This window comes from Paenibacillus sp. FSL R7-277 (assembly GCF_000517965.1).
GTDB classification, from domain to species: Bacteria; Bacillota; Bacilli; order Paenibacillales; family Paenibacillaceae; genus Paenibacillus_AQ; species Paenibacillus_AQ silagei.
Window position 1 is genome coordinate 115,344 of record NZ_ASPX01000033.1, and the last position, 57,671, is coordinate 173,014.

Genomic DNA, 57,671 nt, shown 5'->3' on the forward strand with positions numbered 1-57,671 from the left:
ATCCGTCACCGGCTCCACATAATAGACAACAAGCTTGGATTCACCCTTCCTGTTATAACGCTGAAGCATCTTCACGTCTTCTACTAATGATTCCGCTCTTAGGGCACGCTCCAGCACAGGCAAATCACGTTTGATTCCGCCAATTACCATGCTGGTGCTTAAGGTCTCATTAATCATTAACGTTCCATCTGCATAATAACGGCCCATGTACCCGGAAGCGGTCTGATCCGGCGTCCATACACTGCCCTCGAATCCATCCGGAAGCGGGTGCCCATATGTATCAACAATCAGAACGCGCGGTATAGCGGAAGCTGAAATCTGAGGGATAGGCTGGTTATGCAAGTTCACAACGGCGGATACTGCCTTCCCTGCTTTGAAATCTGCACTCTGCTCAGATGGAAGCAGTTGAATAGTGCAGATAGCTTCATTTATTTTAAGGACCATTTCATCCAAAATCGTTATGAAGCTCCTTTGAAATTCTTCAATGATCCTGTCGCTGAAATAAGCGGAATTATAAATCGTCTCCACAAGGATTCCGTGATCCGGCTTAACCACCCAGGCCAGCGGATAATTGATTTCTTCTCTTAATTGCAGCTCTGTTATCGAGAACTCTGTGATATCCTTATAAGCCTGCGCGTTGGCATAATTCTCATATACAAAAATACTCTGGAATAACTGAGGCAGATTATGGGCGCTGCTGATCTCAGCCAAAGACATATATTCATGGGGACTGCGGCTGATTTGATCCTGTGTGAGGTTCTCCAGGCACTCCAGCAAGGTAAGGTTACCGTCTAACTGAACACGAACCGGAATGGTATTGATAAAGATGCCTACGGTTTGATCGATACCTTTTAATTCTGCAGGTCTTCCCGATACAGTCGTCCCATAGACGACATCTTCTTTTCCACTGTATCTACTCAGCAGAATGGCAAAGGCAAGATTATACAGTTGATAGGCGCTGAACCCGTTATTTTTAGTGATCTGCTCGATAGAATGATGTATATCCTCTGAAAGCCGTAAGGAGAGTTTACGGGTCTCCCCCTTCTGCTCTTCCACTGCAGGTTCAGTATAGAGAGGCAAAGCTTCCTCAAAGCCCTTCAGCTTTTCTTTCCAGTACTGTCTGGAGACCTCGGCATCCTGTTTATGCAACCAATGGATATAGTCCTTAAATGATGCGGATTTGTGCTTCGCCGGCGCTTCCCCTGTCTTGAACGCTTTATAATTCCCGAACATTTCCTCCAGTACCAGAGGCAGTGACCAGCCATCCATGATGATGTGGTGAAAGCTCCAGACAAAATAATAGCTGTCTTCTGAAATTTGAATTAGGGCAAACCTCATCAGCGGTGCCTTGTCCAGTTCAAAACCCATCATTCGATCATTTTCAAGAAACGTGCTATAATCATGCCCGATTTCTTCAAGCGGCAGATTGCTCCAGTCATACTGAATGTAGCTGCATTCGCATTGCTTCAGAACTACCTGAACAGGTTTTTTCACACCTTCCCAGACAAAGGCGGTTCTTAGAGCGGAATGATCGTTAATGACCTTCTGCCAGGAATCCCAAAAATATTCGAAATTAATCTGCCCGTGTAATTTGCACGAGAATTGCTCCAAATACATGCTGCTGCTTTCACTTTTCAAGCTGTGGAACAGCATGCCTTCCTGCATGGTGGATAATCCATAGATATCTGCAACGTTCCTCTTGTTCATGTATTCTCCTCTTTCTTGTCCCTGAGTGACCTTAATTGAACTTTGCCAAGATGAAATCTAAATCTTCCATATCCACATCGTCAAAATCTGCAGCGGAAACTCCATCATCCTCAGATTCAATACAGTAGCTGATCATCCCCCTAAGCGTATCCGTGAAAGCATTGGCCTGCTGCACGATGTTCTCCCCGGAATGGATATTCGGGTTATATCCCCACTCGAAGGTTAAGCGGTCTTGCTGGATATACCCGTTGACTTCAAGCAGACTGACTCTTGTATTCTTCAATCCCCTGGTATACAGCGGTTCTCCGGTAATCAGCCGGAAGTGTTCATGCTGCGGGTTCTTGTTATCCAAATGCCCCATGTAATTAAAAACAATATCCATAGCTTCACGGGGGTAATCACTAAGCAAGAACTCGAACTTACGCTTCTGCACTGCAGCTAATCTGTCTTTCACTTTTTTTAACGTAGCTCCAGTAGTTGAAATATCATCTGCGGAGAAGTAAAAAGGATACAGGTTGGTAAACCAGCCTACCGTTCTTGACAGATCCACCTGATCGGCAAGCATATCTCTTCCGTGACTTTCCAGATATAAGGTATGGTCTGCCCCATCCCATTCATGCAGCATCGTTTCCAGGGCGGCAATCATGACCTCAATCGGCTGAATGCTGTAATGCTTAGGCACTTCAGTCATTAGCTTGGCGGTATCTTCTTCCGATAAGGAGAACAGGCATTGCTCTGCATCTCCTTCAAGATTGTCTACGCTGGACCAGCCTTTTTTGGTATTTCTTGAATGAGCCGCAATTTCTTTGGTCCATTCCTTTTTTTTGCTCACTGCTTCATGGCTGCCGGCGTATGCTTCTGCTGCGTTGCTCCATCTTATGAAGGACGAGGTTTTCTGCGGAAGCCTGACTTCCCGCTTGTCTATTAAGGCTTGATAGCCATTCAATACATCCTCAGCGATGAACCTGAAGGACACCGCGTCGCATACCAGATGATGTGCTGTCAATATCAGTCTGCTGCTTGACCATGTATCGGACACAATAAGCAGCCCTTTAAATACTTCTCCCGCTTGCAAATTAAGAGATTGCTGAAAAGCCGTCAATTCCTGCTGCATCCGCTGTTCATAGTCATCACAAGCTGGAATCTCTACTGTCTTCAGGCGTTCGCTGTAGGCAAACGGCAGGATATCCGCATACCTTGGAGCCTTTCCGGGAAGTACACGGGTTCTTAACAAATCATGCTGCCGGCACACTTCATTGAGTGCTTCATTCAATCGCCCAGCATCTACAGTCTGCTTCAATTCAAAGCTTACAGACTGATTCCAATGGTTATTTTCCGGGAAATTATTGGTGAAGAACCACTGCTGGATAGGTGTCAACAGGTACGAACCTGTAACCTCTCCCTGATCACAGCAGATGTGTTCAACTGCCGCAGCCTTTAAGGCCATTTGTTCAATACATTTATCATCGTAAAAAGACTTTAATTCGAGCTTAATTCCTGCCTCTGCCGCCTTGGCGATAACCTGCATGCTGATAATGGAGTCTCCGCCAATTTCGAAGAAATGATCACGGATACTAACCCGCTCAACTCCTAAGAGCTCACACCAGATTTGTTCCAGCGTTCTTTCAATCTCTGTGGTCGGTTCAGCAAAATCGTTCTCCGCTTCCATAGGCTGGCCTAAGGACGCTAATCTGCTGTTATCCGGCTTACCATTCATATTTAGCGGAATGGCCTCAAGCGTATAAAATGCTGATGGGATCATATACGAAGGTAATCCATCGTTCAAAAAGCTTCTGATTTCTGTCAGAGTCACTGCTGTATCCACAACTACATAAGCTGCCAGATAAAGATTGCTCTTGTGGTCGATCTCCGGGATAACAACCGCCTCAATCACTTTGTTATGAGAAGAGAGTTTATTCTCAATCTCTCCGATTTCGATCCGGTGTCCCCTGATCTTGACCTGATGATCTATTCTTCCGGTAAAAGCAATATTTCCGTCGTCCAGCCAGCTTGCGTAATCCCCCGTCCGGTACAATTTACCGGGACCATAAGGATTATCTATGAATTTCTCCGCTGTCAGTTCCGGCCTGTTCAGATACCCCCGGGCAATGCCTACTCCTGCTATACATAATTCTCCAATAATTCCTTTTCCACATAAGGAAGTATAATTCATAATATAGATTTGCATATTGGTAATTGGCTTGCCGATCGGAATTCTATTCGGGATTTGAACAGTCCTTTCGTATTGCCAGTCCGACGCACAGACCGTAGTCTCGGTAGGTCCATACGCATTGAAATATTCAATCGGCTCTGGCAAATTCTCCACCAGATTGACGCTTGCTGCTGATCCCGCTGTGATCAACAGACGGATTCCGACGGGCCTATCCGCTATTACATTCCAGTATGGCGGAGGCAAGGTGGCAACGGTTACGTTATGCCTTTTCAGCTCCAGTTCCAGCAGATTCACATCCAGCGCTACTTCTTTGGTAATGATGCATAGTCTTGCACCGGTGAGAATTCCCATAATCATTTCCCAGACAGAGGCATCAAAAACAAGATTGGCAAATTGCAGGATTGTATCATCCGTGGTCACTTTGTATTTATTCCAAAAATAATCTCTCAAGTTAACAATACCGCTGTGTTCCACCATAACGCCTTTGGGCTGACCTGTAGTTCCCGAGGTATAGATTACATAAGCAAGATTATCCGGATTGCTGTGGTCCGTAAGATTGTCCGTGGACTCGGTCTCGATATGCTTGTCACCCATTGAAATCTGCTCAATGCCTGCATAATCCTGATGGATGCCGGAAGTTATCATATACCGGACTTTGCTGTCTTCCAGAATATACTCCATCCGCTCCCGGGGATAAGCCGAATCCACCGGCATATAAGCTCCGCCAGCCTTGGTTACCCCCAGTATGGCAATGATGGCCTCAATGGATTTATCCAGCATAATAGCAACCAGACTCTCGCAGCCCACACCGTATTTCCGCAGATGATGTGCCAGTTGATTGCTGCGGTTATTCAGTTCTCTGTAGGTAATCCTCTCATTGCCGCATACTACGGCTACTGCCTCTTCCCGGAGCGCCGCCTGGGTCTCGAATAACTGCTTGATGGTCTGTGGCTTATAGTCCGTAACCTTTTCGTTAAAAGAGTAGAGTATCTCATCCTTTTCTTCTTCCGGGATCATTTCAATATTTGTTATAGGCTGATTGTCATATTCAGCAATGAATTGCAGAATATTCAGATAATAATCCTTAATCTTTTCAATCCGCTCCCGGGAGAATTTATCCGATTTATACTCAAACCAGGCGCTTAACCCATCCTTTTCATCATTGACTTCCAGCGCCAGATCAACCTTGGCCGTTTTTAAATCCAGTTCTTCGAACTCTATGTAGAAATCCTTTGTTGTAATATCCTTTAACGCATTGGTCTCATAACTGAACACCACCTGATAGATCGGGGTGGACAGCAAATCTCTTTCTACCTTCAAGTCCTCTACTATGAAATCAAACGGCAAATCCTGATGCTTCAAGGCCTGCATCACCTGGGCATTCTCCGCCTGGATATAATCGAATAATTGTTGCTCTTCACCAATATTACTGCGGATCGGCAGCATGTTCAGGAAGCACCCGATGATGCTCTGGCATTCCTCTTCATTTCTGCCGGTAACCGGGACCCCGACAATAATATCGTTTTGGTGTACATACTTATGCAGCATGATTTTGAGTGCGCTCATTAACAATACAAACAGTGTAACCCCGTGTTTTTTTGCAGCAGCTTCCAGTTTTACTTTCATCTCCTTGCGGATTGAAAAAGCTACCCGTTCGCCATGATAGGTAAGCCCATGACCGGCCGTGTAATCCGTTGGAAGCATACAGCTCATGCTGCTGCCCGACAATTGTTCCCTCCAGAACTTAAGCTGATGATCGAACTCCCCTTTGGCAATCCGGTCATTCATGTGAATGACATAATCGTAGTATTGCACAGCGGGTTCGTGTACAGATTCCATACTTGCGCCTTCATAGGCTTCATACAGTTGAAGCAATTCTCTAATAAAAATGCCGCTTGAATAACCGTCCGATACAATATGATGCCAAACAATTTGTCCAATCCATTCGGTCTCACTCAACTTGTAACAGATCAGGCGAATAAGCTTGCCCTCAGCTAACTGGAACGGCTGTATTCCTTCCGCGTACATCCTTTGCCTGATACCGTCAGGCGATATTTCCATCCCTGCCTGGGAGCAATCATACATTCTGAAGGCCGGCTCTTCGGTATCTTCGCTGAGCTCAACCTCAAGCTGTCCTTGTCCTCCCTTGAATTTGGAACGCAGCACCTCCTGCTGCTTAACCACCGTTCTGAAGGCCTTGTGCAAAAGCTCCACTTGAAGGTTTCCATGGAATTTCACATAACCCGAAACATTATACGTAATCGATTCATTGAAGAGCTGTTCGACATACCAAATTTTCTTTTGCATATAGTTGGAAGGCAAAACGGTCAACTCCGGTGCTCTCTTGATGACCCTATGCAGCCCTTTGTCTTGCAGGATGATCTGTCTTTTCTTTTTTCTTTGTTCCTCCAAGAGACTCTCCAGCAGCAGTCTCTTGGCGTCCGATAAGGCATTCACTCTGTTTTTCACGCTTCCGCTTTCGTTGTTCTGCATCTCTCCACACCTCTAACTGTCCATATTTAGACTGCATCCAAATCGAGGCTTTCTGACAACTCTTCCAGTACAAGGTCAGCTACATTCTTGACAGTCGGTGCTTCGATAAACAGTTTCAACTGCAATTCAATCCCATAGAGTTCCTTAATTCTCAGGACGACTTGTGTGATCATCAGAGAATGTCCGCCAAGCTCAAAGAAGTTATCGTTGATTCCAATCGGCGTGATCCCCATAATATCCTGGAGGATTTCCACTATACTCTCTTCAATCGCATTGTCAGGCTGTTCATATTCCACCGATATATCCGGCCGGTTATACTCTATCGTGTCCGCTTCTACAGCACTGTCTGCTGAGAGCTCCCTATCCCAGCCGTTGCTTCCAGCCGCTTCATAAGCCTTCTGCTTGCCAGCTTCAATCCAATGTCTCTTCCTTTCAAAAGGATACGTCGGCAAAGGGGTTCTGAATAAGATTTCATCTTCGTAATATTTTGCAAAATCAATGGTTAGTCCGCTGATCCAGGCCTTCTTTACGAACTCCGCCAGAAATTTATTATCATTCATCGTATTTTTAACGCCGCGGACCGTTTGGAACAATAGGCACTCTGCGTAGTCTTTCAAATTATCCTGCATAAAGACAGAGAGCGTTTTTCCCGGACCCACTTCGATGAAGTATTTATAATTTTTCTGTGCCAAATGAAGTGCAGCATCTTTAAATCTGACGGTGCCCAGCATATGCTGTATCCAATAGTCAGCACTCATCGCCTCTTCCGGCTTCAGCCACTCTCCCGTGACATTGGACATGATCGGGATCATCGGCTTGTTGAACGTCACCGTCTGGAGCACCTTCAGCATGTCCTCCACTGCACCCTGCATCATATAGGAATGAAAAGCATGGGAGGTGTGAAGAATTCTGTACTCCCGATGCTCTGTAATCTGTTCGACCACTTCCTGCAGCGCTGCGCTATCCCCGGCCAATACCACCCGGTTCTCGGAATTAATCAAGGCCAGTGAGACCTTCCCGTTAATATAGGCCTGCGCTTCCTGCTCGTTCATGTTCACATACAGCATTTCGCCCGCCGGCAGACTTTGGATGATCCGGCCCCGCATGACCATTAATCTAAGACCATCCTCGAGTGAGAATACCCCGGCCAGACAAGCGGCTACGTACTCCCCAACACTATGCCCCAGCAGAGCTTTGGGAGTAATTCCCCAATGCATCAAAGTCTTGGCCAAGCAGTACTCAATGGCAAATAGAGCAACCTGTGTATTCTGGGTTTCTGTTAGTGTCTCCTCACCCTTAGCATCCGCTTGATCTGCAAAGATAAGCTGTCTTAAATCATAGTTCAACTGCTTCTGAAGGATTTCGAAGCACTTATCCAGCTCATGCCGGAATACAGGCTTCGTATCGTACAGTTGTTTTGTCATATTCACATACTGCACGCCTTGTCCCGGGAACAGGAACACAATCTCCTTTTCGTTCTCATTTGGAGATTTCACCGCAGGAAGGCTCCCGCCCAATTTATGAATCAGATCTTCTCTGCTGTTACAGACCAGACCGCCTCGATAGGGCAGTCTCTTTCTTCCGATATTCATCGTATACAGGATATTCCGGTAATCAATGTCTTCATTATTTTGTACAAAATCCAGCAATTGTCCGGCCACCTCTTCATAGGCGGTCTTTGTCTTTGCGGATAGCAGCAGCAATTGGAATTCCTCATTACTCTCGACTTTGCGGGTGTCGATCGCTTCTTCCAGGACTACATGAACATTGGTCCCGCCAATGCCAAACGAGCTGACGCCCGCTCTTCTTACCCCGCAATCCGGGTTCCAGTCTTGGAGGCGGGTATTGACATAGAAAGGCGAGTTCTGCAAATCAATGTTAGGATTCGTTTCTTTATAGTTGATGCAGGGTACAAGCTTCTGCTTCTGGAGCATCAGACTGGTTTTGATTAACCCGGCCGTACCTGCTGCAGAATCCAAATGTCCGATATTGGCTTTCACTGCACCCAGGGCGCAGAAATTCAGCTTGTCCGTGGCTTCCGAGAAGGCTTCTGTAAGTGCTTGGACCTCTATGGGGTCCCCCATGGGAGTCGCTGTTCCATGAGTCTCAATATAAGTAATCGTGTCTTCATCTATCTCGCTTAGGATCTGGGCGCTCTTAATCGCATTGCGTTCGCCTTCAATGCTTGGTGCCGAATAACCCACCTTTGCCGAACCGTCATTATTAAAGGCGGCTCCCTTAATGACAGCAATGATATGATCGCGGTCGTTCACAGCATCTTCCAATCTTTTCAGCAGCACGGTTCCTACTCCGCTGCCGCTTAATGAACCGCTGCAATCTTTATCAAACGGCCGGCAATGTCCGTCCTCCGCGAGAACCTCTCCTTTGATGTAGAGATAACCGCTATCCTGAGGAAGCGACAGGGAGCTCCCTCCGGCAATGGCCATATCGCATTGATAATTCAGCAGAGCCTGACAGCCCAGAACTACGGCGGTCAAGGAAGTGGAACATGCAGTCTGCACGTTCACGCTCGGTCCCTTCAGATTCAGCTTGTAGGAAATCATGGTCGAAGCATAATGAACATCGTTCCCAATCCATATTTGTCTGATCTCGGGAGTGGAATCCAGATCCATACTGGACATAATATTCTTCAATAAATACTTGCTGGTTCCCGTTCCGACGAAAACGCCCACCTTCCCTGCATACTGGTCCGATTGGTATCCGGCACTTTCCATCAGCCGCCATGAGCTCTCAAGCAGAATTCTTTGCTGCGGGTCCATCAGTGCCGCTTCCCTGGGCGTGAAGCCAAAGAACGCCGCATCAAATTGCTCAATATTATTTATTTTGAAGCCGCACTTCCTGTACTCGGGATTGCTGAGCAGTTCTTCCGGTACCCCCGCTGCCCGAAGCTCCTCATCGGTGAAGAAGGTAAGCGACTCCGTCCCGTTGCACAGATTCTCCCAATACTGCATTACGTCATCTGCTCCCGGAACCTGGCAGTCCATTCCGATAATGGCAATATCGAGGTCTCTAAGATCATCATTCTGAGCGGATATTTCCATGCTTCTGTATCCTCCTTTCCGTTTTTATTTAGATAATAGAAGTGCAGCCTCTTCTTCTGTCAGATTCTCTAACTGGTCCAATAATGCTTCCAGGTCTGCTTCGGATTCGTCTTCAATAATTAAGTCGTTAATGTCATTGAAGTGTTTTCCGGCCAAGTCAGCAATGCTGATTCCGCCCAGAAGGTCAACAATGGAAATGTTAATACTGCATTTCTTATTTATTTTATTTCTGATCTCTGCAGCGATAATGGAGTCCACTCCAACCGAACTGATCGGCTCATCAAGCACAAGTGCTTCCTTCTTGGCATGAATGGTCTCAGCGATGATCTCAGCGAAGAAATCCATAATAACTGCACTTTTTTCTTCCATGCCGGAGGCTTTGGCCAGAATGCTGAACAAGTCCGTCTCCTGCGCGTCCCCTGCGGTATCTTCGCTTTGCACGGCGAGGTGATTGTACAATGCAGGCTTGCCCGGATAATTATTAAGCGCAAGCGGCCAGTCCGCTTCACCGATTACCGCATGGCATAGCTGTTGTCCGAACACTCTTTCCAGGGCCTGCATGCCATTCACTGCGTAGATCGGGTTCATGCCTCTTTGATATTTATAATGATCAATCAAATTCTTTTCTTTAACCATCCCCACACCCCATGGTCCCCAGCCCAGACTCAAAGCGGATTTGCCTTTACTGCGGCGGTAGCAGGCCAGTGAATCCATAAAGGAATTCGCTGCGGCATAATTCACTTGTCCAACCGCCGTTACAACCGAGCCGGTGGATGAATACATGATGAAAAAGTCCAGTTCAACCTCTTCAAGATATTTATGCAATAACCAGGCGCCTTTAACTTTGGTGTCATAGACCTCATCGAACTCATGTTGCTCCATCTGCATCATTAATTTGTCTTTGACTACACCGGCAATATGGACTACACCGCCGACCGGCATGGTTTCTTCATGAATCAATCTATGCGTAAGCTCCCCGACTGCTGCTTCATTAGCGATGTCCAGCGCGGCTACTTCAACGGTACAGCCTTTCCGTTCAAGCTCATTGATAAATTGCACCTGGCTGTACAGCTTATGGGATGAAGCCATCACTTTTCTTTCTTTTTTACCAGGGAACGGAGTACGTCCCACCAATACAAAATGTCTGGCTCCCTTCTCGTACATCCACTTCACAGTGATTTGCCCGAGTGAGCCCATGGCACCTGTGACCAGATAAATCTTATTGTCCGCCATAGTTACCGGGATGTTCCCGTCCAGATCGTAGATATGCTCCAGTCTGGCAACATAACGGACACCGTTTCTATACGCCAGCTGATCTTCACGTGTATAGTTCTCCAGATCATTGATCAAAAGCTCGACAGAGGCGGGGTGATGATCGATATCCATACTTGCTCCCCAGCTTCCAATGCACTCGGAGTGGCTGATTACTCTGCACATACCGATAGCCGCTCCCTGCAGGACATCAACTGGCTCCTTGCCGTCAACACTGACTGCCCCTTGGGTAACTGCCCAAGTACGATATTTCACGGAGTGCTCATTCAAAGTATTCATAACATGGCGGATACTGTTGACAGCCTTCTGCTTGGAAGCCTCAATAGCATCCGTGTCCATCTGATCATGACTTGTAATGTCCATACCCCACAGGTGGATAATGCCGTATTCCTGCTCTTGATCCATGTGCTGAATCAGCTTGATATAATCCGCTTGATTATTGCTGACAATAACACTGCCTGCATCCTGGTTGCCGGGATTCTGATAATCCGCGTAGAACCGTTTGCAGTTATAGCCTCTGCCGCTTAGGTTCTGGGCAATCCTGTCACCCATGCCGGAAGCATCACACAGCACAACCCAGTTCGTATACGAATGTCGGGCTGCGATCAGCTGCTCATCGTTCTCTACCTCCTGAGCCTTCCATTCAATGCCATAGAACCATTCTTTCAGATTCTTCTCGCTAAGCACGGCAGCTTCCGGACTTTTCTCTACGGATCTGGCCACAAAGTTGTCTACAATGACAACAATGTTTCCTTGCTCATCATAGATTTCAATATCTCCGGCAATGAACTCCTTACCCGATTCCTTCACTATAGAACGGACCCGCAATGGACCGGACGTGTTACCGTATACGACGACTGAGTCCACCGTATCCGGCAGCTTAATATCAACTTGTCCGTGATCTCTCAGCTCATCAAATTGATTAACGAGAAGCGACTGAAAGGCAGCATCAAGAATAACCGGATGCAGAATATTATCCATGTCCTGGATGCCTAACTCGTCCAGCGTGCAGATATCAGCCAGAACTTCATTATGATTAATCCATACCTTCTTAAGTCCCTGGAACATAGGGCCGTAGGTGAAATTCATTTTCTCCAGCAGCCCGTAGCATTCCGCCTGATTCAGAATTTCCTTGGCACTGTGCTTAAGAGCCTCCAGATCGGCTGTCCGGCTCACACTCCAGGTCTGTTTTCTGACAAATTCCCCACAGAAATTCTCGGTAGTTCTGGATACATCGCCATCTGCCAGGCTTCCGATCTTCACCACACCATGCTGCGGATCATAGTTAATAGACATATGGCCGGCATTGTTCTCATCAAGGAACAGCGCTCTTTTAAAGTGAATATGATATAAACCATACACCTCATCCATGCTTAATTTGCTGTAATCACGGAGCATTTGGAACGCGGCTTCAATGAAATGGGCACCGGCCAGCAGTACACTGCCATTTACACAATGGTCTGAGACGAACGGCATCATATAATCATTGATTTCCGCTTCCCATGCCGGAACCACGCTGTTCTTGCGGTATCCGATAAAAGGATGCTCTTTCTGTCCAAGACGTCTCTTCATATGCTCTTTGGATTCCTTCCAGAACCTCTCATGCTCCCATTGATAATGCGGCAGCTTCACATACTTAAAGGTTCCTCTGTAGATCCGGGACCAGTCAATTTCATATCCTGCACAGAATAGCTCAGACAAGGTTCTAACCATTCTTGGTATTTCCGGATCATTTCTGCGGAGGGAGGGCGAGATCTGAACTTCTATATCCTTCTCGCTCGCAAGCTCACTGACTGAATTCGCCAGTACCGGATGAGGGCCAATCTCAACAAAACAGGAATAGCCTTCCTCCAAAATCTGTTCCATGGCCTTGGCAAAGTACACGGAACCGGATACATTCAGCCACCAGTATTCATTATCCAGCTCCGGCCCTTCCGCCAGCTGGCCATTTCCGGTGGTATACGTTCTGATTTTGGTTGGTTGCGGATGAATATCGCGCAGGGCTTCCAGCAGCTCCGATTTAATCTCATTCATAAACACACTATGATAAGGTACCGTTACTCTTAAGAACTTGTTAAAAACACCGTCAACTTCAAGCTTGCTGCTGATCTCTGTAAGACAGGCCATATCTCCGGACAGGGTTACGCTTGTGTTGCTGTTGATTGCCGCAATGGATACTTTGTCGTTATTGTCAGCAATCAGCTCCTTGGCCTGTTCTTCATTCAAGCCAACCGCAAGCATACCGCCTTTACCCGTCAGCCGCTGCTGGAGCATACTGCGGTAATACGAAATCCGGACCGCATCTTCAAAACTGTAGACACCGGCAGCATACAATCCTGCCACTTCACCCACACTGTGTCCGATAATCAGATCCGGGACGACCCCCATGCTCTTCCACATCTCAACCAAGGCCACCTGCACCGTAAAATTCAACGGCTGGGAGACTTCGGTGAACTGCATGCTGGATTGTTCCTCATGAATCAGGAATTCATCCATCAATGACCAGGACAAGTATCGGGAGAACTCAGCGTGGCACTTCTCGACCGTATTGCGAAATACCGTATTCACATGATAGAGCTCGCGTCCCATCGCGTACCATTGGGGACCCATGCCGGTGAAAATAAACACCAGTCTCTTGTCTTTACCTTCATTGCCCACAACCACATTCTGCGGCAAAGTATCCTGCTGATAATCTGTCAGCCCCTGAATGATCTCCTGTATATTCCCTCCGAATAACACAAGGGATTTCGGGAATTTCTCACGTTTGGTAAGTGCGGAATAACAAATATCCGGTAAGCTTTCGGCGGTTTGATTCAAAAATTCAGTGTATTCTGCGGCAAGAGCCTTTAAGGATTGTTCTGTTTTTGCGGAGATGGTTAATACTTGAGGCAGTTCTTCGTTGACTGTTCCATCGTACTGTCTGTCACCGGTTATTCCCTGTAAAATCACGTGCGCATTGGTTCCGCCAAATCCGAACGAATTGACACCGACGATGGCATCTTTACCATCCTGCGGCCAGCTTTCATTGGTTAAGGGAATTCTTAGCCTCAGCTTGTCCAGATCAAGCTCAGGATTAAGCTCTTTCATGCCGATATGCGGCACAATCTGTCTGTGATCAAGAATGCACGCCGCCTTGATTACCGATGCTACGCCGGAAGCTGCCTCCAGATGACCGATGTTCGGTTTGACCGAGGCCATGATACATCTGTTATCTTCCGTCCTGTGCTCTCCAAAGAACTCACCGACCGCATTGACTTCAATGGGATCACCCAGTGCTGTTCCGGTTCCATGCAATTCGACATACTGAACTTCATCGGAGGCAATCCCTGCTCTCGCATATACATCCTGCAGCAACATCTTTTGGGATTCGCCGTTAGGAACCGTAATACCATTCGTTTTTCCGTCCTGGTTCACAAGGCTCTCTCTGATCACGGCATACACATAGTCGCCGTCTTCGAGCGCTTTTTCCAGACTTTTAAGAACAAGGATTCCGCCCCCTTCTCCCCTGACATAACCGTTCGCAGCAGCGTCGAAGGTCTTGCAGCTTCCGTCCACCGACAAGAATCCGCCTTTGGATTCTGCTATGAAATATTCCGGGGCATAGATCAGTTCCATGCCGCCTGCCAAGGCCAGATCGCATTCACCGTTGTGCAGACTTTTGCAGGCCTCATGAACAGAAACCACGGAGGACGAGCAGGCTGTGTCTATGGATAGAGAGGGACCCATTAAATTGTATATGTACGAGATTCTATTCGATAACATCGTCATCATGCTTCCTACTGCAGCATGGGTTCCAATTTGTGCAGCGTCAGCAAATTGCAGAATTTTATAATCGAGCGTAAATCCGCCGATAAACACACCGGTGCGGGAACCGCTCAGACTGCCGGGCTTAATTCCTGCGTCTTCTAGAGCCTCCCAGACAATCTCCAGCATTTGCCTCTGTTGCGGATCGATTTGATCTGCCTCTCTGGCATTAATCCCAAAGAACTTTGCATCAAATTGATCAAACTTATCGATAAATCCTCCGCGCCTGGCGTGGCTTTTTCCTTTTACCTGTTTGTTAGGATGATAATATTCTTCAATACTCCATCTATCCTCGGGAATATCCGTAATCGTATCCTTGCCTGACTTCAAGATGTCCCAGAACTGTTCTACATTATTTGCGCTTCCCGGGAACCTGCAGCCCATCCCCACAATCGCCACTAGCTTGTCCGTCTGCTTATTCATACCTCTCGCTCCTTTTACTATGCTTATCATTCACATCTGTAAATCACAAAAAAATTCCATCGACTAACTATGTATTATTTTGCATAAATATGCATTTTACAACGGATTGGTAGACTTCAGAGTAGTGATAATTAACTATTACCATTAAAGGGGATGAATAGGTATAAAGTAGGGAGAATTAGTATAAGAGGTAATATTTACATTTAACAAGATAAAAATAGCATATATCCCAAAATTAAAATGTGACTTTCTTCACCAAAAAAAGGCTCACCTTAAGGTGAGCAGCATAACCATATCGATGGTCGCATTGTTAATCAATTCACGAATAATCGCCTCGCGGTAGAGACCTTTTGCCTATAGCTCTCCAATCATTTGCAGCTCTATTTGCTTCATACGGTACAAGTAGCCCTGTTGCTCCATTAGCTCCGCATATGAACCTGTTTCGATGACCCTGCCCTGCTCCATGACGATGATCCTGTCCATACCTTCCAGGCCGGTAAGCCGGTGGCAAATGAGCAGTAAGGTATCTCCGGCGGACTGTTCGTAGAGACGGGTTAACACGCGCTCTTCTGTTACATAGTCCAGCGAAGAGGTCGGTTCATCCAGCAGCCATAACCGCCCTTTGCGGAGCATGACCCGGGCCAGCGCCAGACGCTGCTTCTCCCCGTCGGACAGGTTCTCTCCTTTTTCGAATACCACATCATGTAATGCCACATCCGGCAGTTGGGCCTTAGCGAGAGCTTCTAACAATACTTCGTCAGATGCTTCTTCTCCATTCAGCAGCAGGTTGTCACGGACTGTTCCACGGAAAAAATGACCTTGCTGTAAGACGACATTTGAGGCTTCCCAAATGCCTGACTCATCCAGCTCTTGTACCGGAATGCCGTTCAAACGTATGTCCCCGGAAACAGGCGTGCGCAGCTTGAGCAGCAGCTCGATCAGCGTTGATTTGCCGGACCCGCTCGGTCCGACCACGGCTGTTCTGGAGCCGGCCGGGAGGTGCAGCGACACCTCCGTCAGCGCGGGCCGCCACTCGTCATCATATTGGAACGTAACACCGGACAGCTCCACCGAAACCGGATTTCCCGCGGGCAGAGTGCGGTCCGGCTGCACAGGTAAATCAGTGGCAGTCAATACGGTTTCAGTCAGCCTTTTGGCCGCATGCTCACTGTCTTGCTTATAGGCTGGCAAAGTGGCCATGGCTCCAGCTTCTTCAAACACCGTCTGTGCGGCCATCACAAGCATCGCTAAAAACACGCCAGCCAGCGCACCCTCCATAATTAGATAGGCCCCAAGCGTCAGTACACCCCAGGAAATAAAAAAGGTTACAAAGGTGTGCATCGCCTGTCCGCGCAGCAGATGACCTGCTGCACGCTGCTGATCTGCTGTCAGTGCTGCCGAAGCCGCCTGGAGCTGCTGCTCCCGCTGCGGCAATTGCCCGTACACCTTCAGATCGCGGAAGCCGTACAAGACCTCGGTGACTTCCGTTGACAGCAGCGCCCGCTGCTTACGGACGCGGCCGTGTATCGCCCGCTGGCCCACCAATACGATTCCCGGTACAACCACTGCGGTCAGCAGCATCCCTATTACGAACAAGCAGGCCATCCAGAATGAATAAGAGGCACTGAACACCATGGTTGCCAGAAACACCGTGATGACGATCACCGGCGGATAAGCGACACGCAAAAAATAATTCTGCAGGCTCTCTACATCGCCGACAATCCGCGCCAGCAGATCTCCGCTGCGGTTCTTGTTCAATATACCGGGCGTTAACGGGATCAGCCGGGCAAAAAAGTCTGTACGCAAACGGCTAAGCATGGAAAAGGTTGCTCTGTGCGAATACAGGCGTTCCCCGTAACGGCTTGCCGCCCGGAGCAGACCCAGCAGCTTGACCAGCGCGGTAAGAACAATCAAGGTATAGAGCGGCGGCATAAAGACCGTCTGTGAAATCAGATACCCGCTTGCGGAGAACAGGGCCACACCGGCAGCGCCGGCAATAAACCCTCCCAGAATCGACAGGAGTATATCCTTCCGCTCTGCTATCATGGCCTTGGACAAAATCGCCAGCTCGTTCATGCTGACCCTCCTTTTCGCTGAATATGGGCCATCTCGGCATATTGAGGCACTCGTTCAAGGAGCTCGTCGTGAGGTCCTGCCGCCGCTAATACGCCATGGTCCATAAACAAAATGTGATCCGCTTGCCGGATCGTATACAACCGGTGTGCGACTGTGATCATCGTTGCATTTCGAGCCAGCGCGGTTATGGAGCTTTGCAGGATTTGTTCGGTCTGCAAGTCGAGGCCCACCGTAGGCTCATCGAACAGGATCAGAGCCGGCCGTTTCAAAAAGGCCCGCGCTAAAGCAAGGCGCTGCTTTTCCCCGCCCGACAATCCCCTGCCGCCTTCTCCGACATTGGTGTCGAGTCCCTGTTCCAGCCCGGCAACAAGCTGTGCAAGTCCCGCATCCTCAGCGGCCTGCCTGATTTCTTCTCTGGAGACCTTACGCCCAGCACCGATTGCGATATTCTCAGCAAATGTGCCGGCAAAAATATAAGGATGCTGTGTAATATAGCTGACCTGCTCAAACCATGAGTCTTCCTCCCACACCGACAACGGGCTTCCGTTCACCAGCACTGTCCCGGATACCGGCTTCAGCAGTCCGGCAATGAGATGGAGCAAGGTTGTTTTGCCCGAGCCGCTGTGCCCGACAATCGCAACATGCTCTCCCGGTCCTATGGAGACAGGCCCAGCTTTAAGCTCGAATGAACCGGGGGCATAATGGAAATGCACATCATCCAGCGCAATGGAGGGCGGCATCTTGAGAAGCTTGGCTGAGGACTGCCCGCCCCCTTCCGGCTGTGCACCGGTGCCGCCGCCTATTTCCGCAAGCATCTGCTCCACCTTACGGACCGCCCCCATACTGGTCCGCCCGCTGTGAAAAGCGGTGCCTGTATTTTTGAGCAGGTTAAAAAACTCGGGAACAAGCAGCAGCACAAGAAAGGCCGTATGGAACGGCATCGATTTGAATACGAGCAGTTGAATAGCCAATTCAAGGGCAACAATCCCGATGCTCAGCATGACGATGGATTCCAGCATAAAAGTATTCGTAAAGGCAACCTTCAAAATATCCATGGTCGCGTCACGGTAACCCAGGCTGCTGCGCTCAATCTGCTGCTGCTGGCGGCGGGATTGTCCAAATATTTTCAACGTCACGAGCCCTTGAAGCGAATCCAGGAACGTACCGGAGAACTCTGCAAGCTGCGCATATTTCTCTTCGGATTTGTTCTTCGTTTGCAGTCCCACCAGAATCATAAACAGCGGGATGAACGGTGCCGTAAACAGCAGAATGAAGCCGGTATTCGCATGTAAAACAAACGTAACCGCCAGAATCAGAACCGGGATGATCGCTGCTTCCACCATCCGCGGCATGTAGTGACTGAAATAGCTGTCCGCCTCGTCCACTGCATCCAGAGCCACACTGACCTTCCCCCCTGTCTGCCCCCGCAGCGTTGAAGGCATGGAGGCACGGGTAAGCTTCTGCAGCACGGATGAACGCATATTTGCCTTAGCGGCGGCTGCCATAGCCAAGCCTATTCTTCCATTTCCGTATAACAGCAAAGTGCGGATCGCCATCACTGACAGCAGAAGAGCGAGCAGCAGAGCAACCGAGGATAAGGAAGCCTTCTCCACGAACACCCGCTGGACCGCTTCCGCCAGCAGCCCGGCCTGACTTACAATCGCAATGCCGAGCATGAGCGACAGGAGGGTCAGCATAACCAGCCGTTTTCGTTGCCCCGACATTTGCTCAGCGATCAGACTTGTTTTGCTCTTCATTTATTTCTTTCCTTTCACATAGTCTGCGTCAAAGAGGAACAGCTTGAACACCAGAATCAGGGAAGGAATGAGCAAGCACATACCCCCGATGAACACAATGACCAGCGCCAGACCCATAGCCGGTGAAGTGATGCTGTTCTCAAGCGTAATGAACGGGTCCAGAATATAAGGATATTGCCCGATTCCGTAAGCGAAGAATGCGCAGAGGAATTGCAGCATGATGCTTATGAACGCCAACCCGTAACGGCGTCCGCTGTACAGCAGCCACATGGCAAGCATGAAGAAAGCAACAGACAGCGCAAGCAGCCACCATAAATCCATCATATTTTGAAAATGCCGCTCATTGTGCTGGCCCAGATAAATAAAGGCCGTCAGCGCGATAACAATGGTCGGTGTGCTCCAGAACAGCGCATAAGTACGCATAAGCTTCAGCGCGGGTTGATCCTCTGCCCGGGAAGCATAAAAGGCCAAAAAGGAGGCGCTGATGAACAACACAGATACAATCGCCAAGCCTACAATGCTCCAGGATAACGGGTTAGTGAACAATGCCCAGTAATCCAGAGACACGGTCTCTCCCCGCTTAAAGATAAAGCCGCCTTCCGACAGGGTAAGTGCCACTGACAAGGACGCGGGAATCAGCAGGCCCGAAGCGCCGTACAGGAACAGATATACGATGTTATTCTTGGAGCCGTAATTCTCGAACGCATAGAACGAACCGCGGATCGCGATCAGGATAAGCGCAATGCTTCCCGGAACAAGCAGCGCCGAGCCGTAATAATAAGCGGTATCCGGGAAGAAGCCGACAAGTCCAATATAAAAAAAGACGAAAAAGACATTCGTAATCTCCCAGACAGGCGATAAGTAGCGGGAGATCAGACGGTTAATCAGATGATCCTGCTTCGTCAGCCGGGCATAAAAGGCAAAGAACCCGGCTCCAAAATCAATAGAGGCCACAATTAAATAGCCGTATAAAAACAGCCAGAGCACTGAAATTCCAATCAGCTCATAACTCATTTTGCGTGCTCACCCTTTACTGTTGATTTGCCGCCGGGATGCTGATTCCACTTCTCCATCTCGGTTTCCGCCGGATTGTCCTTGAACATGCGCCGCAGCACAAGCACACATACCGTGCCTAACAGGATGTACAGCAACAGGAATACGAAAAACAGGATCCTTACGCTCGGTGATGTCGTAGCCCCCTCTTCTACACGCATGTATCCCCTTAAGATCCAGGGCTGCCGCCCAATTTCAGCGTAGAACCAGCCTAGCTCGACTCCCAAAAAGGCAAGCGGTGCGCCTAACGCGATCACGCGAAGCAGCCATTTGTTATGCTCATTGCGTTTTTTCCAGAAGACAAACAGGAAGTACAGGAATGAAATGCCTAGCAGTGCGAACCCTACACCGACCATCAGATCAAACAAATAGTGAACCAGGAGCGGCGGCTGCTCATCGGCAGGGAATTCATTCAGACCGGTCACCTCTGCATTGAAATCGCCAAAGGCGAGGAAGCTGAGAAATTTGGGAATGTGCAGTGCGCCCAGCACCTCATGCTCGGCGTTAAGCCACCCCATCAGAATCAGATCGGCTCCGCTTTCCGTTTCAAAATGCCACTCCGCCGCAGCCAGCTTCTCCGGCTGATGCTCAGCCAAAAATTTCGCCGACGTATCTCCAGCCAGAGCGTTCAGCAGTCCAAACACCATCACCACGGCCATCATCAGCTTCAGCGCTTTTTTATGGTATTCCGAGGCGCCCTTTCTGAGGAGTGCAAACGCGGCGATACCCGCCAGCAGTGCGGCTCCGGTCAGATAGGCTGAGCTTAAGACATGGAACACCTTGGAGAACGTCGCTGTATTCAGCATCGCCTCTACCGGATTGACAGCTATGAATTGCCCACCCGCCATAGCAAAGCCCTCAGGCTGATTCATGAACCCGTTTACGGTCGTGATAAACACAGCGGACATCCCGGCACCGGCAACAATCGGGATCGTAAGGAGCCAGTGGATATACGGCTTTTTGAACCGGTCCCAGGTGTAGAGGTAAATGCCCAGAAAGATCGCCTCGAAAAAGAAAGCAAACACTTCCATAAATAACGGGAGCGCAATCACGTTACCGGCCAGCTTCATGAAATTAGGCCAGATCAAGGCTAGCTGCAACGAAATCGCCGTACCTGTCACCACGCCCACGGCCACAGAAATGACAAACCCGCGGGCCCATCTCTTGGCCATCAGTGTATAGTGAGGGTCTTTTTTGCGTATGCCCATGAATTCAGCAATGGCGATCATCAGCGGAACCCCAACGCCAATTGTTGCGAAAATAACGTGGAATCCCAGTGTCAAGCCTGTCACCAGTCTGCTCCACAGCACGGTATCGATGCCCATTACGTTAGTGCCTCCTTATAAAAATCGTAGATATTTTGAATTATTATATCTTTAATTTTAACTAAATCGGCTCCGGTCACCTTTTTGCCTTCAAACGTTCATGGAAGCATCAACTCTTTCTTACATCTTAGTGAATACCGCCGAAACTACTCTATCGGGCTATTGATAGATAGGGAATAACATGGTACAGGACTGTTCCAGTAATAAAAACAGCGGCAATCTAAGACTCAATAAATAAAGTCTTAAACTGCCGCTGATCCTATCAAGAGCAGAATCCCCTCAGACCGGACTGCCAGTCTTCTTGAAGTACTGCTGCACCAGAAAATTCATGATCTCGCCGGGTTGTTCTCTGGAGAACTCCGCCTTGTCTGCGAACAGCATCCCGTAAGGTGCTTCCGGGGTGTACGGCTCCCAGTGCGGCAATGCTTCGCCTGTCGAATCTTGTCCGTTCGGGTCGCCGGTACGGATGAAATGCGCGGTATAATTGCACATCTGGCGAGCCAGATCATAATGCTTGCCGACAAACGGCCGCCAGCACTTGGCCAGCGTCTCGAAGAAGAACCACAGATCCACCGAGTGGAAGGTGCCCGGGTTATCCCATCCCGGAATCTCCGCATCGAAATTATAGTAATAGAGCGGGGTTTCGCTTCCGGTATCCGCATTCGCCTGCCCGGCGATCCGGATGGCGCATTCGAACCCGCTTACCGCTGCCCGCTCCGCCGCTTCCTGAACCGCATCCGGCCTTGCGCCGCTAAGCTTCAGGAAGGTCTCCGCATCCTCCCCGAACATGTCCGCCGCAAGCTGCTTGAGCTCCCCGTAGGACTGCACCTTCGGAGTGCTGAAGAACTCGGAGGAGGTATGGCCGAGCATAACCGGCACCTTCAAGCGTCTATTCTGCACGAACAGATCGAACGGATTCCCCACCTGGAACTTCTGGTCCGCAACGGTGCCCCAGAAGCCGCCAAGCGCTACTGCCTTGTCCCGCAGATAGACCGCATCCAGCTTCCGCGCTTCCTCAAGTGTGGCTACACCCAGGTACTTGAAGAACTCGATGCCATCCTGCTCTGCCTCCTGCAGTGTCCCCCGGAGCGGCGGCAGCAGGGTTCCCGGATACAGGTCCGTGAAGATACCGCTTTCCACAATCGCCCGCTGAAACAATCCTTCGTTCTGCGGAGAGGTAAGCTGGCTCATGACACTGCCGCCGCCCGCTGACTGCCCGCCGATGGTGATGTTGTCCGGGTCACCGCCGAACGCAGCAATGTTGCGCTTCACCCAGCGGGTAGCGGCCTGCTGGTCAAGGTTGCCGAAGTTGGCAGGCGCCTCCGGTGATTCCGCGGTAATCTCGGGATGGCAGAGGAAGCCGAAGATATTCAGCCGGTAGTTAATCGTCACCACCACAATCCCTCTGCGGGCAATCCGTTCTCCGTCGAACTCCATCTCTGCCGGATGGCCCACCTGCAGCCCGCCGCCGAAATACCATACATAGACGGGTAGCTTCTCGTCCGCCTGTTTGGCCGGGGTCCATACGTTCAGGTACAGGCAATCCTCGCTCATCGCAATGTCAGGCTCCACCGCCCACTCACGGGTATAGATATTGTTATCATCCAGCTCCTGTCTGACCTGCATGGAGACCGGTGCGAACTCGTGGGCCTGAAGTACACCCTCCCAGTCTTCGGCAGGCTGCGGTGCCCGCCAGCGGTTCTCCCCTACAGGCGGTGCTGCAAACGGTATTCCCTTGAAGCTCGTAATCCGGGGATCGGCTGCGGGCAAGCCTTTTACCGTGCCATTCTCCACATTGACCATTCTAAGCATATTACCGTCTCCTTTACATCCACATCGTTGCTTACCCCCAAATTCTAATAGACCCCTTGCCCCAAAACAATGATCTAAGCACGGCCGTAATTGATCTATTCTAACATGCTGGTGCTCCATACCACCTTTGTAGTAACATATTCGTATGTCCCGCTACCCACTTTATATTGATTACCGTCAGGCAGTCTAATGTCAGCTGTACAGTTTCCAGGAACTTTAATGATATAGGTTACTTCATGCCCTTTTATTTCCCACCCGCTTGTTACTTTTCCATATACACTTGAATAAGTAAGCTTGGCATAGTTCAACTCGCTGCATGGTGTGGGTTTAATGACAAAATGGTTCTTTTGACCAGAAGTATTTATACCGCAAAGACCACTAAACAACCATTCACAGCAAGCCCCCTTTGAATAATGGTTAAGCGAGGCATCCGGTGTCCAGTTCTCCCACATGGTTGTTGCTCCGTTGATTACCTGATACATCCAGCCCGGATTGTCCGGCTGGGTTAACATCCTCCAGGCATCCTCTGTATATCCATACTCACTTAGGATTCCCAATACAAATGGAGTGGATAAAAAACCGGTGCCGATTTTATGTTTCCGTCTTCTTGTTAATTCAACAAGTTTTTCCACCAACATTCCCTTGTCTTTATCATTCACCAGATCCAGTGCAACCGGTCTGACCAGCTTGGCCATTCTTTCAGTTTCCAGAGCTTCTTTGCTTATAAAATAGTGCTGATACGCCTCTTTAATCTTCTGTGAAATCTCCGCGTATTCTCCCGCTTCCTTGTGCTTTCCCAGATGCTCGGCCATCTCAGCAAGGCATTTCAGGGAGTAGGCCAGATAGGCTGAGGCCTCTTCCGGTCTTGGATACAGTAGAGCCATCTTGCCTTCCGTGCCTTTGGGTTCACTCCATTCTCCGAAATGCCTGCCTTGTCCTACAATGTAGGCTCTGTGTTTATTAGAAGCCGGAAACTTTAAAAAGGAGAATATATTATACTTTCCTAACCTAGTCATGAAGAATTCAATCCAGCGTACCATAGAATCGTAATGCTCTTTCATAACACTGTCATCCCCATAGCGCTTCCAATAACGATAGGGTATCAATACGATAGCATCCCCCCACCCGCTGGACCCCTCCACGGACAATGAATTGCGGAAGTTGCTGACTCTCGGAGTAATGTTATACACCAACCCGTTCTCGGCCTGTTCGTCACATACATCCCGCATCCATTTTCTATAAAATGCAGCCTGATCCATAAATATCGTGCCTGTATCAAAGAATAGCTGTGCATCCCCGGTCCATGCAGCCCTCTCACGGGTAGGGCAGTCGGTTGGCACATCCATAAAATTCCCTTTCACACTCCATAAAGTGTTCTCCACAATTTTGTTGATTCCCTCATTGGAGCAATTAAACTCAGCCGTAACCTCCATATCCGAATATACGGCAATTGCCGTAAAAGCGTCAGGCTTAACCTCACCCGGCCAATTTTGCACCAAAGCGTATTGAAATCCCTGGATGCTAAACTTTGGTTTATAATATTCTTCACCATTGCCACTACAGATATATTCGATTTTTTGCAGGTGTGATTTCGTATATTCTCCATCATAGGAGATATTTTTTATCGTAAAATTCCCTTCATCATTTAACTTTTCTCCCATAACCATTGTTATTTTATGACCCTTAGGCGCTTTCACAAAAAATTCAACATAACCTGCTATATTCTGTTTAAAATCAAGAACAGTCTGTCCATCTGGTGTTCTGATCACTTCAGGCCGAAGTCGCTCCTTTTCTACAACAGGAACATTATTAGAACAACAAACCACACCGTTATATGAGGTTTCCAAGGCAACAGAAGAATAAGTAGGCTTCCTCCATGCTTCAACAATCTCTCCATCCTTCATATCAGCATAGCAGATGGGTCCATCATTACTCCAAGTGAAGCTGTTATCGGAAGTAATGATCATCCTATTTCCTTCATCATCTGTGATTTCCAGCTGTGCCAGGAGTTTCGGTTCGTACCCAAACACTTTACTCCCCCCAAAGACCCCTGCCTTACTGGCATACCATCCATCCCCCAATTCAATCTCCATCGTATTCTGGGCGGATAGCAAATCTTTAACATCAAAGGACTGATAATGTGTACGGACATCATAATTGGTGGAGCCTGGCGTGAAATATTGATTTCCAACACGTTTTCCATTCAGCTTCGCTTCATAAACTCCATTCGCAGTAATGTATAATCTGGCTTTTACAATTCCTCCGGGGATCTGAAACTCTTTTTTAAAGCAATCCACCGGATAACGGACTTTCTTCTTTTTACTGTGAACGTAATTCCCCATGATCCACTTGGCCTTCCAGTCCGCAGGCTGCAGCAGACCCATTTCAAAAAACGCCGGTTCACTCCAAGGTCCTTCTTCCCCTGATTCATCATAAAGCTTCACTCGCCATGATACGATATCCCGGCTATTCAGTGCAGTCGTTATCCTGGCCGACATTTCACCCGTTTCTATCTTATCACCTGTATATATCAAATCTCCGTTAATTTCAAATTGAATGACATAGGCAGATTGTTTAATTCCATCTGCAACATTCCACATCAAACGCGGTGAAGTGATATCGATTCCAATAGGGTTCAACAGATATTCAGTCTTTAAATTCACTGCATGAATCATGATATTAACTCCTTTTCCTTACATACTATTCTCCATTTCTTTCTCTGAGCTCGCTTACAATTTGAGGGTGTCTCTTCTCCAGCTTCCAAAAGAGCATACACACAAAAGAAATAGCTGCTAAAATAATTGGCAGATAAATGCTAATCATTAAGACTCCACCGATTGCCGAACTGGACTGCTGAGCTGCCGCTCCATCAAAACCGGTCGCACCCAGTATCCACCCGATGCCGGAAATGCTCAGAGAATTTGCTAAAAGCGTAGCTATACCAACCAGACTCATCATCATCCCAGGTACACGGATACCGCTTTTCCACTCCCCATAATCTATAGTGCTGTTTACAAGAACTGTAATTACCGCTGCTAATGGTATAGACCCTATTCCGGAGATCATAAACCCTAAGAAGGCAAGGGGTACGCTGCTTGTATCCATTAGACGAATGAATCCGCCTACTATTCCAAATATCCCCCCACAAGCCACGATCCATCGAACACCTATCTTTTTGACCAGAGCCGGAAGAAACACAAAGACTAGTATTGCTGGAGCAGCACCAACCATTGCCAGCACACTCTGCAGCTTTATATCTCCGAGAATATAGCGGGCATAATAAACACTGGTTGCATTATTCAAAGAAAGAGTAGCGGTTACTACGAAAAGGACGAGGCAAGAAACAAGGAAATATGGATTTCTCAAAATGGATTTCATTGCATCCTTAAAGGGAACCTTCTTTTCAACGCCTTTCTCATCACGGTTAATCGTCTTTACATTCTCATGTGAAGTCCTGAATTGATTGAACATAAGCAAGGAAGCTACGACTGTCAAGACAGTGGTGACGATAAAATATGCCCGTTGATCTCCCCCCATTAGCTCAACAACTGGCACATAGCCTAAAGTGACAACCATAGCCCCACCAATGGTGCCTAATGCTCGCCCTGAGCTCATCTTTGTCAGTTCCAGCGGGTTTCGGGTTGCCATTGGTATTAATGAACCTGAAGCCGAAGTGAACATGGAGGTTCCTACATTGAACAGGATTATGCAGGCACCCGCCCATAACATTTTGCTGGACAGCTCAAGACCTTCCGGAATGGAAAACAGCAGCATGAGGGGCAATGCCAGAGGCAGGATAGATCCCGCTAACCAGGGTCTTACCTTGCCATGTCTGGAGTCGAATTTATCAATCATTACTCCTGTAGCAAAACTTGTTACCGCGCCGAGGATAGACCCAATTAATACGAGATTACCTAGCATAATACCGTCTAAATGTGCAACTGTTGTTAAGTAAAACATTGTAAACGAACTAAATATAACTGCAATCAGCGAATTACCAGCCATCCCCAGACTATCACCAATCATCTGTCCTTTACGGAGTTGCAAAGGGATCTCATTTGCATGATCAACAGACTGGACAAGCTCCCCTCCCTTTACCTCGTTTTCTGCAATCATTCTAACTTCCCCTTATCTTTATAATGTGGAGTAGTTTTGATCAAATCAAAACTGATCAGATCTAGTTTACCCTTTCCTTCAAAAGTAAAATAAAGCGGATATACCCTGTTAAGCGAAGTCATTTCCCCTTCAAAATGCTTCCATTGCTCAGATGAGGAGACCTCTATCTCCGCTACGGCCTTTCCGCCCAGTTCGGTAGAGACCTTTACTTTTCCAGTCGCATTTCCGCGTGTTACAATCCCGATCCGGTTCGTGCCTTCAAATTCAAAATACTTAAACCCGGCAGTTGCACCATTCCTGAAATTTGATATATATTGATTGGAATTCCCCTCTCTGTCTTCGCCTTCCTGAGTAAGATATGGGTGCCCTTTTCCTGTCAAGAATAAGAGAAACGATCCTCTGGCGCCTTTCTTGCTCATAAGGTTACAGGCAATTCCTGCTTCATAAGTCCCTTCACCCTTTAATGGCTTTCCATTTAATCCGCAAGATGTCATTTCAACCTGCTTTATTGATCCATCCTCTTCAATTACAATTTTCTCTGCACAGGCTTGCCGGGAATACGGATTTTTATTGGTGTGCCTATGATGGAATATATACCACGTACCATTAATCTCCACTAAACTTCCATGATTATTACCGAAGTAGTTTAACGCTTCTTTCTTCTGTCTGCCATTCAAGTAAATATCCGCATTGGATATAATTGTGCCGCCATACTTGAAGTCTCTGTCCGGGTACCGGCTAGTAGCATAACAAAGCTCATGACTATGCCTTGATGAATAAATAAAGTAATACGTACCCTTGATCTTGCGGATTGAGGATGCCTCAAAGAAATGATGGGACCCGAAGCCCTCTTCCTTCCTGTCCAGAACTACCTTTGGCCCCTCTTTCACCGTCAGCATGTCACTTTCCAATTCCATTACAAAGGCTCCCACTACTTTTCTGCCTGAGTAACTGTTGACAACTGGAGGATTATATCCGGAATATAAGTAAACCCTTTCATCGTCATCTACCAGAACAGCAGGGTCAAACTGAATATATTCTCCCTTATCAGAACCAAGGACATGACCGGCTTTATCCTGCACATGACCATAAAACTCATATTTGCCTGCAGGTGTATCACATACTGCTACTGATAAAATGTGTGTGCCGCTCAAACTGTAATATAGATAGTACCTCCCATCTACACCTCTTGCGACATCGGGAGCGTAAAGATAATGATTTCCTGTTTGTTTGCTCAATGGATCTTGGACTTTGTCATAAATTACACCTTCATACTTCCAATCTCCAAGATCGTTAACGGATGCGGACCAGCCTACATAGTTGTTCATACAGTAAGTTGTGCCGTTAAATTTGTCATGTGACCCGAAGACATATATTCTACCGTCAAAAACATACGGCTCAGGATCGGGAATGTACTCATAGCTTGGAATAAATGGATTGTACGCTTGCTTTTTCATGGCTTCCCCCTACCCCAAATCTTATAAAATTCTTTTAATTAATGTATAAAGTAAAACAGGAATCAATTTGCACCGATTCCCTATTTACAGTACGTGCTTTAAATTGTATGAATAAAGCATCTGGCTGCCGTTAATCCGTCAGTTGTTGCTTCGACTGAAATTTCTCCAGCGCACCCATTGCTGCGGATGACCGCCAGTACCTTGCCTTTGAATAATTGTCTATGATTAGCCGTGAATGACTCTTCAGTTACTGGATTACCAGAACCCAGAGCTATTAAGTCACCAGTCCCTGATACATTAAAATAGATATCATTTTCTGCATAACTTACTAAATCACCGTTCCCGTCTACTACTTCCGCAGTAATATAAGCTAAATCCCCATACTCAGCTTTAATATTCTCCCGATCCACAGTAAGCCTTACAGCTACAGGAGCGCCGGTAGTCTTCAGGGTTTCTCTCCCCGACTCAACTCCATCTATATAAGCAATAGCCTCGATTATACCTCCGCTGTAGATAACGTCAAAGCTTGTTTTCAGCTTCACCGCAGCACCCGCAGGTTTTCTCCCTTGGGAGATGCCATTAATCACTAACTCTACTTCATCAGCATCGGAGTATACATTCACACTAGTCGGCTTGCCTTCGTATTCCGGATAACTCCAGTGATTCTCAACGGATTCCCAGCCCCAGGGAAGGTGATTAATTTGCTTTCCATACAGTTCAGGCGGCAAAACGCCAATGTATGGTTTATTTCGGTTCCCCCACATAATATCCCGGAAATAGGACTGGGGACGCTTGAATCCGCATACATCCATGTCACCGACATTAGCGTAAAACCACGGATAACTAGCCCCAAGAAAACCAGCTTCCTTATCGATTTCCACTCTGCCTATACCAACCTCGCCGAGATAGTCTATGGCTGTCCACACAAAATCTCCGGCTACGTTCGGATTATTCATTGTGGAAATCCAATTATCATATTGTGTGTGAGGATAAGATTCTGTACCCACAATTATTCTATTAGGAAAACGAATAGCATCGTATTCATACCTTGAATTAAGGTAGTTGTAACCAACGACATCTGCGTCTTCCAGAAATTCCTCCGTTCTATCGCCCCAACTGTCATTGTCAGGATCGACACCGTTTCCCGCAAGATTCGCCCCTAAATTCCCCATAGCCATATTAATGGCAACATCTTCCATAAGTCCGCAAACTGCTAAACTTACAGGTCTGGTGGAATCTAGTTCTCTGGCATATTGAATAAGCTTCTTTGCCCAATCGTAGCCCTCTGACTGACCATCCCGTTCCATGATCTCATTTCCGACACACCACATGATAACAGACGGATGATTATAATCCCTTAAGATCATAGAGCCCAAATCCTCCTGCCAATCCTTCTCAAACCACAGGTGGTAGTCATTAGCACTCATACCTACTCGCCACACATCGAAAGCCTCGTCAATGACCAATAATCCAAGCCTGTCACAGGCATCCAGAAATGCGGGTGAAAAAGGATTATGGGCCAGCCGCACTGCATTAAATCCTGAAGCCTTCAGCAATTCAGCTTTGCGTTCCTCTGCCCTGTCATAACTGGCCGCACCCAGGGGGCCATGGTCATGATGGACGCTCCCTCCCTTAAGCTTCATACTTACTCCATTTAAGCTGAAGCCATTCTTCGGATCAAAGGATATGCTGCGGATACCCATGTTACTTTGCATAGTATCAACAACTTCCCCGCCTACAGACACTTCACAAATCATCTTATACAGATTGGGGACATCGGTGCTCCATAGCTTCGGATGATCTACTGGAATCAGGGTATCCGCTGTTTTCTCTTCACTTTGAGCCAGTGTAACCTTTGCGGTACCTTCTGCTACTTGGTCAGAACCATAGTATAATTTGAAGACAGCTGTTGCCTCTACATCACGGTCTTCCGCATTCGTAATCTTCACGCTGGCATCCACTATCGCGAGTTCAGCACTAACCTCTGGAGTAGACACCTGTAAGTCCCAAGGCTTCACATGAACCTTCTCTCCCGTATGCAGCCATACATGTCTATACATCCCGGTCCCTTGATACCATCTGGCACTTGGCTTGGCACTGTCATTTACGATAATGATTATTGTATTCTCACCAGGCTGGAGCTTCGTTGTTAGATCAACTATGAATCCCGTATAGGCATAATGGTGGGTAGCTATCAAATCCTTGTTTAAAATCACTTCCGCTATGCCACACACGCCTTCGAATTCCAGGAGAATGTGCTTACCGACTAATTCATCAGTGAAGCTGATAGTCTTCTTGTAGTAGACAACACCTCCGGAAACAAAACCTTCTCCACTTCCTGAAGGGTTGTTGGCATTTCTAGGCTTTGCTATGCATGCATCATGCGGTAAATTCACCAGTTGCCAAGGCACTAGAGCAGCCATCTCCAATGGCATAAAACCATACTCATGATACTCCCAGCCGCTATCAAAAAGTTGTTTGTTCATTAGGCTCTCCTTTGATTACCAAATATCAATAGCTGTTACACTGTGGGGTTCAACAGCAAGCTCCAGGATCCATTCCCCGCTTGGAAGGAACTTCAGTTCAACAGGGGTACTAATCATGTCAGCAGCCTGGAACAATTCCTGCAGCTGATGCTGTGTAGGATATACCGGACTGCCTTGCTCCAGCCATTTTGCTTTTGGATTGGCATGGAACTCATCGATAACCCGAATTGTTGCTTGTTTTCCTGTTAAATCACCTTTAAATGTAATGTAAACCTCCATAAATGGCTTCATCCCGATACTGAGAAGGAAATCAATGAGGGAATGCTTCTGTATTCCCCAATTCATCTTACCTTTATTTATCTAATGGGTTAATGGATAGGATTAGCCAGTAATCTTGAATAGGATGAAACAATAGACTAGACTAGATTTAGGTCGAAATGTGACACAGGAGGTTACCGTGCTTACAGAAAAGATGGATCACATACTTCAGGTATTAACAAATTTAGAGGAGTTCTACAAAGAAAACTCCGACGGTAAGCTATCCTTACAGGAATATTCAACTTACACCAAATTTCTATCCAGTAATTATATTAAGAAAAATAAATTAATCCGCGTATATTGGCCCCAATATTCTGAACCAACCCCTAAATACATTACCGGTTTAACGGAACTGGATGAAAATATGCTTATTTTGGCAGACCTCAACATGGCCATAACCAAACATATCAATTTCTCTCTTGATCTCATGCACTCCAATAACTACTTTCAGTGCATCTATATTCATAAAGGCAGCGGGATTCTTACACTGTCAAATAAGACATTTCAGTTGTCAGAGGGAGACCTGTTTGTTATGCCCCCCGATACAATGCATTCCATAAAAATGTTAGATGGAAGTATTTGTATTTATGTGATGATAAGACGTAAATATATTGATTCTGTTTTTTTTGAATTATTCCACCATAATCCTCCCCTGATTAGTTTCTTTAACAAAGTACTTTTCGAAGAAACCAAGCAGGAATCGAACTATATCCTGTTTCATACTGGCGATAACGATGATGTAAGAGAAACCATGCTACGCTTATTTAGTGAATACTTATGGGGAGATGAATTCCGAAACCAGATTATGGAATGCTACTTGAAGTTATTGTTTAGCTTCTTGTTTCGCCACAAGCAGTCTGACATTGAAACCCCAACTTCATTTTCAAATATTGAACTGCATTTCAATGAAATTATGAATTATATAAGAAAAGACTTCAGATCAGCAACTCTATCGTCAGTAGCCGAATACATGCATCTAAGCAAACAGTACATCTGCAGGATTATACAACAGGTATCCGGCACTAGCTTTTCCAAGCTGTTAATGGATGTAAAATTAAAAAAAGCGGTCCAGTATTTAATGGAATCCAATCTGAAACTCGAAGATATTGCGGATTACACAGGTTTCTCCGATGTCTCCCATTTTAGCCGCACATTTAAGACTCATTATGGTCTTTCACCATCGAAGTACCGAACGCAGAGCAAGGTCCAGCTGTAAATAGCAAATAAAAAAACAACCCCGGGATGGAGGTTGTTTTTTGGGTTCATCAGTAATCTGCTAGATTGCCCGGGCGACTTCATGGGCTTCACTTACAGCATTTTTATTTAACTGCGACATCTAATTCTGATACAATTTTTTTATACTCGCGTCCATCCTCCTTACCTTGAATCGGGTTCCACACTTGGGCAAAGAACGGTTCCCGCTTCGCACGCTCTTTGTAATTCCAGCTCTCCTGTTCGCACTGCGGGCAGAAATGTCCGCCCTCTAGGACCAGCTTGGGACTGGCGCTGAAGGTATGTCCAAACGCACATTTGAAATCAAGCTGCCCCGTCCAATCTCCCGTTGTCATGTCCGTAGAGAGACATTCACCACCGCGGAATTCCGCTGCCCCCCTCATATCTTCAATATTTAATTGCGAAGCCGGCTGATCCTCATCGTAACCATGGTCAAGCTTGATGGCTTGGTCCCACTGGGAGAAGCCCTTCATTTCAGACAGCTTGGCAGGGATAGCCTCCCAGTTCTGTTTGCTGCCCCAAAAAGCGTCAATTTCCTCAATGGCATTGTCTTCAATAAAACGCAGAGTTCCGCGCTTCTTCAAAGCCTGCTTTTTCATCGTCCGCTTAATCATTGCCCCCATGAATTTTTGCCCTCCGGGCAGCTTTGTGATGACCTTCGCAACGGGTACAAGTGCGCCAAGATTATCGAGGTAGCATTGATAGAAATACTCCATGGAGTCACGGCGGAAGTGCAAATAATTCTCCAGCTTATCGGAGTCCAGATAGTATTGTCCGTGAAAGTTCCTCGTTGCATACCATTTAGGGTCGATCACATGATCGAGATTCGTTATACCAAGCTTGCCATAGAGCACCCGGTACATGTCCAGTGTACTGACCCGGCAATTTTCACCCCCGCCAATGTTGTAAATATGCTGCCAGAAGCCTTGAGCCAATTCTCCGTCAATATCCTGAATGCACAGATTCCGCATTAAGCGTCCTGAATCCCGGTCAGACACGTATTCCAGTACATTGTCCAGACAATTATGGAACATAATCGGATCTTGAATCTTGCTCATCTTCGGACCCATAATCCCTGTCTGCCGGAGACTCACCCAATAGCTTAGTCCTGATTCAATGACCATACGCTCGGCAGCAATCTTCGATACCGCATAGTAATCATAGACACTTGGCTTAAGCGGGTCTCCCACACGCCCCCAATGAATTGGCGGCATACGGTCACCTGTTTGTGCAACTGTACCTATACTTACCAAGCGGGTGATCCCGGCACGGCCGCTTTGCTTAATGGCATCGATGATGTTTCTCGTTGAACCATAATTTATCCGCATAGCCCGTTCGGGGAATTCGTCAGCCGCTGGAGATACAAAAGCAGCAATGTGGAGTACAATATCTGCTTCCTTTACACATTCGTAGACCAGGTCCCTATCGAGTAAATCACCGTAGACAACCTTAACACCTTGTATTCCCTCATATGCTTTCAGGTTCTGACGGCTGTTAGGATGATCTAAATCGAAGAGTATTAACTCGCATTTTCCCAAATCGTTTATCAGCAGCTTCAGCGTTTCATTCCCCATGTTACCCGCTGCACCTGTGATCATGACCCGTTTTTTCTCCATCCTCATTCACCTTCATCATCATTGTATTGACAATTCATTCGTCTACCTTCAGAATACAGACACAGTGTCTATTTAACAACCATCAGTCTATCGTCAATTTGCTGTAATCTGGACACTTGCGTGGATTGTGTCTATTGTCATAAATAAATTTTTCATGGAGGCGATACCGCAATGAATCAACGGGAACGATTAACCAAGTTGCTCTTGAAGCAAAGTCTGATTCGCCTGCTACAAGACAAAGAGATAAGTCAGATCAGTGTGAAGGAATTATGCACTTCTGCGGGCATCAATCGGTCCACCTTCTATTTGCATTATGCTAATGCATACGAGTTGCTTGATAATGTAGAGCAAGAGATTATTGACAACACTAATGAGTACCTGATCAAAATAGAAGCCAGTGAAAGTGCAGTCACATATATTTTAGCTTTTCTAGATTACATCAAAAGAAATGAAGAACTCTTCACCGTTATGCTGTTCAAAACAAATGATGATGTGTTCTTCCCAAAGCGTTTGCTTAATGAAATACTTATGAGCATTGACAATCACCTTCAGCTTAAGATTCCTGAAGATATGAAGCCCTTTACTTACGCTTATTTAGTGAATGGAAGCTTAGCCATCATTAAGGAATGGATACGGACAAAATTCACAGTATCAAGCCATGAGCTGGCTCAGCTCATTTGCGCTTTGAATGATCATGCTTTAATGGCCTTTAAGGCTTCTGATAAGAAGTGATGATTGGGAAGCTTCCAACACAGCTCTTGCAGCCGCGCCTTAGCCGTTATATTTAACGCGGCATCCTTCTGTATACGCCGTGCTTCCATCCTTGGCCGCTGAAAACAGGCTGTCAGGATTCAGTTCCCCTTTCAAGTCCAGATAAACTGTATACACCTCTTCCTCGATACGATATAACGGGATGAATTTTACCGGATGGCCAAGTAGGTCAACCACCTCAAATTCCAGCAGCTCACTTGGAAGTCTGGTGAATTTACTATTCATAGTAACCGCTGAAAGGTCCTGCAAATGCGCAGCTTGACCCATCTGAGCGAGCAAGATGCTGCCATACATCACTGCCGCACGATTCTCAGAGCCTTTTAGCGGAACTAAATGCAGGGAGGCATTGATGTCAATTTCAATCGTATCCTGATCATAGAATACACGCTCAATAATGAAGTAGTTATTCTCCTTCTTAGGGGAGCAGGGAACCGAGTTGATTTTAACAGCTTTGACTGCATGCTCCTTGAATATCATCCGAAATTCAACAGGTTCGGCAACTTGAATGGTAATTGTAGAGGTTGACCCATCAGGGAAAGCAGTTTGCTGAGTAATTGCAGCATTCTTTTCCTTCCAGATTACACTTGAAGAGATAAAAGCATTCAGCAGCAAGGCATCCCCGTTTTTAAACCATATATTCCTTTGGAGCTCACTCATAGCTTCAATTCCAGATGCCGTACAGCACCAGAAGGAATCGTACGGCGTGCTGAAATTTTTGACGGCGGAGCTCCCCATAGGCTGATGATACTGGGATAACCCGGTTTGGCTGCTCGAGCTGTTTAGGATCGCGTTATATTTCAGCGATTCCAGATGATCCAGATATTCTATGGAAGCAGACCACTTCAACAACTGTTCCAGGATCCTTTCGGTATTGTGTGCACAACAGCTCTCGCTTTCGCCGCCGGTCAATGCATCTTCCAGCTTGTTATATTCCCCCCAATGTTCTGACTTCTCCGATACTTTATCTTTGATAAAAGCCGTTGCTTTCGAGCTGTTATTGCCATTCGCAAATGTTCTTCCCTTCAAAAAATCATAGAAATTCAAAGACGCCGACTTGTACTTCTCCTCCCCCATAAGGTTATAACGGTGCATCGCAGCAAGAACCATGGGTAAGTGAGTGTTGGCATGCAGGTTATCAAGTACATCCTCACCGGCTGCCAGGGGCTCCAGGAAATAATCCCGGTCGAACAGCTTGGCCAGCTCAAGGAGCCGGGGATCTCCTGTGATCTCATGCAGGGTGTACAAGGCGTCGCCAATCCCCCCGAATTCGTTCACCGGATTCAGCTTCGTACAACGGAGTATCCCGTCAATTTTCCAGAAGGATAACTTCTCGAATCGTCTGCGTATATAATGCGCCAGGTTCAGGGCCAGGGTCATGGCTTTGGAGCTGCCGAGACAGATGTGACAGTCCACCAGTCCCTGTATGATTTTGTGCAGAGTATAATAGGGCGCCCATACATTCCTGTTCTCTTCGAACTCCAGAATATCTAGTGTATCTTCTTCGAAGGCACTCAAATACCCGTTTGGCTTCGCACATAGCTCCATAATATCAATAATCTCAAGTGCTTTTGCCTTCAAAATCTCATCCCGGTCCCCAAATCCGAATTTGGCACAAGCCGACAGAAAATGCCCGGCTAAATGTCCCCGGAGGCCAACCTCCACGGCTTCCCATCCGCCCAGGGGCTCTGCAGAAGATACCATTCCCGCATTGATTCTAAATGTGTGCATAAGCCGGTTCGTATCAAACTCAGTAATATACTTTTTAACGAGCGCTCTGCGGCACGCAAAATCCCCGTCAGTCAGCCTTACTTCATCCAGACCAAAGTTAGCATACAAGCTCGGACACCTCAGTTTCTATAAAATAATAGTGCAGCGGAGAACTCTGCATCTATATTTTATAATGCCGGACATCTATAATTGAATTCATCACCTTTGGTTAACCTATACTATTTTCAGATTTTGTATCTGTTTATGTAAGGAGGATAAGGCATGCACAACAACGTGATATTACACTTCGATAAAGTATTGAACGTACAAGATTTGGGTTCCCATAGGACTGAAAGCTTATATACGCATCCTGACAGGAGGCTGGAGTGGGAAGTTTTCCTCTATTTGGCCGATGGGCAAATGGAGGTCTGGGAGGAAGAAACGGAGTATCTCATCCGCAAGGGAGAATTTCTGTTCCTGAAAAGCGGTCTGCATCACTGGGGAGAACCCCGCACACCTGCGGGCACTTCATGGTACTGGATTCATTTCTTCTGTAATTCCGAGGGAGAAGCGGAGCAGAACGGTAATCCATTAAAAGGAAAACCATTATTAGAAGAATTCCGTAAGTGCATTACACTTCCCAAGCACGGAAGGATCTCACACCCCGAGAAGCTGGAGAAGCAGCTGAAAGCCGCCGTTCAACTGTACAATACAACAGATCCGCTCCGCACCATCACGCTATGCCTGCAAACGATGGAGCTGTTCATCACTCTCTTCAGGCAGTCTCTTCACCAGTCCCCGCTGAGCAAGTCGGACCGGACGGTAAGCAGAATTATCGGATTTCTTGAACAAAAGGACAGCTACACCCTCAATTCACAGGAGCTTTCCGCTTCTCTGGAGATGAATTACAGTTACTTGTGTGAAGTCTTCAAACATAAAACAGGGAGCACCATCCAAATGTACAATGCCCAATTCTTCATGGACAAAGCAGCAGGAATGATGCGCAACACAAATCTGAATGTCTCCGAGATCAGCGAGCGGCTCGGCTTCAACTCCCCCTTTTACTTTAGCCGGGTATTCCGCAAAGTGAAGGGCTGCTCCCCCTCAGAGTATATGAGCAGGATTTATTGAGAAATTGTATGGAGAGCTTGTTGTGTCTATTACACGCGGCTTTTCGAACGAACCCTGGAAATTGAACTCCGCGTCCTCCTTAGAGATACAGCCGGGAAGCCCCGGCTGTATCTCTGTCTTATTCACCTGTATCAGCGAATTGCTTGGTTGAACATATGCACTGTCCTCTTAGAATTCTTAAATACGTGGTACATAATTATGTACTTATATATTAGATACCATGAGTCTCAAAAGCAAATATCAATTCCTGCTTCCTTCGAATCGGACCCTGCATTTTATAAAATACTTGCAAACTGCAATCAAGTTATTTATAACTAAGTTATGAGGTAAAAACATCTTCAACCCAATAACAAAAGAAGATAGCACAATAACGTTGAAAATCATTAGAATTAGCGCAGCTCAGTAAACTTTAGCCGATAAGCAGCTTATCCTCCGGATACCGATATTTTTGCTTCACATTTTTTTGTGCCAGTGCTAAAGCTAAAGTCAAGGGCCCTAATCTCCCGATGTACATTGTAATTATGATGATGCCTTTTCCCAGTGGCGAAAGTTCTGGCGTTACTCCCATAGACATTCCTACGGTTCCAAATGCGGAGGTTGCTTCAAAGAGAAGCGCCAGGAAATCTTTAGGATGAGCATATTCAGTAATGGATAGAAGAAAGGTGGCTGTTAGAACTACGCCCAGGGATATGGTCATTACTGCCAGTGCCCTGAATATAATATCCTGGGAGATGCGTTTTCTAAGCAGTTGCACATCTTTTTTCCCCTTAATCGTTGCGACGATACTTAACATAAGTACAGCAAATGTGGTTGTTTTTATACCTCCTCCAGTCGATCCGGACGAAGCCCCTACAAACATCAGGAAAATCATAAAAAATTGTGTGGCCGGGAGCATTGCTCCAATATCGATGGAATTAAAGCCGGCTGTCCGGGTAACAACACCCTGAAAATATGCCGCCCAAGTTCTTTCACTCCAAGAGAGAGTATTGAATGTTTTTGTGTTAAAAAGTTCAATCGCAAAAATCACCAAAAACCCTGCCATACAAAGGAGTCCAGAAGTAATTAAAACTATTTTTGTATGAAAGGAAAGATCTCTCCATCTTCTTTTCCGGTACAGATCCAGAATCACCGTGAACCCAATCCCGCCGATGATAAACAAAAAAGAGATAACAATATTAACTAACGGGTCACCCACATAGCGGCTCAGACTGTCTGGCCATAATCCAAATCCGGCGTTATTGAAGGCAGACACTGAATGGAATATTCCATAATAAATGGACCTTGTTGTTCCTAGTTCATTTGCCCATCGAAGGGCCAACACTATAGCTCCAGTTGTCTCCACGATAAATGAAATGAGAAAGATACTGAGTGATAACCGCACGACTCCTTGTGTTGTTACAGAATTAGATGATTGCTGGATAAGCAGACGTTCTTTTAATCCAATCTTTTTCCCCATGATCACGGCGATCAAAACACTGAATGTCATAAATCCCAAACCGCCAATTTGAATCAGAAGTAGGATAATGACCTGTCCAAAATGAGAAAAATCGGTACCGGTATCAAGTACAACGAGTCCCGTTACACATACGGCTGAAGTTGAAGTAAACAGTGCTGCCAGCCACCCTATACTAAGTCCGCTGGACGAAGATATCGGCAAGACCAGCAGCACTGTACCAAGAAATATAGGGACTGCAAAACCGAGTAAAATGATTCTGGATGAGGTCAGTCTGAGATTTGTGATGAAGGATGAGATTTTGTTAAAGAACATATCATTGGCTCCCATTATAATTCAAGTTAGCTGCCAGCTGCCGCCCGCTGAAAACTATGCTGTTCCCTAAGATAATCCAGTAATATACGGTTGAAGAGCTGGGGTTGACACAGATGAGTCGGATACATCGCATCCTCAAGGATCGCCAGACGGGCAGACGGATACTTGCTGGCTGTTCTTTTCACCTGCTCCAGCGCCCATTCATTCTGATTCCCGGATACAACAAGAACAGGAATCTGCAGCCGTAATGCGAACCCGTAGCTGTCCGTTTGTCTAAGTGCCAGCCGCTGCTTAATTAATTCCGTTGTCCGTTCATGCACAAGCTCTTTCCTGAGAATATGATAAGCCGAGAGCCACTTATTGTAGGTGATGCGCAAGGAACGGACGAACATTTCGGCAGGAAGATAATGGGCCGCCCATGCGCAGACCTCAAAGATTCCTTTCATTTTACTGCCTCTCGCAGTGTAATCCTCCTGAAAATAACTGTCCACCAATACCATATTTATTATCCGTTCAGGGTACAGGTAGGCGAATTTCTGGGCGAGCACAGCACCACTGGAACAAGCTACGATAACAGCCTTCTCTACAGATAAAGCGTCCAATAACAGCTTCAAATCTTCACATTGTGTGTCTACGATCCGGCTGATCTCCACATCCATTTTACCCGATTGCCCGTTCCCTCTCAAATCGAATACGATCACTTTGGCACGCTTGCTGAAATAATCCGCTTGCGGCTCAAACAGATGATGAGAGGTCGAATAATCATGAATAAAAACAATGGGCAGACCGCTGCCCGACATCTCATAATACAGCGACGTTCCATTCACTTCAATATGCGGCATATACAGTGCATCCTCTCATGAACGCTTGCGGGGTTAGCTGCCGGATTCGGGCCTGAAAGTAGCCCTACTCGTTTTTCCCGAGATTCACCCCATGTAACCTGGTTCCCCCGCTTCCTATAAGGAATTCAGCGATTAACTATTATTTTACAGACGTTTCCTTGCTTTCTTCCCCCAGCACCTTCAGGTCATCCTGAACGCTTCCCTTCCATAAGGGCACTCCGGAACGGTAGGCAGCCCGGCCATTTAAGTGACCTGCTACCGGTGAAGTGATGAATACAAATACAATCGCCAGCAGAAGCTTGACATTAACCGTTCCGTCTTTGAACCAAAAGTACAGGAAACCTCCTGTCAGCAAACACAATACCCCGAAGGTTGCACTTTTGGTAGCCGCATGTGAACGCAGATAGACATCGGGCAGCCGGACTAAGCCGAAGGCACTTAAGCCGCAGAAGACTGCACCCATTACCACAAGAATAGAGCTAATCAGTTCACCTGTCATTGGGGTTCCCTCCATCCTCTATAACGGCTCCCCGTTCAATATATCTGGCCAGTGCCGTAGTACCAATAAACGTCAGAATTCCGATAACCAGAATGACTTCTATAAAATCCTGGGTATCCAGCAGCATACTGAAGACGGTGATCATAGCGAGTACATGAATGCCGATCGTATCGAGTGCGGCAACCCTGTCGGAGCGGGTTGGCCCTTTCAGGAGACGGAACAGGCAGGCCAGCATCGCCAGAGCCAGAATGATCATGGCCACGGTTAGCATAACTGGGATCATTAACGGGTCACCTCCCTGATCGCTCGTTCGAAGGTGCCTCTAATCTGCGTGACCAGCAGCTGTGCATCTTTAATATCAATAGCATGAATGTACAGCGTCTTGCCATCCTTCGACACATCAAGAGTCAGGGTTCCCGGTGTCAGACAAATCAGGCACGAGAGCAGTGTGACCTCCCAGGGCGTGGCCAAGGCAGTCTCATAAGCAAAGATACCGGGACGTATAGCCAGTTTTGGACGGATGATATGGCCAATGACCACGAAATTCGAGACCGTAAGTTCACGGGCAAAGATCAGCAGAAGCTTCAGTACAGCCCATATACGTATGAGATAGAAGGTCCGGGGCTGGGACCTGGATTTCCTAAATAACAGTAAAAGTCCGATGCCCAGCAGATAACCTACTAAGAAGCTTGAGCCAGAGCCATTGTTATTTATCGCCATCCACAGAAAGGCAATCAACAGATTAAACAGGAATTGTAAGGCCATATTCACTACTCCTTCATTATGGCTTCAATATAAAGCGCAGGTGAAGCCAGAACCTCGCCAGCCTGCGATACATAAGTATACACATACTCCGCTCCGATCCCCATTGCAATCACAAGCAGCAGCAGGCCGGCAGCCACAGCCGAAGCAACCTTCAAGCTCACCTTAGGCTGCTCTTCCTTGGGTTCATTTCCCCAGAAGGCCAGCCTGAACACCTTCATCAGGGAGAACAGCACCAGAAAGCTTGATCCCAGACCAATGAGGGACAGCGTCAGCATCCCCTCGGACAACGCTCCACGGAGGATCATAATTTTGCCGGCAAAACCGCTAAGCGGCGGAATCCCCACCAGGGCGAGCGCCAGAATAAAAAACATCCAGCCGAGGAGCGGATACTTTCTGATCATCCCGCCCATACTGCCTAGCCGGTCAGTTCCGGCTGCGGATATAATCATCCCGCCCAGAATAAACATAAGTCCCTTGGCCAGCATATCGTGCAGCAGATAGAAGACTGCCCCATTCATTGAATCTGCAGTCCCTGCAGCAAGCCCAAAGGCTACAAATCCAACGCTGATAATGACGTTATAATTCAGAATCCGCGGGATATCCCTATAAGCCACTGCCCCCATGCTGCCCAGGATCATGGTAGCAGCAGCCATCCAGGCGATCCAGTCATGAGTGAAGCCGGGATCGTTCACGAACAACAACGTGAAGGTGCGGATGATTGCATAGAGTCCTACTTTGGTCAGCAGGGCACCAAACAACGCTCTGACAGCCGCCGGAGGTGCACTGTAGGACCCTGGAAGCCAGAAGAACAGGAATAGTCCTGCCTTCAGGGAGAATACAATCAAGAACAAAACAGCAATCACATTAAGCACGCCGCCTTGTCCCGCTTCAGCGATACGCTGGGACAGGTGGGCCATGTTGAGCGTTCCTACCGCTGCATAGAGATAAGCTACCGCAGCTACGAACAGTGTCGAGGATACGATATTAATAAGCAGGTATTTTGACGTTTCTCTTAGCTGAAGCTTGGTCCCACCGAGTGAGATGAGCGCATAAGAAGAAATCAGCATGACCTCAAAAAAGACAAACAGGTTGAAAATATCCCCCGTAAGAAACGAGCCGTATACCCCGACCAGCAAAAACTGAAAGAACGTATAGTAATAGAACCGCTCCCGCTGCTCTCCAATACTGCTGAAGGAGTAGCACAGAATCGCAAAACTGACGATCGAAGCCATCGTTACCAGCAATACAGCAAACATATCACCCACAAAGACAATGCCATACGGAGGAGCCCAGCCCCCCATCTGCAGGGTCAGTATGCCCTCGGAGTGGACACGTGTAACCAGCAGCACCGCAATCAGAATGTTAAGCAGACCGCTGAGCGCACTAATCACGCGCTGAAGCCGGATCTTCTCTTTGAGAAAAATCAGGATGACAGCCGTAGCAAGCGGAATGAGAATCGGGAGCACCAATAGATTACTCATTCGTTGTCCTCCTTAATGCTGTCCATTTCATCAGTACCCCGCGTCTGATATGACCGGTATGCGAGTACGAAAAAGAAGGCTGTGACCCCAAAGCTGATGACAATGGAGGTTAGAATCAGCGCCTGCGGCAGCGGATCAACATAGGTATCCGCCTTGCCTAGTACAGGGGCTGCCCCCCTTTTGAGCCCGGCCATCGTGAGCAGCAGCAGATGGACTCCATGCGTCAGCAAGGAGGTTCCCAGCACAATGCGCAGCAGGCTTTTGGAGAGAATCAGGTAAACACCGATCATGAAAAGAATTCCGACCGCTACCGCCATTACGAGTTCCATTTCTTCTCCCCTCCGATCGATAAAATGATGGTCATCGTCACGCCGACTACAGCCAGGAATACACCAAGGTCAAACAGGACGGCAGTCGCCAGCTCCGTATCGCCAAGTACTGGCAGATGGAAGTGGCCGAACGTGTGACTTAGAAAAGGAGCGTCAAACAGGAATGAACCTGACGCTGTCAGAATAGCCAGCATGAGCCCGGAAGCTGTAAGCAGCCGGTAATTCACAGGGAGCACCTTACGTACCTGATCCATTCCAAATGCGATTGCAATGAGTATAAGCGCAGCAGAAGCCATCAAAGCCCCGATAAAACCTCCCCCGGGATGATTATGCCCGGCAAAGAACAGATACAGGGAGAATATCAGAATGACAAGGACAATCCCCTTGGAGATCGTCTGTAGAATCACATCATTGCTGCGCAGCGGCAATAGTTCTGTCTTGGCGGGCTCCAGCGGCGGCAATTCCGTCTCCATTCTCAGATGAATCAGACCATAAATGGCCAGTGAGGCGATGCCAAGCACCATGATTTCAAACAAAGTATCAAACCCGCGGAAATCTACCAGGATGACGTTGACCACATTCTTGCCGCCAGCCCGGTTGTAGCTTTCCTTCAAGAAAAACTCGGAGATCGGTTCAAAAGGACTGGTACCCATAGCCGCCAGAGCAATCAACGTCATCGTGATACCAGCTCCAGCCGCAATAATCAGATTGGGCAGCTTAAAGCGCAGAGGCTCCTTCTGCTTCTTCAGCTTCGGTAAATACCGGAAACAAAGAAGGAACAGAATGACCGATACGGTCTCTATAATCATCTGTGTGAGTGCAAGATCCGGTGCCCGGAAAAGAACGAAGAGCAGCGTCACCATATACCCCACACCACCGGTGAAAAGAATCGCGCTCACACGTGACTTGGCAAATGGAACTGCAAAGGCAGCCAGCAGCATGGCTGCTACAACAGCCAATTCATAAAAAGACAATGAGGCATACTGATCCATACCAAAGCTAATGCCCTGCTGCCGCAACAGAACTGTGAGTAAGGAAATGATGAAAAAGCTGAAAATATAGAGCAGGTAATGGCGACCCGAACCAGTCATATAAGCATCGGTTAAGCGTCTTGAACCATTCTCGAGCAGTCTTAACGAGAAGTCATACATACGGCTCAGTGCATTGGTTCCGCCGGCTTCACGGTCTAGAACACGTAACCGGGTATAGATTCTAAACAACAGCGTACCTGCTGCTATAACACCGAGGGTCATGAAGATTTCTGGTGTCCATCCATGCCAGAAATGAATAGAAACCTCAAAGGCTTCTTCCGGTGCGAGCAGCCCCGTATGAATGGAAGACATCGCCGGTTCAATCAGCGTGGCAGAGACCAGATCAGGGAAGAAAGCGAACACTACTGCAAGTGAAATCAGAATCACGGGTGACAGTAAGAGACCCAGTGGAGCTTCATGCGGAACTTTATCCAGTTTGTCTTCCCTCAGCTTGCCGCGGAAGGTCTTGAAGACAAAGATCATGCTGTATACAAAGGTAAATACACTGGCAATCCAGGCAATCACCGGAAAGAGCTGTGTCCAGTATCCTGAGCTCAGGATGTCAAACTCCCGGATATTGAGTACAGAAGTGAAGAACATTTCTTTACTAAGGAATCCGCTGAATGGCGGCAATCCGGCCATAGAGAATGTCCCGATCAATGCGATAGAGAAGGTGACCGGCATGAGAGACATAAGCCCTCCAAGCTTGCGCAGATCACGGGTACCCGTCTCATGGTCAATGATGCCCACAACCATAAACAGACTGCCTTTAAATACAGCATGGTTAATGAGATGAAAGAGCGCAGCTGTAGTAGCCATCGTATAGAAAACCGCATCCCCCGTACCGGTAAAGAAGGCTGCCGCCGACCCGAGTCCTAGCAAAGACATGATCAAGCCGAGTTGACTGATCGTGGAGTATGCAAGTAAGGCCTTGAGATCGGTTTGCCGGATGGCTTTGAACGACCCATAGATCAGAGTTACCAGTCCTGTGACAGAAACCAGCCAGAACCACTCGGATTGTCCGGCATACAGCGGGGTGAGCCGCGCTACCAGATAGATCCCCGCCTTAACCATGGTCGCCGAGTGAAGATACGCACTGACCGGAGTCGGCGCTTCCATGGCATCAGGCAGCCAGATATGGAACGGAAATTGGGCAGATTTCGTAAAGGCTCCCAGGAGAATAAGCAGCATGGACGGGATAAACATTCCACTTTCTGTCAAGGTCCCTGCCTGTGCAATAATCTCGCGGATACTATAGGTGCCGGTCATTACATATAGCAGATTGAATCCGGCAAGCATCGCCAGACCGCCGAACACCGTGATCAGCATGGACTTCATTGCTCCATAGGAGGATCTTTCCCGGCGGTGCCAGAAGGCAATAAGCAGGAACGAAGATATGCTCGTCAGTTCCCAGAACCCATACAGCACCATCAGATTATCTGACAGCACCACTCCTAACATTGCTCCCATAAACAGGAGCAGGTATATATAAAACTGGCGGATCCCCTCCATGAGCTTATCGAGATAATAAATCGAATAAAGCACAACCAAGGCACCCATTCCGGTAATCAGCAGGACAAAGAGCAAGCTGAGCCCATCCAGTACCAGCGAGATATTCACCCCAAAGGATGGCATCCAGGTGATACTGTTCACAATAGGCTCTCCCGCCCGGATGGCTGGAATTCTCGTCAGGAAATAAATAAAGAGAGCTACGGGAAGGGGCAGAGCGATCCAGCCCAAGTGAAACCGTTTATTTTGCTTCAGCAGCAGCATTAGCGCAGCCAGCAAAAACGGAAGCAGGATAATCATATGCAGCAAGGCTTAAGCCCCCTTTCTAGTTTTGTATAATCCTCTTAACGGGGCTTCACCCATTCGTTCTGTACAATTCTCAAATATTGCGCTTCACCGTTGCTGACGATTTTGAACAGGCCGGTATTGAAATCTGTATCGAGCTCACGAAAGAAAACCCCCTTCATGGCTTCATCCCCATCCGGTTCATCCATAAGGATATGGCGGTCGCCCTCTTTGACCAGATAAGCAGAGAACCCTTGCTCATGGGACTGCTCGAGCAGCTCCGGATACCGCTGTACCGCAACGATATGAAGATCAATCGGACCCATCCGCTCCAGCAGCTCATTAATGAAGCTTCCCCGTGTAATCTCCTGCCACAGCGTTTGGCTTGACTGTCCGAGTACAATTTGTGTTATTTTGTTATCCTTTGCAGTCTCCACAATCACATCAACCGTTTTTTTGCCGTTACATTTGCGGATCACAAATTGTCCGCCAGCCTCCTTGGTCTGATTCTCCCAGCCAGACAAGTACTGCTGCTTCTCCCTGTTGTATTCATTGTCCCCGGATGCATCTACAGTGAGTACCATCAGCGGGGCATTGAGCAATCTGGCCAATTGTCCTCCCCGCTGTATCAACCGCTGCCCGTGCGGCCCATAATGCACACACACCATGATGCTCTCATTGTTCATTTCCATTTCCATTTCAAACCCTCCACAGCAGTAAATTTATTCCAGGTAAAAAACACAAAAGGAGCCCGCTGTTGGCAGGCTCCTCCGGTTAACTCCGTATACAATTATTGCAATTATATAGTCACCCAAGGAGAAAGTAAAGGCAATTTGCGGTGAATAATCATGGAAGCCTCAGGGGAGCCTGTGTAAAAAGGAGGAATTCCCCATTAGCTACTGCTTCATTTTTATTTCTTCCCTTTGATTATCCCCGGTATAAATTCGCAATATGCACCCCCTAGCACGAATGGGTGCAGCACATAAGGAAATAACTATGAAAAGGGGATCTTTTCGGTTCAAGAATTTGATCGAGGGGGACTTATGATTATAAATATTTACTTTTATATTTTGATTGCATTCATATTACCTTGGATTATTAGCATCCATTATCTAAAAAGAAAACCTTCGCCTTTTATCACTTATGTACCCGTTGTATCTAGCATTGCGATGTTAATGAATATAATCGGTTTTCACTTCGATTTTTGGAAAATCGAACCTTACGATATCGCTTCCCTTCCGTTTGATTTTGGAATTTATCCTGTATTGAGCTGTTTTATGATAAATAGTATCGATTCAAAAAAGTATTCAACACTAACTTTTTTAGTCTTCTATAGCCTATTGACCACAATAATGGAGTACGGGGCTTTTTCAGTAGGGATAGTCGATTATGGAAACGGATGGAACATTGGTTGGAGTCTAGTTTCTTATTTGGTGGCTTATACAATAGTAATCATCTATAGAAAATTGATAAGCGCATTTGTTTAAATGATGTTCCGAGCTGATAACGAAAACTCATAAAAATAAAAACAGTCCCGATGAAAATAAAAGTCTCATCGGAACTGAACATTAATTACTCAGAACTTAAATAAGTTGTATAAATATACAGATTGTGATTTTTCATTTTAAATGAGAATTCACAGTTAAAAAACCCTTATATCACAAGGGGAACTGTTTCATTTCAGATGAGAAAAGTCAGTCCAACTAGCCGGGCCCTCTCTAATATTTCATTTTAAACGAGAAAACGCACTTTTATGGTTTATGCATCATTTATGAATATTATGCATCATTCTAAATACAAAACAACTTAGGTCGATTTGAGACTTATAATTAATCATCATTTTTGAAATTCGAGTGCAAATAAATTAAAATGTAACAGAATTTATTATAAAATTTTTTTCGACAGTTTGTATGAATATACATTTTTTAAAATATTGATTCATTGATAATTGTTAGTAATTTAAACTGCTTAATACCGGATAAAAAACTTCTTGAATGTCTGTAATAAACGCCGTAATTACGAAAAAAAAACTACGTCTGCCCAATTAACGAACAGATGCGTTTTTTCAAGTCGGCTTAAATAAAGATGGGGATCTCGGCGAAAGCGAAGGCGGTTTGTGCCTTCCTGCAGCCGGGATTCCCATCCCTTCCGTTCATGGAGGTAATCTTCATACTTCACACCACTGAGCCGGTTTAGCAGGTTCTTTTGCTTCAAGGCATCGTCTACCCAAACCACAAATTCGCCACCACGCCAATTATAGCGATTCCAACTCCTCAGACCCGTCATTCGACGGTGACGGGTCTTGGTCTGGCGGAAGAAGCGCTCGTGGTCATTATTTGTTCTGGGTAGGTAGGAGGTATCGTAATAAGCAAACAATCCTGCCCAAAATCCATGGCTGTAGCGCTCAAAATTTTCGACCATTTCACGGTCTTCTTTGCGAGTATTTGTGCGTTTCAATTCGGTACGGAGCCACCGCATCTGTAGGCGAATGCATTCTGCAGTTTGCGGTTTCGGCGCACTCAGAATATGGGCGGCATCGGCCTACTGGTCAAACATCAGAGAGGATGATTGTTATGAAAGGATTTGGGAGGAGATTTTTAATTTTTGGCGTTACCTTAATTTTAATGGTAACCTCAATGGACTACCCGGTGCCACCACCACTGAAGCAGCAAATGCTCCAAGAACAATGGAAAATTTGGGTAGAGGTGTAGTTGCTGTTCGCAACGGGAATAGTGTCTTTGTTAGTTGGCGTTTCCTGGCACTTGATTCTGCAAATATTGGGTTTAACGTTTACCGCATCACAACAGATAGTACAGCCTCTGCACCTTCTACGGCTACTGACGTTGGATACACTCCCATCAAACTTAACAGCACAGTTCTAACAGAAGGAACCAATTTTACAGATAAAACCGCTGATAAGACCAAGAATAATACATACTATGTAAAACCAGTTATCAGCGATCAAGAACAAGAAGCCAGTGCAGTATATACACTGACCGCTAACTCTGCTAATCAACCCGCATTCGTTATTCCACTACAAGGAAATAGTGAAGTCCGTGCCGTCTGGGTAGGAGACTTTGACGGTGATCATGAGTATGATTTCCTTCTTTCTAGAAACACCTCAACAACTCAACAACTAGAGGCAGGTTTGGAATCTTTACATATCTGGTTTCCCCACCCTCCTTCCATCTATAGGTAATATCCCTTATATTGTATTTTCTGTGATGAGTCTTAATTATGTAAGACTCCTTATTTCTAGTCAATTATACTTTTTTTTCAAATCATTCCCTTTAAAAAACAAGAACTTTACATGCAAAAAAGTATAAACATAAACATTTAATTTATAAAAAACTAAATATGCCATGTACATGAGGAAATTTTGAAAGGGAGGTAGCCTGCTTTCCATGGTCTGGATCCTGTTAGCTCCTAAAGTTATAGCTTAACTACAAGAAGATATCATTCTATCTATAAGCCAAGCAGCAGATTGAGGACCCTTCATCTAAGTGGCATTTGTAAAGAGCCCCCTTTGTAAAAGCATTACATGATCTGGCTTTTACTCAAGATTATTTGGGAATGATATTTACCATCATATATCGATCCGCCTTCTCCTCAAGCTTAACGTACATCATTTCCATTTCCTCTCGACGCTTCCCATTTCTTCGTTGTAGTAATCGCTGATCTTGGTGGAATACGCTAATTATGGGATATTCAGGCCGATCATAGATATCTTGATAATTTGGATTAACTCCACTCTGCCGGAAGTATTTAAGTGCTTGTGTTTCCCAAGTTGTTGGACGAGCACTGGGGAACCTTATTAGGTGTCGGAGAATACGATCCCAATCAAGACCAGTTCCGCTATCACGGTTTTCATTAATTTCGGTTAGCAAAAGACGGACCACTGCGAGTGAAGCAAACTTTCCTAAAACCTCGGAATCTTCATGTAAAGGTTGGCTTTTGGGGGTATCTTTTGAGAGAAGAGTATGCGTTCCTACAGCTTCACCAGAAGCACCATTGTCTGAACGTTCATCAAGCACATTCCCCTCGTTCGGTGTCCCATTATGTTCAGAGTCTTTACGAATGGATTCTCGTCGACTGTCATTTAACTCACCTTGTGCTTCAGCAAGAAATTGAATCAAGAATCCGCTACATCCTGGTGTTTGACTGTGCAACGACTCTACCCCTTTGTCAAGGGTAACCGCCTTGCTAAATGAGTTAGCTGCCTGCTGGTTCAGGAATCCCAATTTATGAAAGTACTCTATATTTTTCTCATATATATTAGAGTTCAGTTGTTCAACGTGCCGGACAATTTGGCTTTTTAGATAGTCAGGGTCATTATCCAATCTTGTACGCTCTTCTTTGTTAAACAAGGTCCGAATAAGCACAAGTTCACTTTCTCGGAGACTCCCGGATGTTGAAAGTCCGAGACTAGAACGAAACGCGGCTGGCACTTCGCTCCCCAATTTATCAAATCCCGCTAATAGTGCTTCCATACTCTCGAGGGCCCCAGCCATAGTATGAAACATATCTTTGCTTTCAAAACCACCCGGATAAATTAGATTTAAACTTGATAGGGATTCGGAAGTACTCAAGCGATTCTGGGAGTCATACACGGGATATCGTAGACGTCGCATAAGTTTGCGGCGCCAGCGTGTCTGATTCCCTACATCAGAGTCAATAGCAGAATTCTCAGTACCATACTCATTGTAGCCTCGATAATTTCGATATGCCTTTAATGCATCCTTGGAAAAACGAGCCTTAAATATTTCTTCGGGCTCTACTGAGGAATATTGGCGACGTTTAGTATTCCATAAGTGTAACTCGACAAAGTTTGTATGAAAGAAATAATCTTCCACAGTATGAAGAGCTTTCCCAAAGCCAACAAGGATATCATGCCGCTCCGGACTTTTTTTGGTTAGATTCCGCTTTTCCTTCCAATCTAATTCAAGTTTACTTAACTCTTCAGACAATAGTTGAATGTATTCTTCAACGAATTGGATTATCCCTCTACTACCTCGCTGGTACATCTTGTTAAGAATACGCTGTTCCCCAGACAAGACGTAAGGCGGGTAATCACAATGTTCATGAGGATAGTACTGAGTGAAGAAGTTCCGATAAATTCTGTCAATCTCGGCGGCTGGTATTGGATCAAGTTGCTGAAACTGAGCTGGAAGCATGGATATTAACGCTTCCTTCTTAGGGATATCATCTGAAAAGATCATATGGGTAATACCTAACATGATGTGCTCGAAATATTCGGCCAGTTTCCCATACCTAGAATTAACAGGTGCGTACTTACCCATTAGTTGATCAAGCCATTGATCCGCATCTACAACATCAAGAATGGTATCGGTCAATATGCCGAGAATTGGAATTGATGACAAAATGTCTAAAAAACGGTTTGAACGTTTTGCTTTATTCCAAATGGTGCGCTTGGCTAACATGTGAGCGAATGGATCACGGAACTGAGAAATATCAGTTAAAAAGTTTCCAAGTTCGACGTAGGTGTATTCTTCATCAGGACGTAACAAACCAATTTTCTCCAGAGTATTGTGAAATATCTCAGCATGTCGTAATATTTCTCCCATAGCTCCTCCTTAAGCAGTATCAGTGTTGACGATAGTCAGGTAGTTCTGGGCCAGCTTGTAACCATACCAGTGTTGTTGGTAAAACAACTGTCCATGGATCGCCCTCAGGAACAGCATTTTCAAGATCATCTTGTTTTGCTCTTAACTCTTCACAGAGCCCGATGTAGAGAGGATCGTCAATGACTGGAGCATCACCACCATTCCACAACTCACCAGTCTGTAGGTAGTAAAGTATTGCTTCGTTGTATGCTGGATGTACGGGAATCACAATTCGAGCTGATCCGGCCTGAAGAAATTTTGTAAACAATGGATCATTATCATAGGTATTTGATACCGTCGCCCAATTATCCTTACGTCCCCAAAAATACGGATAAAATAGGTACGTCATCTGTTCCCATTCAAAAGCTTGTTCAAAAAACTGAATAAATCTTCCTTCTGATGCTGCTTCTACAAGGTCAAATTCAGGTGGATTTCCACTCACAGCATTAAATTCTGTATAACGTTGTCCAGTCAACATACTAATTGAATGTTTTTTCAATTCTGTACGCTCGATATCCCGGTTGGTGTTTGGGTTATAGCCGGTTATAACAACTCCACGACGTGCTTCGGCAGCACGTAATTTTTCTTCATACTGAGCCATTGCGGTTGTATAGGCAGATTGAATTAGTTCAAATGTCTTAATCTGCCACTGTCTGAAATGTTCTAAAGATATGTGGCAAATAACAGAAACAACAATCGTGTAGCTATCTATATTCATGGTATTAACAGTAATAGGTAAAAAATTTTCCTCTTTGTTAAGAAACCCACCCATCACTGGCTGATCGAAATATCCTTGAACAAGCCTGCCAATAGTAACAATATAATACTGATCCTTTAGAATCTCAGGATTCATGTATTTAATTACACTCGACGCGACAAAACCAGTCTCTGCATAATATCCCTCAGGTAGCTTTAAATCATTTACGGATTGACTGAACCCTTCTTTCATTTGTAACCCATGCTTATCTAAAGCGTAGCTAACAACTCGCTCGCTAGGAGGTGGTGGTGTTATTCCTTGAACATTGTAATTTCGGCTAAGTATCAGATAGTTCGATTCATTAATATCCGAGGCAGTAATTTCACCTAGTGGAATGGGTTTCGTAACATTTATTGCATTACCCGAGTTATTTGCTTGGGCATATTTAAAGAACGCAGCAGGCTCTGGCACGACAAATTCAAACATCATGCGCTTACCATAGTTGAAAATTTGTGCTTTGTAGTGTTTATCAACCCAACGATACACACCTGTAATGTGTCCTTCCGTACCTATATTGTTGATACTGTGTGTGTTTATTTCTTCAACCTCTTGTATTGTTTTTGTAATTCTCTCTTCGCGAGATTTCTTTTGGATCTTAGCTATGGAACGGTCAAGCACTTCCTTCGAGAAATTCGAGGATACTCGAGCACTATCTCTTGTTGATTGATTATATGCAAAATTAGCATGTGCTCCAAACTTAACAGGACCATAACTGGAACTTACAGTAATACCTGTATCAACCTTCATGTCTGTTTGAATGGTATTCTCAACCTCTTTCTTCAACTCAAAACGATCTGTAGACTGCGTGTCTCTTTCGGTTTCTTCCGTACTCTCCAATTCGATAGTAAGCGATTCTTCTGTCCGATCGTATCGTCGGTGCTTTCGTTCTTTCGACTCCCCTTGCATGACATTTTCAATATGAGCAACTTCGCCGGCTACGTAACGTTCCAGCGTCTGTTTTACAACTTTGAGATCACCAATACCGAGAGGTCTTATCTGTGATCTGATTGACCATGGAAAAGGGAAGTCAGAGGGGGAGGGAATAGATTTCAGTGATTCTAAATTAAAATTTCTATTCATAAAAATCATGGTGCCTGGGATTTTTTTTGCAGCATCCGGAATTTCCTTCTCTATTAAGCGAGGTTCGTAATATAATTGTTCAGTCACAGCAGCTAGTTCTTCATGAATTCGTTTAAGAACCTGAGGCTTATTAAATTGATCAGAGTTTTTACTATTTTCGATCATGACCCGAGCAGTTTGACTTAGAGCTTCAAGGTCTGCTGGGTCAAAAGTAAATGAGGAGCGGTATAATATTTTTTTCAGGTTAGACTTCTCAGTTGTATTTTTAGCTACATGAAATTCATCGAGTTTCTCTTGATCGAGTTCCTGTTCTTCTTGCTTCAGTTCAATTATTGGCTGAAGCATTTGAATCTCTTCGGCTGCCTCATGTAACTCAACATACTTGTCCCAAAGGGCAGAGATATGCTTTTGAATAGTATGATTACGTGTGTTTTTTTCATTGCTACGTAACTGTCCTTCAACTTTTTCAGGTGCAATTCGAACAAACTCTTCAGGAAGAACGACTACTCCCCTATACGCTGCTTGTAGATCTTCTAAGGTCACCATTTCATCATCTTTTGCTAACTTACCCAAGATATGGAATGATTTAAGGCCTTCCATAAGACCTTCCAAGTTTACAGGAGTAACACGGTTAATGAGGTAGAATGCATGTAATCGATCCCATAAATTACACTGTAAATTAAATGCGTAATCGCTTTGGATAAATATTTTAGGACAATCTCCAATCGCATTCTCAATTTGTCTATGGAATTTTTCCGATTCAAAAATCCGTACTTGATTTTCTATGATACGACTTACAGCCACAATTACTTTAAATTTTTTATCCCCTTGGATTTCACTTCCCCAGTTATTTTTATTAACTAGTTCCATTACATGAGGAAGAACTTGTCCAATGTGTGAATTCGGCTCAAGTTCATTAATTAACTTGCCGACTGGAGTTTCATTTAAATGCCTTGAGTCAACGATACGGCTAGAATTTCCATTCTTTTGCTTCGGCTCAGTTGGTGGACGTAATGCCACGAACTTGAAAACGTCATTTTGATTTTTTATTTTATCCAATGCTGAGTGCACCTCCAAATGGTTTAAGATTTTCTCACATAATATAGTCTCCATAATTGGGGGCATTATTCGATAATTGGAATTAATCAAATGAATAAGGAGCCATTCCTGTAATGAATTAATTCGAGGTTTGAAAGAAAAAAGCGCCAACTGTATACTGGGAAACGTTCCGACCAAAGAACAAATTCCAGCACAGGAGGCACTCAACATGAAGTATAAACAATCAAAGAAACAGAATCAACGGATTACACGAATTTCTGACAAGACCCTTGTCGTAGGCGCAGACATCGCTAAAGAAACCCACGTGGCCCGTGCCATCGACTTTCGGGGGATCGAACTGGGAGGGCTGAGTGTTCTCCAATACCCGTACCGGGCTGGAACAACTGGTTCAATGGATGAAGGAGCTTCAACAAGAGCATGCCAAGAGTGACTTCCTCTTTGGCATTGAGCCCACCGGACACTACTGGTTTAACCTAGCTGAATACTTGGGACAGCAAGGAATTCCACTCGTCATAGTCAATCCGCATCATGTTCACAAAAGTAAAGAACTGGAAGACAACTCACAGACGAAAAATGACTATAAAGATGCTAAGGTCATCGCCGATTTAGTGCGTAACGGGAAGCTGTATACCCACATGGAAACCAGCCTGGTTCTGGACGCCTTACAGGCCGCTTATGCTATTACTTCTAAAGAATACGTCCACCAGTTGGAGACGTACCAGATGGAAACCAGCATGATTCGCTAAGGAAACTGTTACGATAACGCCTGTATTGAGTCCTGGCATAGTATTTTAAAGAAGGAACTCATATTTACTATAACCCTCGTTTTAAAACTACTGAGCAAGCCTACAATGCAATTTACCAGGACATTGAGTTTTACTATAAACCGTAAGCGAATGCACGGAGCTCTGGGCTACCTTTCCCCTCCCCTTTTGCAAACAATTTACTACACTATCCGTTGCGTGACTGTCTACTCTCTTGACAGAGGGCCAGTCTCATACCATGAACTAAACAAAATGTCTAGTGCTAAGTCGTAAGAAACATCATCATCTTTTAAAAGATATTTCTTTACCTTCATCTATCATTCGATGGAACTCCGGAAACAAGCTACCGTAATAATAGGAAAGTCGTTGGAGGTAGAGCTATGAATAAGAAGACAAAAAAGAAAAAGACTAAAGCATATCAATCCCCCTCAATAAAGATCCCTTCAGCAGCAATACAAATACTTTGGGCAAGAAATAAAATGGCCCGATTTCAAGATCGGATGTTGATTACTGCTCAGTGGGATAGAAGGCTTTTTCTACCACTCGCTCGAAAAATCCTTTCTCCAATCATTGCTTTCTCTGGAATCATCTCGATTTTAAATGCGATCCTCAGTTTCATTACCGGAGAACCAGATGCATTACAATCTAATTTCCCTATTATAAATCAGATATTCAGACTTGATCTGATTTGTTTGCTCATTTTGAAAGCCAGCGGTCTTCTTCCTATTGTCCCTCTCATTCTATTAATGGGATTATTTCAACTGCTCCAAAAAGACGTAAGCATAGGATCAGAGATTCGAAATAGATTTACCCGTAATCAAGGAATAGCATTATTATGGAATTACTACGTCATGTACAGCACTACAAAGTATTTCCCTGTATTCCTTCAGACCTCCTTAAGAGTGGTCTTACTTTTTAGCGCAGCAATAACAGTCTTGTGGATATTGGGAATGAACCGATTTCAGAAGTCATATGGTTCATTTGAGCCAGAACGAATACTGAAAACGAATGAAAGAAGATTACGGAAAGTGAAAAAACGCAGGGGAAAAAGATGAGGCTAATAAACCCAATATTCGTACCTAGTTGCTTTAGCTTTATGAAAACGTTCAGCTATTCTCATTCTTACTTAATAAATTTTTCAACCGAGAATTCTCAATTGACAACGAAAATACTTAAGTTTTTGAAATCGTTCTCTGCTCAATATGTTCCTAGATATTACTCTTTACCCGCCTAGATGTATGTACAACTGATAAGGATGGGATTAGAATTGAAAGTAGACGACAGTTAACGGACGGAGGGATAATAAGGGCAACGGAGGTGCATCCCTATGGGAGAAAAACGACAACGGTATAACGAAGAATATAAGAAGCAAACGGTAAAGTTCATTCAAGAGCAGACGAAGAGCATAGGGGACATCGCGCAAGAGCTGGACATTCCGAAAAGTACGCTGCACCAGTGGATGGGGCAATACCGGGAGCTAAAGAATGAACCGGTGGCCAGTATGGATCGGGTACGGGAACTCGAAGCCGAGCTCCAAGAGATGCGCCGTCAGCTCCAAGAGAAAGACAGTCGACTTGCCGATACAGAGGAAGAATTGGCAATCGTAAAAAAAGCAGTGCACATCTTCAGCAAACCAAGGAACTAAGATTCCAGTTCATGAAGGACCATCGCTCCGCGTTTCGCTTGGAGAAGATGTGCAGTACCCTACAGGTATCCAGGAGCGGATATTACAAGTGGCTGAACGCCAAAGCCAGTGTGCAAGCCCTCCGCAAGGCTGCCGTTATGGAGCGAATCCGGTACCATTTTGACGACCATCAAAAACGGTATGGAAGTCCGAAGATCACCCGCCTGCTGCATCAGGAAGGCTATACGGTCACGGAACGCACAGTGAGTGTGTACATGCGAGAAATGAAGCTCCGCTCTATTGTATCTAAGCCATACCGAGTGCAGACGACCGATTCCAAGCATAATAATCCCATTGCACCAAACACACTGAACCAAGAGTTTAAGGTGCTTAAGCCCAATACCGTATGGGTCACCGACATCACGTATATCCCTTGTCGTGGAGGTCGCTTATACCCAGCTA

At 46.1% G+C, this 57,671-nt stretch carries 36 protein-coding genes, 1 pseudogene and 1 riboswitch (2 of these 38 cut by a window edge); of the genes and pseudogenes, 9 read left to right on the forward strand and 28 right to left on the reverse strand.

Annotated features, from left to right (window positions below):
- From C173_RS11880 to C173_RS11945, 14 genes are all read right to left on the reverse strand, one after another.
- Positions 1–1,707, reverse strand: the 5' end (the start) of a protein-coding gene (locus C173_RS11880) for a non-ribosomal peptide synthetase (protein WP_036725006.1). The gene continues 8,538 nt to the left of window position 1, outside the view; 1,707 of the gene's 10,245 nt are visible here — the first part of the coding sequence; its start codon is at positions 1,705–1,707; its stop codon lies beyond the left edge, outside the window.
- A 31-nt stretch (positions 1,708–1,738) separates the two neighbouring features.
- Positions 1,739–6,349, reverse strand: a complete 4,611-nt coding sequence (locus tag C173_RS11885) for a non-ribosomal peptide synthetase (protein ID WP_235191866.1) — start codon at positions 6,347–6,349, stop codon at positions 1,739–1,741.
- A gap of 50 nt (positions 6,350–6,399) precedes the next feature.
- On the reverse strand, positions 6,400–9,435 hold the full coding sequence (locus C173_RS11890) for a type I polyketide synthase (RefSeq protein ID WP_036725008.1): 3,036 nt from the start codon (positions 9,433–9,435) through the stop codon (positions 6,400–6,402).
- A gap of 24 nt (positions 9,436–9,459) precedes the next feature.
- A complete protein-coding gene (locus C173_RS11895; RefSeq protein WP_036725009.1) occupies positions 9,460–14,934 on the reverse strand; it encodes a type I polyketide synthase in 5,475 nt (1,824 codons plus the stop codon).
- A gap of 354 nt (positions 14,935–15,288) precedes the next feature.
- A complete protein-coding gene (gene cydC, locus C173_RS11900; protein WP_036725010.1) occupies positions 15,289–17,010 on the reverse strand; it encodes a thiol reductant ABC exporter subunit CydC in 1,722 nt (573 codons plus the stop codon).
- Positions 17,007–18,767 carry a thiol reductant ABC exporter subunit CydD gene (gene cydD, locus C173_RS11905; RefSeq protein WP_036725011.1) on the reverse strand — a complete coding sequence of 587 codons (1,761 nt, stop codon included), beginning with the start codon at positions 18,765–18,767 and terminating at the stop codon, positions 17,007–17,009. Before cydD ends, cydC begins: the two co-directional genes overlap by 4 nt.
- Positions 18,768–19,781, reverse strand: coding sequence for a cytochrome d ubiquinol oxidase subunit II (locus tag C173_RS11910; protein ID WP_036725012.1), 1,014 nt, complete (start codon positions 19,779–19,781; stop codon positions 18,768–18,770).
- Entirely contained in the window at positions 19,778–21,145 is a 1,368-nt protein-coding gene (locus C173_RS11915) for a cytochrome ubiquinol oxidase subunit I (RefSeq protein WP_036725013.1), read from the reverse strand. The genes C173_RS11910 and C173_RS11915 overlap by 4 nt, the downstream gene beginning before the upstream one ends.
- Before the next feature lie 279 nt (positions 21,146–21,424).
- A complete protein-coding gene (locus C173_RS11920) occupies positions 21,425–22,957 on the reverse strand; it encodes a carboxylesterase/lipase family protein (RefSeq protein WP_036725016.1) in 1,533 nt (510 codons plus the stop codon).
- A 95-nt stretch (positions 22,958–23,052) separates the two neighbouring features.
- Complete coding sequence (locus tag C173_RS11925; RefSeq protein WP_051477987.1) at positions 23,053–25,632, reverse strand: alpha-L-rhamnosidase; 2,580 nt, start codon at positions 25,630–25,632, stop codon at positions 23,053–23,055.
- Between the two features lie 25 nt (positions 25,633–25,657).
- Positions 25,658–27,073, reverse strand: coding sequence for an MFS transporter (locus tag C173_RS11930; RefSeq protein ID WP_036725017.1), 1,416 nt, complete (start codon positions 27,071–27,073; stop codon positions 25,658–25,660).
- Positions 27,070–28,530: a family 43 glycosylhydrolase gene (locus C173_RS11935; RefSeq protein WP_051477988.1), complete on the reverse strand. Its 1,461-nt coding sequence runs from the start codon at positions 28,528–28,530 to the stop codon at positions 27,070–27,072. The genes C173_RS11930 and C173_RS11935 overlap by 4 nt, the downstream gene beginning before the upstream one ends.
- Positions 28,531–28,628: 98 nt before the next feature.
- The gene (locus tag C173_RS11940) at positions 28,629–31,016 is read right to left on the reverse strand and encodes a glycoside hydrolase family 2 TIM barrel-domain containing protein (protein WP_036725018.1); all 2,388 of its coding nucleotides are present in this window, start codon (positions 31,014–31,016) and stop codon (positions 28,629–28,631) included.
- 15 nt (positions 31,017–31,031) lie between these two features.
- Positions 31,032–31,307, reverse strand: a complete 276-nt coding sequence (locus tag C173_RS11945; RefSeq protein ID WP_235191867.1) for a GH39 family glycosyl hydrolase — start codon at positions 31,305–31,307, stop codon at positions 31,032–31,034.
- A 166-nt stretch (positions 31,308–31,473) separates the two neighbouring features.
- Here C173_RS11945 and C173_RS11950 point away from each other — a divergent pair, with 166 nt between their 5' ends.
- Positions 31,474–32,550: an AraC family transcriptional regulator gene (locus tag C173_RS11950; protein ID WP_036725020.1), complete on the forward strand. Its 1,077-nt coding sequence runs from the start codon at positions 31,474–31,476 to the stop codon at positions 32,548–32,550.
- Positions 32,551–32,653: 103 nt separating this feature from the next.
- On the opposite strand, the gene C173_RS11955 is transcribed toward C173_RS11950, so the two are convergent.
- On the reverse strand, positions 32,654–34,183 hold the full coding sequence (locus C173_RS11955) for an NAD-dependent epimerase/dehydratase family protein (RefSeq protein ID WP_036725021.1): 1,530 nt from the start codon (positions 34,181–34,183) through the stop codon (positions 32,654–32,656).
- 171 nt (positions 34,184–34,354) lie between these two features.
- Between C173_RS11955 and C173_RS11960 the strand changes: the two genes are divergently transcribed.
- Positions 34,355–34,915, forward strand: a complete 561-nt coding sequence (locus C173_RS11960) for a TetR/AcrR family transcriptional regulator (protein ID WP_036725022.1) — start codon at positions 34,355–34,357, stop codon at positions 34,913–34,915.
- A 39-nt stretch (positions 34,916–34,954) separates the two neighbouring features.
- Here C173_RS11960 and C173_RS11965 read toward each other — a convergent pair whose 3' ends face one another.
- The gene (locus tag C173_RS11965) at positions 34,955–36,790 is read right to left on the reverse strand and encodes a beta-L-arabinofuranosidase domain-containing protein (RefSeq protein ID WP_036725023.1); all 1,836 of its coding nucleotides are present in this window, start codon (positions 36,788–36,790) and stop codon (positions 34,955–34,957) included.
- Positions 36,791–36,943: 153 nt separating this feature from the next.
- Here C173_RS11965 and C173_RS11970 point away from each other — a divergent pair, with 153 nt between their 5' ends.
- Positions 36,944–37,792, forward strand: coding sequence for an AraC family transcriptional regulator (locus C173_RS11970; protein ID WP_081751131.1), 849 nt, complete (start codon positions 36,944–36,946; stop codon positions 37,790–37,792).
- A 409-nt stretch (positions 37,793–38,201) separates the two neighbouring features.
- Here the strand turns inward: C173_RS11970 and C173_RS11975 are convergent, their stop codons facing one another.
- The 9 genes from C173_RS11975 to C173_RS12015 all read right to left on the reverse strand — a co-directional run bounded on the left by C173_RS11975 (position 38,202) and on the right by C173_RS12015 (position 46,999).
- A complete protein-coding gene (locus tag C173_RS11975) occupies positions 38,202–39,575 on the reverse strand; it encodes a TrkH family potassium uptake protein (protein ID WP_235191868.1) in 1,374 nt (457 codons plus the stop codon).
- 11 nt (positions 39,576–39,586) lie between these two features.
- Positions 39,587–40,402, reverse strand: a complete 816-nt coding sequence (locus tag C173_RS32845; protein WP_051477990.1) for an alpha/beta fold hydrolase — start codon at positions 40,400–40,402, stop codon at positions 39,587–39,589.
- 7 nt (positions 40,403–40,409) lie between these two features.
- Positions 40,410–40,543: riboswitch (cyclic di-AMP (ydaO/yuaA leader) on the reverse strand.
- Positions 40,542–40,901 carry a monovalent cation/H(+) antiporter subunit G gene (gene mnhG, locus C173_RS11985; RefSeq protein WP_081751132.1) on the reverse strand — a complete coding sequence of 120 codons (360 nt, stop codon included), beginning with the start codon at positions 40,899–40,901 and terminating at the stop codon, positions 40,542–40,544. (Overlaps the previous riboswitch by 2 nt.)
- Entirely contained in the window at positions 40,891–41,184 is a 294-nt protein-coding gene (locus tag C173_RS11990; protein WP_036725027.1) for a Na(+)/H(+) antiporter subunit F1, read from the reverse strand. The genes mnhG and C173_RS11990 overlap by 11 nt, the downstream gene beginning before the upstream one ends.
- The gene (locus tag C173_RS11995; protein WP_036725030.1) at positions 41,184–41,666 is read right to left on the reverse strand and encodes a Na+/H+ antiporter subunit E; all 483 of its coding nucleotides are present in this window, start codon (positions 41,664–41,666) and stop codon (positions 41,184–41,186) included. The genes C173_RS11990 and C173_RS11995 overlap by 1 nt, the downstream gene beginning before the upstream one ends.
- Before the next feature lie 5 nt (positions 41,667–41,671).
- Positions 41,672–43,147, reverse strand: coding sequence for a Na+/H+ antiporter subunit D (locus C173_RS12000; RefSeq protein WP_036725031.1), 1,476 nt, complete (start codon positions 43,145–43,147; stop codon positions 41,672–41,674).
- Entirely contained in the window at positions 43,144–43,476 is a 333-nt protein-coding gene (locus C173_RS12005; RefSeq protein WP_036725033.1) for a Na(+)/H(+) antiporter subunit C, read from the reverse strand. Before C173_RS12005 ends, C173_RS12000 begins: the two co-directional genes overlap by 4 nt.
- Positions 43,464–46,316, reverse strand: a complete 2,853-nt coding sequence (locus C173_RS12010) for a Na+/H+ antiporter subunit A (protein WP_036725133.1) — start codon at positions 46,314–46,316, stop codon at positions 43,464–43,466. Before C173_RS12010 ends, C173_RS12005 begins: the two co-directional genes overlap by 13 nt.
- A 44-nt stretch (positions 46,317–46,360) precedes the next feature.
- A complete protein-coding gene (locus tag C173_RS12015) occupies positions 46,361–46,999 on the reverse strand; it encodes a universal stress protein (protein ID WP_036725034.1) in 639 nt (212 codons plus the stop codon).
- Positions 47,000–47,344: 345 nt separating this feature from the next.
- Here C173_RS12015 and C173_RS35660 point away from each other — a divergent pair, with 345 nt between their 5' ends.
- Positions 47,345–47,788: a CBO0543 family protein gene (locus tag C173_RS35660; protein WP_051477991.1), complete on the forward strand. Its 444-nt coding sequence runs from the start codon at positions 47,345–47,347 to the stop codon at positions 47,786–47,788.
- A 529-nt stretch (positions 47,789–48,317) separates the two neighbouring features.
- On the opposite strand, the gene C173_RS12025 is transcribed toward C173_RS35660, so the two are convergent.
- Entirely contained in the window at positions 48,318–48,779 is a 462-nt protein-coding gene (locus tag C173_RS12025; RefSeq protein ID WP_235191869.1) for a hypothetical protein, read from the reverse strand.
- Positions 48,780–48,789: 10 nt separating this feature from the next.
- Between C173_RS12025 and C173_RS12030 the strand changes: the two genes are divergently transcribed.
- The gene (locus C173_RS12030) at positions 48,790–49,500 is read left to right on the forward strand and encodes a hypothetical protein (protein WP_036725038.1); all 711 of its coding nucleotides are present in this window, start codon (positions 48,790–48,792) and stop codon (positions 49,498–49,500) included.
- Between the two features lie 364 nt (positions 49,501–49,864).
- Here the strand turns inward: C173_RS12030 and C173_RS12035 are convergent, their stop codons facing one another.
- Both C173_RS12035 and C173_RS32850 read right to left on the reverse strand, forming a co-directional pair.
- Positions 49,865–51,886, reverse strand: a complete 2,022-nt coding sequence (locus C173_RS12035; RefSeq protein ID WP_036725040.1) for a hypothetical protein — start codon at positions 51,884–51,886, stop codon at positions 49,865–49,867.
- Between the two features lie 19 nt (positions 51,887–51,905).
- Positions 51,906–54,821: a hypothetical protein gene (locus C173_RS32850; RefSeq protein ID WP_051477992.1), complete on the reverse strand. Its 2,916-nt coding sequence runs from the start codon at positions 54,819–54,821 to the stop codon at positions 51,906–51,908.
- A 208-nt stretch (positions 54,822–55,029) separates the two neighbouring features.
- Here C173_RS32850 and C173_RS12050 point away from each other — a divergent pair.
- The 4 genes and pseudogenes from C173_RS12050 to C173_RS12065 all read left to right on the forward strand — a co-directional run.
- Positions 55,030–55,444: pseudogene (locus tag C173_RS12050) on the forward strand (IS110 family transposase); the annotation flags it as partial.
- Positions 55,445–55,965: 521 nt separating this feature from the next.
- Entirely contained in the window at positions 55,966–56,640 is a 675-nt protein-coding gene (locus C173_RS12055) for a hypothetical protein (RefSeq protein WP_036725044.1), read from the forward strand.
- A gap of 272 nt (positions 56,641–56,912) precedes the next feature.
- A complete protein-coding gene (locus C173_RS12060) occupies positions 56,913–57,230 on the forward strand; it encodes a transposase (RefSeq protein ID WP_036725045.1) in 318 nt (105 codons plus the stop codon).
- 11 nt (positions 57,231–57,241) lie between these two features.
- Positions 57,242–57,671 carry the start of an IS3 family transposase gene (locus tag C173_RS12065; RefSeq protein ID WP_081751133.1) on the forward strand. The gene runs 434 nt beyond the window's last position, so 430 of the gene's 864 nt are visible here — the first part of the coding sequence; the start codon lies at positions 57,242–57,244; the stop codon falls past the right edge of the window.

Bases quoted from the DNA above. Each gene is read 5' to 3' on its own strand.
- C173_RS11910 (WP_036725012.1), bottom strand. From the start codon at position 19,781: ATGAGTTATGAGCTGATTGGAATTTCAGTGCTCTGGCTGTTTTTATAC.
- C173_RS11890 (WP_036725008.1), bottom strand. From the start codon at position 9,435: ATGGAAATATCCGCTCAGAATGATGATCTTAGAGACCTCGATATTGCC.
- C173_RS32845 (WP_051477990.1), bottom strand. From the start codon at position 40,402: ATGCCGCATATTGAAGTGAATGGAACGTCGCTGTATTATGAGATGTCG.
- cydC (WP_036725010.1), bottom strand. From the start codon at position 17,010: ATGAACGAGCTGGCGATTTTGTCCAAGGCCATGATAGCAGAGCGGAAG.
- mnhG (WP_081751132.1), bottom strand. From the start codon at position 40,901: ATGACAGGTGAACTGATTAGCTCTATTCTTGTGGTAATGGGTGCAGTC.
- C173_RS11945 (WP_235191867.1), bottom strand. From the start codon at position 31,307: ATGAAGCCATTTATGGAGGTTTACATTACATTTAAAGGTGATTTAACA.
- C173_RS12055 (WP_036725044.1), top strand. From the start codon at position 55,966: ATGAATAAGAAGACAAAAAAGAAAAAGACTAAAGCATATCAATCCCCC.
- C173_RS12025 (WP_235191869.1), bottom strand. From the start codon at position 48,779: ATGCGGTGGCTCCGTACCGAATTGAAACGCACAAATACTCGCAAAGAA.
- C173_RS12005 (WP_036725033.1), bottom strand. From the start codon at position 43,476: ATGGAACTCGTAATGGCGGTAGCGGTCGGAATTCTTTTCATGATCGGT.
- C173_RS12015 (WP_036725034.1), bottom strand. From the start codon at position 46,999: ATGGAAATGGAAATGAACAATGAGAGCATCATGGTGTGTGTGCATTAT.
- C173_RS12035 (WP_036725040.1), bottom strand. From the start codon at position 51,886: ATGGGAGAAATATTACGACATGCTGAGATATTTCACAATACTCTGGAG.
- C173_RS11915 (WP_036725013.1), bottom strand. From the start codon at position 21,145: ATGGGCATCGATACCGTGCTGTGGAGCAGACTGGTGACAGGCTTGACA.
- C173_RS12000 (WP_036725031.1), bottom strand. From the start codon at position 43,147: ATGAGTAATCTATTGGTGCTCCCGATTCTCATTCCGCTTGCTACGGCT.
- C173_RS12060 (WP_036725045.1), top strand. From the start codon at position 56,913: ATGGGAGAAAAACGACAACGGTATAACGAAGAATATAAGAAGCAAACG.
- C173_RS11960 (WP_036725022.1), top strand. From the start codon at position 34,355: ATGAATCAACGGGAACGATTAACCAAGTTGCTCTTGAAGCAAAGTCTG.
- C173_RS11935 (WP_051477988.1), bottom strand. From the start codon at position 28,530: ATGAAAAAGCAAGCGTACAATCCATTTATTCCAAGCTATGAGTACATT.
- C173_RS12010 (WP_036725133.1), bottom strand. From the start codon at position 46,316: ATGATTATCCTGCTTCCGTTTTTGCTGGCTGCGCTAATGCTGCTGCTG.
- C173_RS35660 (WP_051477991.1), top strand. From the start codon at position 47,345: ATGATTATAAATATTTACTTTTATATTTTGATTGCATTCATATTACCT.
- C173_RS11955 (WP_036725021.1), bottom strand. From the start codon at position 34,183: ATGGAGAAAAAACGGGTCATGATCACAGGTGCAGCGGGTAACATGGGG.
- cydD (WP_036725011.1), bottom strand. From the start codon at position 18,767: ATGAAGAGCAAAACAAGTCTGATCGCTGAGCAAATGTCGGGGCAACGA.
- C173_RS11940 (WP_036725018.1), bottom strand. From the start codon at position 31,016: ATGAACAAACAACTTTTTGATAGCGGCTGGGAGTATCATGAGTATGGT.
- C173_RS11920 (WP_036725016.1), bottom strand. From the start codon at position 22,957: ATGCTTAGAATGGTCAATGTGGAGAATGGCACGGTAAAAGGCTTGCCC.
- C173_RS11995 (WP_036725030.1), bottom strand. From the start codon at position 41,666: ATGGCCTTACAATTCCTGTTTAATCTGTTGATTGCCTTTCTGTGGATG.
- C173_RS11925 (WP_051477987.1), bottom strand. From the start codon at position 25,632: ATGATTCATGCAGTGAATTTAAAGACTGAATATCTGTTGAACCCTATT.
- C173_RS12030 (WP_036725038.1), top strand. From the start codon at position 48,790: ATGCATTCTGCAGTTTGCGGTTTCGGCGCACTCAGAATATGGGCGGCA.
- C173_RS11895 (WP_036725009.1), bottom strand. From the start codon at position 14,934: ATGAATAAGCAGACGGACAAGCTAGTGGCGATTGTGGGGATGGGCTGC.
- C173_RS11930 (WP_036725017.1), bottom strand. From the start codon at position 27,073: ATGATTGCAGAAAACGAGGTAAAGGGAGGGGAGCTTGTCCAGTCTGTT.
- C173_RS11975 (WP_235191868.1), bottom strand. From the start codon at position 39,575: ATGGGAGCCAATGATATGTTCTTTAACAAAATCTCATCCTTCATCACA.
- C173_RS11990 (WP_036725027.1), bottom strand. From the start codon at position 41,184: ATGATCCCAGTTATGCTAACCGTGGCCATGATCATTCTGGCTCTGGCG.
- C173_RS11970 (WP_081751131.1), top strand. From the start codon at position 36,944: ATGCACAACAACGTGATATTACACTTCGATAAAGTATTGAACGTACAA.